Raw genomic sequence first — 54546 nt, 5'->3', positions numbered from 1 at the left:
GCCAACACTTAACACAACATAGGAGCATCGAAAGGCTTCACCAGCCATTCAGTTACTCTGAGTTCCGTTTCACCGGTTTAGTTCCAAAACCCTGAAAACTATTTGCGATAGTTTCATGAAACTTCAGCACCGCTGGCACTGAGCAGTGCCGGATCCGCATCGCTACAACACGGATCCTATACAGCTTTCCCCACCCGATCAGTGAGCTTCGTCCCAATTCGCACCAATTCCTGCCTCGACCAGCAGCGGCACATCCAGTTTCGCGGCCTTGCTCATGTGCTGGCGAATTTCATCTTTCACCAGCTCCACCAGGTCCTCGCGCACTTCCAGCACCAGTTCGTCGTGCACCTGCAGGATCACCCGGGCATCCAGCCCGCTCTCGCTCAGCCAGTTATCCACATTGACCATGGCCCGCTTGATGATGTCGGCCGCAGTGCCCTGCATCGGGGCGTTGATCGCCGTGCGCTCGGCGCCTTTGCGCAGGGCTGGGTTCTTGGCATTGATATCCGGCAGGTACAGGCGGCGGCCGAACAGGGTTTCTACAAAGCCTTGCTCCGCCGCCTGGGCGCGGGTGCGCTCCATGTACGCCAACACGCCCGGGTAGCGGGCGAAGTAGCGGTCGATGTAATCCTGCGACTGCTTGCGGTCAACGCCGATCTGCTTGGCCAGGCCAAAGGCGCTCATGCCGTAGATCAGGCCGAAGTTGATGGCCTTGGCACTGCGGCGCTGATCGGTGGAGACGTCTTCCAGGGCTACGCCGAATACTTCCGCCGCCGTGGCGCGGTGCACGTCCAGGTTGTTGCGGAAGGCATGCAGCAAGCCTTCGTCCTTGGCCAGGTGGGCCATGATGCGCAACTCGATCTGCGAGTAGTCCGCCGCCAGCAGCTTGTAACCCGGGCTGGCAACGAAAGCCTGGCGGATGCGCCGGCCTTCGGCAGTACGGATCGGGATGTTCTGCAGGTTCGGGTCGCTGGACGACAGTCGACCGGTGGCCGCCACCGCCTGCTGGTATGAGGTGTGGATACGCCCGGTGCGCGGGTTGATCTGCCCCGGCAGCTTGTCGGTGTAGGTGCTCTTGAGCTTGCTCAGGCTGCGGTACTGCATCAGTACCTCCGGCAGCGGGTAGCCTTGCTCGGCCAGTTCGTCGAGCACCGCCTCTGCCGTGGATGGCTGGCCCTTGGTGGTCTTGCTCAGCACCGGCATGCCCAGCTTGTCGTAGAGGATCGCGCCCAGTTGCTTGGGCGAGCCGAGGTTGAACTCCTCACCGGCCAGCTCATAGGCGCGCTGCTCGAGCTCGGCCATCTTTAACCCCAGCTCACCGCTCTGCACCTGCAGCAACGCGGCATCGACCAGCGCCCCCTGGCGCTCGATCTTGGCCAGCACCGGCACCAGCGGCATCTCGATGTCCATCAACACCGGCTGCACGCTTGGCGTCTGTGCCAGGCGCGCCTGCAGCGCCTGGTGCAGGCGCAGGGTGATGTCGGCATCTTCGGCAGCGTAGGGGCCGGCCTTGTCCAGGTGGATCTGGTTGAAGGTCAGCTGCTTGGCGCCCTTGCCGGCGATATCCTCGAAGGCAATGGTGGTATGGTCGAGGTACTTCTGCGCCAGGCTGTCCATGTCGTGACGGGTGGCGGTGGAGTTCAGCACGTACGACTCGAGCATGGTGTCGTAGGCAACGCCGCGCATTTCTATGGCGGGCGAGCCATTGGCAAGGATGTTGATATCGTACTTGGCGTTCTGCCCGACCTTGGCCTTGGCCGGGTCTTCCAGCAGTGGCTTCAGCGCCAGCAGCACGGCAGTGCGGTCCAACTGGACCGGCGCGCCTTCATAGTCGTGGGCCAGCGGCACATAGGCCGCTTCGTGCGGTTCAACGGCGAACGACAGGCCGACCAGCTGGGCCTGCTGAGCGTCCAGGCCGGTGGTCTCGGTGTCGAAAGCGAACAATGGCGCCTGGCGCAGCTTCTCCAGCCAGAAGTCGAAACGGGCCTGGTCGAGAATGGTTTCGTACCTGGGCTCGACCTTGGCCACCTGCTCCGCGACCGGCGCGATTTCGTCACCGGCCTTGGCAGCGTCACGCTGCACCTCGGCGATCCAGCTCTTGAATTCCATCTCGGTGTACAGCGCCAGCAACGCATCGCGATCAGGTTCGCCGCACACCAGGGCATCTACTTCGATATCCAGCGGCACATCGACCTTGATGGTAGCCAGCTCATAGGACAGGAACGCCGCGTCGCGGTGCTCCTCCAGCTTGGCCGGCAGGGTCTTGGCACCGCGAATGGCCAGCGTCGGGACCTTGTCCAGATTGGCATACAGGTCGCTGAGACCGCCGCCGATACCGGTCAGCAGGCCCACCGCGGTTTTTTCGCCCACGCCCGGCACACCGGGGATGTTGTCGACCTTGTCGCCCATCAGCGCCAGGAAGTCGATGATATGTTCCGGGCCGACGCCAAATTTCTCGTGCACGCCAGCCACGTCCAGCACGCTTCCGGTCATGGTGTTGACCAAGGTAATGTGCCCGTCCACCAGCTGCGCCATGTCCTTGTCACCGGTCGAGATGATCACCGGGCGGTCCAACGCGGCGCTGCTGCGCGCCAGGGTGCCGATCACGTCGTCGGCCTCGACCCCCTCGACGCACAGCAGCGGGTAGCCCAGCGCCTTGACGCTGGCGTGCAGCGGCTCGATCTGTACCCGCAGGTCGTCAGGCATGCTCGGGCGGTTTGCCTTGTATTCAGCGAACATGGCATCGCGGAAGGTGCCACCCTTGGCGTCGAACACCACCGCGAACAGGCTGTCGGGGTATTGCTTGCGCAGGCTCTTGAGCATGTTCAGCACCCCCTTCACCGCGCCGGTCGGCATGCCCTTGGAGGTAGTCAACGGCGGCAGCGCGTGGAAGGCGCGGTACAGGTAGGAGGAACCGTCCACCAGGACGAGGGGGGCTTGGCTCATGAGCAGAATCAACCTTTTCGACGGGTCCGGCGCTAGAATAGCCAGAATCATTGACGACAAAGGGACAAGGTTATCATGCGTACACTCAATCGCCTGTTACTGCTAGGTCTGTTGGCCACCATGCCTGTCGTCACCCTGGCGGCGGACGACGCCCCCTCGGCCGATCCCGAGGTGACCATTCGCACGGAAGGCGACAAAACCATCCAGGAGTACCGGCAGAATGGGTTCCTGTATGCGATCAAGATCACGCCGAAAAACGGCAAGCCTTATTTCCTGGTACGCGCCGATGGCTCTGATGGCAATTTCATTCGTTCCGACCAGCCGGACATGCTGATTCCGTCCTGGAAGATCTTCGAGTGGTAATCTGACGCGCACCGTTCACATCAACCCGGCACTTCCCGGCGGAAGTGCCCGTATGGGCAAATTTTCATCATGTCAGTCTTCACCCCCGTGACCCGGCCTGAGCTGGAAACCTTTCTGGCGCCGTACGCGCTGGGTCGTCTGCTCGATTTCCAGGGCATCGCCGCCGGCACCGAGAACAGCAATTTCTTCGTCAGCCTCGAACAGGGGGAGTTCGTCCTGACGCTGATCGAGCGCGGGCCCAGCGAGGACATGCCGTTCTTCATCGAGCTGCTGGACACTTTGCACGCAGCCGACATGCCGGTGCCCTATGCAATACGCGACCGCGACGGCAATGGCCTGCGCGAGCTGTGCGGCAAGCCGGCGCTGCTGCAGCCACGGCTGTCAGGCAAGCACATCAAGGCACCGAACGCCCAGCACTGCGCCCAGGTCGGCGAGCTGCTGGCGCACATTCACCTGGCTACCCGCGAGCACATCATCGAGCGTCGCACCGACCGCGGCCTGGACTGGATGCTGGCTTCGGGTGCCGAGCTGCTGCCGCGCCTTACCGCCGAGCAAGCCGCGCTGCTGCAACCGGCGCTGGATGAAATCAGCGCGCACAAGGCACAGATCCTGGCCCTGCCACGGGCCAACCTGCATGCCGACCTGTTCCGCGACAACGTGATGTTCGAAGGCACCCACCTGACCGGTGTGATCGACTTCTACAACGCCTGTTCCGGGCCGATGCTGTATGACATCGCCATCACCGTGAACGACTGGTGCCTGGATGAACACGGCGCGATCGATGTGCCACGCGCCCAGGCGTTGTTGGCGGCCTATGCGGCGCTGCGGCCGTTCACCGCCGCCGAAGCCGAGCTGTGGCCGGAGATGTTGCGGGTAGGCTGCGTGCGCTTCTGGCTGTCGCGCCTGATTGCAGCGGAATCGTTTGCCGGGATGGATGTGATGATCCACGACCCGAGCGAGTTCGAAGTGCGTTTGGCGCAGCGTCAGCAGGTGGCCTTGCACCTGCCGTTCGCCCTCTAGAGCGTGTCTGCTTCTTCGCGGGTAAACCCGCTCCCACACAGGCGTGAGGCTGGCGCTATCCCTGTGGGAGCGGGTTTACCCGCGAAGAGGCCGGCACAGGCTTACAACTGCTCCAGGCACCCAACCAGGTCGCCACCCAGCTTCTCCAGCAAGCGCTCATAGCCCTTGCCATCCACCGGGTCGGTACCGCCCAGGGCATCAAGCTCGGCCAGGCGCACCGGCAGCCCGGCGGTCAAGGTCTCGGCCAACCGCGGCCGCAGCGGCGGTTCGCTGAACACACAGGTCTTGCCCACTTCCTGCAGGCGCTTGCGCATGGCAGCCACGTGCTGCGCACCCGGCTGCACCTCGGATGCCACGCTGAATACCCCGGCGTGCTTCAGGCCATACTCGGCCTCGAAATAGTCGAATGCTTCGTGGAACACGAAGTACGGCTTGCCGGCAATCCCGGCCACCCGCGCCTTGATCCGCTTATCCAATGCGTCCAGGCGTTCGTCGAAGGCCTTGAGGTTGCTCTGGTAGCGCACCGTATTGGCCGGATCGATCTGCGCCAGGTCAGCCGCCATTTTCGCTGCAATCACACGCGCGTTGACTGACGATAGCCACAGGTGAGCATCCAGGCTGCCCGGGCGGTGGTCGTGGTCATGGTCGTCGTGGTCTTCTTCCTCATGGGAATGGCTGTCCTCGCCAAAATGCCGGAGCTTCATGCCCGGTAGCGCCTGCACGGCCACAGTGGGCTTGCTGCGATTGCCCAGTACCCGCGGCAGGAAGCCTTCCATGTCCGGGCCAATCCAGTAAAGCAGGTCGGCATCGCCTACCCGCCGTACGTCGGACGGGCGCAGCGCGTAGTGGTGTGGCGAAGCCCCCGGAGGCAGCAATACCTCAGGGCTGCCAACACCGTCCTGCACGGCAGCGGCAATCTGCTGCAGGGGTTTGATACTGGTCAGCACGCGCACGTCGGCCTGGGCGGAAAATGCGATGAAAGCGACAAAAAGGACTAGGAATCGGGACACGGTGAATACTCGAGTCGTCAGAAACAGGTAACATAATAACGTCTCCATCCAAAACCGTCGCTGCCCATGTCCATCACGCCGCTGGCCAACCGTCCTCACGATCATTCCCATTGCGTACACAGCGCACTGGCTGAAGCCGACGCCTTGTGCACCCGCCAAGGCCTGCGCCTGACCGCTCTGCGCCGTCGAGTGCTGGAACTGGTTTGGCAAAGCCACAAGCCGCTGGGCGCCTACGATATCCTCGCCGTGCTCAGTGAGCAGGACGGCCGCCGAGCCGCGCCGCCCACGGTGTACCGTGCGCTGGACTTCCTGCTGGAAAACGGCCTGGTGCACCGCATCGCCTCGCTCAACGCCTTTATCGGCTGCAGCCACCCCGAACACCTGCACCAGGGCCAGTTCCTGATCTGCCGGGCCTGCCATGTGGCCATCGAACTGGAACAGGACAGCATCAGCGACGCCATCATCAGCAGCGCCAAGGGCGTGGGCTTCACGGTCGAGACCCAGACGGTGGAAGTGGTCGGCCTGTGCAGCAATTGCCGGAGCGCGGCATGAGCGATGCACTGATCCGCCTGGAGCAGGTCGGCGTCACCTTCGGTGGCGAGGCGGTGCTCGACAGCATCGACCTGTCGGTCGCACCTGGCCAGATCGTCACCCTGATCGGCCCGAACGGCGCGGGCAAGACCACCCTGGTGCGCGCCGTGCTCGGCCTGCTCAAGCCGCACCGCGGCAAGGTATGGCGCAAGCCGAAACTGCGTATTGGCTACATGCCGCAAAAGATCCAGGTCGATGCAACCCTACCGCTGTCGGTACTGCGCTTCTTGCGCCTGGTGCCCGGTGTAGACCGCGCGGCAGCCTTGTCGGCGTTGCAGGAAGTGGGCGCCGAGCAGGTCATCGACAGCCCTATCCAGACCATTTCCGGTGGCGAGATGCAGCGCGTGCTGCTGGCCCGCGCCCTGCTGCGCGAACCCCAACTGCTGGTGCTCGACGAGCCAGTGCAGGGCGTAGATGTGGTCGGCCAGACAGAACTGTACAACCTCATTACCCGCCTGCGCGACCGCCACGGTTGCGGCGTGCTTATGGTGTCCCACGACCTGCACCTGGTGATGAGCGCCACAGACCAGGTGGTATGCCTGAACCGCCACGTGTGCTGCTCGGGCCACCCGGAGCAGGTCAGCGGCGACCCGGCATTCGTCGAGTTGTTCGGCAAGACCGCCGCCCCCAGCCTGGCCATCTACCACCACCATCACGACCACAGCCACGACCTGCACGGCTCGGTGGTCGCCCCTGGCACCCATGTTCACGGAGCGCACTGCAAGCATGGCTGATTTTCTTCTCTACGCCCTGCTTGCCGGTTTGTCCCTGGCGCTGGTGGCCGGCCCACTGGGCTCCTTCGTGGTGTGGCGGCGCATGGCCTATTTTGGCGACACCCTGTCCCACGCCGCCCTGCTCGGCGTGGCCCTGGGTTTTGCTCTGGACGTCAGCCCGGCGCTGGCGGTAACCGTGGGCTGCCTGTTGCTGGCGATCTTGCTGGTTACCTTGCAGCAACGCCAACCGCTGGCCTCCGATACACTGCTTGGCATCCTCGCCCCCAGCACCTTGTCGCTGGGCCTGGTGGTGCTGAGCTTCATGCATGATGTCCGCATCGACCTGATGGCCTATCTGTTCGGCGATCTACTGGCCATCAGCACCACCGATCTTGCCTGGATCCTCGGTGGCAGCGCGCTGGTCCTGCTGTTGCTCGCTGCACTGTGGCGGCCGTTGCTTGCAGTCACAGTGCACGAGGAGCTGGCCATGGTCGAGGGCTTGCCGGTGGCCGGGCTGCGCATGGCGCTGATGCTGCTGATCGCGGTGGTGATTGCCGTTGCCATGAAGATCGTCGGGGTGCTGCTGATCACCTCGCTGCTGATCATTCCTGCCGCTGCGGCGCAACGTCACGCCCGTTCTCCCGAACAGATGGCCTTGGGCGCCAGCCTGCTGGGCGTGACCGCGGTATGCGGCGGCCTGGCCCTGTCCTGGTTCAAGGACACCCCTGCCGGCCCGTCGATCGTGGTCTGCGCGGCGGTGCTATTCTTGCTGAGCCTGGCCCTGCCAAAACGCTGAAAAACAGGGCGTGCGAAGGCGCGCCCTGCAACCTTTCCGCACGTAAAGGGTCTGTAAGACTTGTTTTCGAGCGTGCGCACCTGGGTGTAGACTTGCTCGCTTTTTGCGCAAATAGAGAGTCGCAGGAATGAAGCCGTTCGCCTCCCGTTATCTGCTTGTTGCCGCGTTTTCCCTGTTCCTGGCTGCGTGTTCAAACGCGCCGGTCGAACAGGCCACCGCACCTGCCCAAGCAGATGCCTGGCAGCAATTGCAACAGAACATCGCCAGCAACGAGCTGGCCACCGCCGAAGACCAGCTGGCAGCCCTGCAGGCCCAGGCGCCGGATGACGCGCGCCTGGAGCAATACCAGCGCCAGCTTGCCGAAGCCTACCTGCAACGCAGCCAGATCTTCCTGCAAAAGGGTGATGTGAACGCTGCCGCCACAGCCCTGGCCCGTGCCCGCGCGCTGATGCCGCAGGCCCCGGCGGTTACTGGTGGCGACGCCGTGACCCAGGCGCGCAAGGCCGAGCTGGAGAAAGCTGAAGCGGCGTTGAAAGCGGCCGAGGCCAAGCCCAAGGCGCGCATCATCGACCCGGCTGCACCGAGCACCGTCGTGGCCTTGAAGACCACCGACAGCCGCGCCATGCGTCGCCAGCTGGATGACATTGCCGCCGATGTGGTGAGCTATCAATGCGACGTGGTGTTCCAGGTGCCGCGTACCGAAGATGCGCCTTGGCTGAAGACCTTGCTGGAGAAACGCGTGCGCAAGATCGACAGCGGGTTCGAGCTGAAGCAGAAGCACGAGATTCAGCGGTCGTTGCCGGCGCAGGTGGTTCTGGTTCCGCATCAGCGTTAAGAATCTGGGGGCGCTGCGCGCCCCTTTCGCGACACAAGGCCGCTCCTACAAGGGAATGCGATCTCCTGTAGGAGCGGCCTTGTGTCGCGATGGGGTGCAAAGCAGCCCCTTAGGCAGGCACAGCCTCCGCAACCGCCTCCCGCTCCCACACCCGATGCCCCTCTACCGCTTTGACGAAGGCATCCACGGTCTTCTGCTCATCTCCCAGCAGCAACCCCTTGTCTTCTTTCAGCCCCAAGCAGCCCAAAAGCTCTTTGGTCAACACCATCGCCTTCAGGTGTTTGTAGCCCTCCAGCAGGAAGTGCTTGGCCAAACCACTGCCTGCCAGCGCATCGGTCGAGGCCTTGCCCGCTGGTACGACAATCCCGTCAAACATGATCGAGGGCATCCCTTCCATGGAGGCATCCACCGGCAGCTGCTTGCCGTCCGCGGCCATCACCGGTGCCGAGGTCGGCCCAAGCAGCATCGGCCGGGCACTGTGCGCCTCCAGAGCCTTGACCAGCTTGTCCACGCTGGCAGCGTCTACGCCATCTGCCACCAGCACGGCAATCTTGCGCCCCTTGATGCCAACCGAGCCCGGGTGGTTCATCTGGCTCAGGGCAGGCGACTGCGCAAGCTGGCTTCCCTTCACTTGCACAGTGCCTACGTTCGGTGCAGGCAAACCGAGGTTGGCAGCAACCGCAGCCGCCAGCTTCAGGTCGATATTGGCGAGAATCTCATTCACTTCCCGAGCACGGATCGTCTCCCGCTCCACCTTGCCCAGCTCAAAGCTGTAAGCCTTGATGATGTGCTGCTGCTCGGTCGGGCTCATGCTCTGGAAGAACAACCGCGCCTGCGAGAAATGGTCGCCGAACGAATCGCTGCGCTGGCGGATCTTGTGCGCATCGATACGCTCCTGGTAGCTCTCGAAGCCGCCATCCTGCGCGGCTGGTGGCGTTTCCTTCGGCCAGCCACCGTCGATGGAGTTGGGCTCGTAGGATGCGCGCCCCTTGTGCACCAGATGCTGATGCAAGGCGTCACGCTGGTTGTTGTGGTTAGGAGCGACGGGGCGGTTGATCGGGATCTGGTGGAAGTTGGGCCCGCCGAGGCGGCTAAGCTGCGTGTCGGTGTAGGAGAACAGGCGTCCCTGCAACAAAGGGTCGTTGGTAAAGTCGATGCCAGGCACGATATGAGCCGGGCAGAATGCCACCTGCTCCACTTCGGCAAAGAAGTTGTCCGGGTTGCGATTCAGGACCATCTTGCCCAAAGGTGTAACCGGCACCAGTTCTTCCGGGATTATCTTGGTCGGGTCCAGCAGGTCGAAATCGAATTTGTGCTCGTCGGCTTCCGGCACGATCTGCACCCCCAGTTCCCATTCAGGGTAATCACCCGTCTCGATAGCCTCCCACAGGTCGCGACGCTGGAAATCAGCATCCTTGCCTGCCAGCTTCTGCGCTTCGTCCCATAGCAAGGAGTGCACACCCTGGCGCGGTTTCCAGTGGAATTTGACGAAACTGGCTACGCCCTGGGCGTTGATCAGGCGGAACGTATGCACCCCGAACCCTTCCATCATCCGCAAGCTGCGCGGGATAGCGCGGTCCGACATCGCCCACATGACCATATGCGCCGACTCCGGTACCAGCGAAACGAAATCCCAAAAGGTGTCATGGGCCGAAGCGCCGGTCGGGATCTCGTTGTGCGGTTCTGGCTTTACGGCGTGGACGAAATCCGGGAATTTGATCGCATCCTGGATGAAGAACACCGGCATGTTGTTGCCCACCAGGTCGAAGTTGCCCTCGTCGGTGTAGAACTTCACAGCAAAGCCCCTCACGTCACGCACGGTGTCGGCTGAGCCGCGCGGGCCTTGTACCGTGGAAAATCGCACGAAGACGGGCGTGACTTTCTCCGGGTCCTGCAGGAAGCCGGCTTTGGTCAGCTCGGTGTGGTTGCCATAGCTCTGGAAATAGCCATGCGCCCCTGTTCCTCGCGCATGCACGATGCGCTCAGGAATGCGCTCGTGGTCAAAGTGCGTGATCTTCTCGCGCATGATGAAATCTTCGAGCAACGAGGGGCCTCGATCACCCGCCTTGAGCGTGTTCTGGTTGTCAGCGATGCGCACCCCCTGGTTGGTACGCAACGCACTGCCTGTGGCATCGCTTCGGTCAGCCTCCAGGCTCTGCAACTTGGCGTTGGTATTGGCCCGGTCCGGGGTCTGGGTGCCAGCGGCCTCGCTGTGCTTTGGCGCGTCCGTGTTCTTGCTGGGCATGATCGGCTCTCCTCGTCAGTCTTAAGGCATACCCGTTTCGGGCTGTGTGCAAGTAGTGACCGGAAGGCTTTGCCGAGCGTTCAATCAGGATTACCGGTTGTCGCGATATGCCCGAAGGATTGGTGCATTACGAAATAAATGCTAAGAACAGCTATGGGAAAAGGCTAAAATGCGCGACCCCAGCTAACCGCTGACCCAAATTCCATGCGCCCCACAAGGTTCGCTACGTGATCGAGTTCCAACAGGTACACAAGACCTACCGCGTCGCCGGTAGGGAAATCCCCGCACTGAATCCGACCAGCCTGACCATCGAAGATGGCCAGGTGTTCGGCCTGATCGGCCATTCCGGCGCCGGCAAGAGCACCATGCTGCGCCTGATCAACCGCCTGGAAGAGCCTTCCGGCGGCAAGATCATCGTCGACGGCGAAGACGTTACCGCGTTCAACGCGAGCCAGCTGCGCGGTTTCCGTCAGCAGGTCGGGATGATTTTCCAGCACTTCAACCTGCTGGCCTCCAAGACTGTCGCCGACAACGTCGCCTTGCCACTGACCCTGGCCGGCGAGCTGTCGCGCAGCGAAATCGACAAGCGCGTGACCGAGCTGCTGGCCCGCGTCGGCCTTTCCGACCACGCCAGAAAGTACCCGGCGCAGCTGTCCGGTGGCCAGAAGCAGCGCGTCGGCATCGCCCGCGCCCTGTCCACCAACCCGAAGATCCTGCTGTGCGACGAGGCCACCAGCGCCCTCGACCCGCAAACCACCGCCTCGGTCCTGCAATTGCTGGCCGAAATCAACCGTGAGCTGAAGCTGACCATTGTGCTGATCACGCACGAAATGGACGTGATCCGCCGGGTCTGCGACCGCGTGGCAGTGATGGACGCCGGCCAGATCGTCGAGCAGGGCTCGGTGGCCGAGGTGTTCCTGCACCCGCAGCACCCCACCACCAAGCGCTTCGTCCAGGAAGACGAGCAGGTTGACGAAGGCGAGCAGCGTGACGACTTCGCCCACGTGCCGGGCCGTATCGTGCGCCTGACCTTCCAGGGCGACGCCACCTATGCGCCGCTGCTGGGCACCGTGGCCCGCGAAACCGGCGTGGACTACAGCATCCTCGCCGGGCGTATCGACCGCATCAAGGATGTCCCCTATGGCCAGCTCACCCTCGCCCTGATCGGCGGTGACATGGAAGCGGCGTTCGCCCGCTTCAAGGCAGCTGACGTACATATGGAGGTACTGCGTTGATGGACGCCCTGAATTTCTTTGCCAACGTCGACTGGGCCGAAATCTGGCTGGCCAGCGTCGACACCATGATCATGCTGTTCGGCTCGCTGTTCTTCACCGTGCTGCTCGGCCTGCCGCTGGGCGTGCTGTTGTTCCTCTGCGGGCCAAAGCAGATGTTCGAGCAGAAGGGTGTGTACGCGCTGCTGTCGCTGATCGTCAACATCCTGCGCTCGCTGCCGTTCATCATCCTGCTGATCGTTATGATCCCGATCACAGTGCTGATCACAGGCACTTCCCTGGGCGTCGCCGGCGCCATTCCGCCGCTGGTGGTGGGTGCCACGCCGTTCTTCGCGCGCCTGGTGGAAACCGCCCTGCGTGAAGTGGACCGCGGCATCATCGAAGCCACCCAGTCGATGGGCGCCACTACCCGCCAGATCATCACCAGCGCACTGCTGCCGGAGGCCCGCCCGGGCATCTTCGCCGCCATTACCGTCACCGCCATCACCCTGGTTTCGTACACCGCCATGGCTGGTGTGGTCGGTGCCGGCGGCCTGGGCGACCTGGCCATCCGCTTCGGCTACCAGCGTTTCCAGACCGACGTGATGGTCGTCACCGTGGTGCTGTTGCTGGTACTGGTTCAAGTCCTGCAGAGCGTGGGCGACAAACTGGTCGTGCATTTTTCCCGTAAGTAACCCCAATGGGGTCGGCCCGGCCGACCCGTTCGGGGGCCGTCGCGGCCCTCACAAGGAGTGATCAATGAAGAAGCTGCTTGCTGTTGTCGCCGCTGTCGCGGCCTTCTCGGCCCACGCCGAGTCCCTGACCGTTGCCGCTACCCCGGTTCCGCACGCCGAGATCCTCAACTTCGTCAAACCTGTTCTGGCGAAAGAGGGCGTGGAGCTGAAGGTCAAGGAATTCACCGACTACATCCAGCCGAACGTGCAGGTGGCGGAAAAGCGCCTGGACGCCAACTTCTTCCAGCACCAGCCGTACCTGGATGAGTTCAACAAGGCCAAGGGTACCAACCTGGTGAGCGTTGCCGGCGTGCACATCGAGCCGCTGGGCGTGTACTCGACCAAGATCAAGAAGCTGGACGAGCTGTCCTCCGGCGCCACCGTGGTCATCCCCAACGACGCCACCAACGGCGGCCGCGCGCTGCTGCTGCTGGACAAGGCCGGTGTGATCAAGCTGAAGGACAACAAGAACATCCTGTCCACCGTGAAGGATGTTGCCGAGAACCCGAAAAGCCTGAAGTTCCGTGAGCTGGAAGCGGCCACCATCCCGCGCGTGCTGACCCAGGTCGATGCTGCCCTGATCAACACCAACTACGCGCTGGAAGCCAAGCTGAACCCGGAGAAAGACGCCCTGGTCATCGAAGGCAGCGACTCGCCTTACGTGAACATCTTGGTTGCCCGCCCGGACAACAAGGACGCGGACGCCATGAAAAAGCTGGCTGCTGCGCTGCACTCGCCTGAGGTGAAGCAGTTCATCAACGAGAAGTACAAAGGCGCTGTGGTTCCGGCGTTCTAAGCCGTCACATCGCGCTGGACTCTTCGCGGGTAAACCCGCTCCCACAGTGATAGCGCAAGGCTCACGGCCTACGCTGTACCTGTGGGAGCGGGTTTACCCGCGAAGCTTTTGGGGCTAACTCAATCCCGCTTCACGAGCCCGGGCAACTGCGCCACCAGCTTCTGGTTGTTGAACGGCGCCCGAATGAACCCGCGCTGGCGCCCATCCGGCCCCACAACCGCCAGGTTGCCGCTGTGATCCACGGTATACCCCGGCTTGCTGGTATCGGCCGGAATGAACGGAATGCTCAAGGCATTGGCCAGCTTCTGGGTATCCTCGATCGACCCCGCCACCCCGACGAAATCCTTGTCGAAATAACCCAGGTACTGCTTCAGCTGGTTCGGCGTGTCGCGGTTCGGGTCAACGCTCACCAGCACCACCTGCAGCCGGTCGACGGCCTCCTTGGGCAGCTCGCTCTTCACCTGGCGCAGCTGGGCCAGGGTGGTCGGGCAGATGTCCGGGCAGTAGGTGTAGCCGAAGAACAGCAGCGACCATTTGCCCTTCAGGTCATCCAGTTGCACCGGCTGGCCGTCCTGGTTGGTCATGGTCACGTCAGCCACGGTACGGTTCTGCGGCAGCAGGATGATGCCGGCATCGATCAACTCGGTGGGGTTGGGCTGGTCGCGGCCATTGAGCACCTTGTTGACGGTCAGGCCCAGGATCAACGCGACCAGGGCAACGAGGATGAAGACGGTTTTCTGGGTTCGGGTCATAGGTTCAGCAACAGGTAGTGGTCGAGAAGCAACGCGATGAACAGCGCGAACAGGTAGCCGATAGAGTACTTGAAGGTGCCGATCGCTGCGTGCGGCCGGCTGCCACGGTACAACACCCATGCCCATTGCAGGAAGCGCAGGCCCAGTACAAGGGCACAGGCCAGGTACAGCGGGCCGCTCATGTGGATGGCGTACGGCAGCAGGCTCACCGCCAGCAATACCAGGGTGTACAGCAGGATATGCAGCTTGGTGTAGCGCTCGCCGTGGGTCACCGGCAGCATCGGGATATCGGCCTTGGCGTATTCCTCCTTGCGGTGGATGGCCAAGGCCCAGAAGTGTGGTGGGGTCCACGCGAAGATGATCAGCACCAGCAGCAGGGGCTCGGCGCTGACATGCCCACTGACCGCCACCCAGCCCAGCAACGGCGGGGCGGCGCCAGCCAAGCCGCCGATGACGATATTCTGTGGCGTAGCGCGCTTGAGAAAACCGGTGTAGAGCACCGCATAGCCGAGCAGGGAAGCCAGTGTCAGCCAGGCGGTGAGGGCGTTGGTGAACACCAGCAGCAGGGCCATGCCAAGTAGCGCCAGCGCCAGAGCGAACAGCAGCGCCGGCAGCGGCTCGACCCTGCCCTGGGCAAGCGGCCGCTTGTGGGTACGCGCCATCAGCGCGTCGATGCGTCGGTCCACCACATGATTGACCACCGCCGCGCCGCCTGCACAAAAGCCGATGCCCAAGTTGCCGAACAGCAGCACGCTCCAGCTGACACCCGCACGGGTGGCAAGGAACATGCCCGCCAGCGAGGTGATCAGCATCAGCACCACCACCTTGGGCTTGGTCAGCTCCAGGTAGTCACGCCAACTGGCCCTCTGTGCGCTCAGAAGCGTCGCCACGAATCATTCCTCATGTGGTGGGAGATGCCCACGCCAGCCACGGGCCGCAGGCGCCAGCCATGGCCGACACCCACGCGAACCTTGTCGACCACGCGGATGCGGTAGTTCACCAGCACCATGCTCAGCAGCAACAGCGCCCCACCAGCGTTGTGCGCCACGGCCACGGCCAGCGGCAGGTGCAGCAGCACATTGCTGATGCCCAGGCCGACTTGCACCACCAGCGCCAGCAGCACCAGCCGCGCCAGGCCAGGGAGGCCGCAGCGGTGCAGCTTCCAGCTGAGCATCAGCAGCACGCAGGTCACCAGCAGTGCACCCAGGCGGTGGCTGATGTGGATGGCCGTGCGCGCATCACTGTCCAGTTGCCCACCCAGGTAATTGGGCCCGACGTGCTGGGTCAGATGGAACCCGTTGCTGAAGTCCGCCGCCGGCCACCACTGGCCGTGGCAGGTGGGCAGGTCGATGCAGGCGACGGCCGCGTAGTTGGCACTGACCCAGCCGCCCAGGGCGATCTGGCCGATCACCACCAGCAAGGCCAGCGCGGCGATCCGGCGCAGGCTCAATGGCAGCTTTGGCAAAGGCGCAAAGGCCCGGGACAGACGCAGGGACAACAGGAACAACAAACTCAGGGTAGTGAAGCCGCCGAGTAGATGCGCGGTGACCACCTGCGGCCACAGCTTGAGGGTGACCGTCCACATGCCGAAGGCTGCCTGGGCCAGCACCACGCCCAGCAGCAGCAAGGGCAGGCGGTAAGGCTGGCCATCGCGGGCATGCCGGCGCAGCGCCTGCAAGGCGAGCAGGACGATCACCATCGCCAGGGTGCCGGCGAAGTAGCGGTGGACCATCTCGGCCCAGCCCTTGGCGGCTTCCACCGGATGTTCGGGGAAATGCAGCTCGGCATGAGCCAGCTGCGCTTCGCTCTTGGGCACGCTGATGAAGCCGTAGCAACCCGGCCAGTCCGGGCAGCCGAGGCCGGCGTGGGTCAGGCGGGTATAGGCACCGAGCAGGACGACCAGCAGTGCCAGCAAGGTGGCGAACACAGCAAGGCGGAATCCGGGTCTGGCCATGGCAGGCTCCTAGCCGATGTTGGACAGCTTGAGCAGGTGGCGCAGGTCGTCCAGCACATGCTTGCCGTTGACCTTGGCGTCGTAGCGCAGCACCAGGTTGCCGTGTGGGTCGACGATCCACAGCTGCGGGCCGGTCTCGCCGACCTTTTGCAGGTAGCGTTGCGCATCCAGCGGGTAACGCTGCAACTGTGGGTATTCGCGGCCGAGCAACGCCTGGTAATCGGCACTTGCCGGCTGGGCGGCCGCCAGGGCATGGCTGGCACGGCTGGCATCACGGCCCAGGCCGACCTGGATCTGCCGGGCCAGGTACACCAGCCGCTGGCAATCCTCGGCACAGGCTGTGGGTGTGCTCACCAGCAGCTGCCAGCGCTCGTCCTGGCCCGCCACGCCGAGATCGGAAAGGCTCTCACCGTTGCCGATCATCACGCCGTGGTAGCTGCGGCCGTCCGGCACCCAGAACTTGAGCTTGTACATGCTGGTGGCCAGAACCATCGGCCCGAGCACCACCAGCAGAATCAGCAGCAGCTGCAAACGCCCGCGGGCTCTGGGTTTGCTGCGTTCAGGCACTTCCAGTGGAGTGGCGGTGGCCATGGCGTTTCTCCTTGTTGTGGTGCCAGCCGAAGTAGAGGTAGAGCAGTACCAAAGTGGTTGCCAGGGCAAACCATTGCACGGCGTAACCCAGGTGTTTTTCCGGGCCCATGGCAACGACCGGCCAGTCCAGGCGATAGGTCGCCGGGCCGGGTTCCAGGCGCAGCTCATGGGCGAAGCCATCGCGATCGAGCTGTTGCCATAGCTGCGCGGCATCCACGGCAGTCAGCAGGTGCGGCCACTGGCCGCCTGCAGGGTCGGGGTGCAGCTGGAACGTGCTACCAGGCGCGACATACACCGAAGCGTCCAGCGCCAACGCCTGGGCAGGGGTATCGAAATGCACCGGCACGCGGCGGTCCGGCCAAGGCAGCCAGCCGCGGTTGACCAGCAGCCACACGCCGCTGGCCTGATCATGGAAGGGTTGCAGCAGTTCGACACCGGCCTGGCCGTCACGCATGCGGTTGTCCAGAAGCAAGCTGTGCTCGGCGTCGAAGCGGCCATAGAGATGCACGCGGCGGAAGGCATTGTCCTGGTTCGCTGTCAGCTGGGCCGTGGCCACGGGCGCTTCGACCCGCCGCTCGGCATAGGCGGCCAGCAGCACGCGCTTATCCTCGGCACGGCCGAGTTGCCAGCAGCCAAGCGCGATCAGCCCCGGCAGCAGCGCAAGCACCACCAGGGTTGGTACCCAGCCCGGACGAAACGGCCTCATCGGAGCCTCGTCGGGCCGATCGCTATACTTATCCACATCACCGCATCCCCCCGGAGTATCGCCATGCTCAAGGCCGCGATTGTCCTGATGCTGTTGGCCACGATTGCCAGCCTGTTCAGCGGCCTGGTGTTTCTGGTCAAGGACGATGAAAACTCGACCCGTTTGCTGAAGGCACTGACCGTGCGGGTGACCCTGGCGGCCCTCACCATCGGCCTGGTGGCCTGGGGCTTCATCAGTGGTCAGCTGGTCTCGCACGCCCCCTTCTGAAGTTTTCACCTGACCCTGTGGGAGCGGGCATGCCCGCGAATGCGATGTTGAATGTACCGACGCATTCGCGGGCGCGCCCGCTCCCACAGGGTTCTCTATTCACAACACATAGACAAAGATGAACAACCCCACCCACACCACATCGACGAAGTGCCAGTACCAACTGGCCGCCTCGAAACCAAAGTGTTTCTCCGGGTTGAAATGCCCGCGCAAGATGCGCACGAACATCACGATCAGGATGATCGTGCCCAATGTCACGTGGGCGCCGTGGAAGCCGGTGAGCATGAAGAACGTCGCGCCGTAGATACCCGACCCCAGCGTCAGCCCCAGCTTGGTATAGGCCTCGTGGTACTCGTAGGCCTGCAACGCGATGAAGCTGGCGCCCAGGACGATGGTCAGCGCCATCCAGAATTTCAGCGGGCCACGGTGGCCGCGACGCAGGGCATGGTGGGCGATGGTGATGGTCACGCTGGAGCTGACCAGCAAGATGGTGTTGATCAGCGGCAGGTGCCACGGGTCGATCACTTCCTTGGGCGGCGGGAACAGTTTCGGGTCGGGCGTGTGCAGCAGCGGCCAGGTGAATTCGAAGGTCGGCCACAACATGTGCGCAACACCCTTGGCCCCTTCACCGCCCAGCCACGGCCCGGCCAGCACGCGCACGTAGAACAGCGCACCGAAGAAGGCCAGGAAAAACATCACCTCGGAGAAGATGAACCAGCTCATGCCCCAGCGGAACGAGCGGTCCAGTTGCGGGCTGTACAGCCCCGCGCGGCTCTCCCGCACCACCGAACCGAACCAGCCGAACAGCATGTAGGCCAGGAACAACGCACCGATGAAGAAGATCAGCGGCCCGTGCGACTCGGGGTGGCCGGCCTTCATGTCGTTGAACCAGGTACCCAGGCCGAACACCGTGATGAACATGCCGATGGTGGCGATGATCGGCCACTTGCTCTGCGCCGGAACGTAGTAGTGCTCATGACTTGCCATTGCTGTTCTCCTTCCCTTAACGGGCGCCCTGGACGTCCTGGGCCGCGACATGCGCGACCGGCGGGTGGCGAGCGGTGATGTCGAACAAGGTGTAGGCCAGTGTCAGGTGCTTCACGCTGGCCGGCAGGTCGCGGTCGACGATGAAGCGCACCGGCATCTCGATGCGTTCGCCGGGCTGCAGCACCTGCTGGGTGAAGCAGAAGCACTCGGTCTTGTGGAAGTACGCCGCAGCCTCGGCCGGGGTGATGCTGGGGATGGCTTGCGCACTCATCGGCCGGTCGGTCGGGTTATGGGCGACGAAGATCATCTGGTTCACCGCACCCGGGTTGACCTCCAACTGGTCGGCGGTGGAGTAGAAGTCCCAGACCATGTCGCTGGCATTGGTCGACATGAACTGCACCCGCACCGAACGCGTCGGGTCGCTGACCTGGCTGCCTTCGTACTGCCCTCCGGTCTTGCCGTTGATGCCGAAGGCCTTGCACATCACGTCATAGATAGGCACCAGGGCGAAGCCGAAGGCGAACATCACCACCGTCAGCATCAACAGGCGCAACACCAGACGTTTCAGCGAAAGGCCGTTCATGGCACGGTTCCTATTTCACTTCCGGTGGCGTCTGGAAGGTGTGGTAGGGCGCAGGCGAAGGGATCGACCACTCCAGGCCCTCGGCGCCATCCCATGGCTTGGCCGGTGCCGGCGCGCCGCCGCGGATGCACTTGATGACGATGAACAGGAAGAAGATCTGCGTAGCGCCGAACATGAACGCGCCGATCGACGACACCATGTTGAAGTCGGCGAACTGCAGGTTGTAGTCGGGGATTCGCCGTGGCATGCCGGCCAGCCCCACGAAGTGCATAGGGAAGAAGGCCATGTTCATGCCGATGAACGATAGCCAGAAGTGCAGCTTGCCGAGGGTTTCGTCATACATGTGGCCGGTCCATTTCGGCAGCCAGTAGTAGGCCGAGGCGAAGATGCCGAAGATAGCCCCAGGCACCAGCACATAATGGAAGTGCGCCACCACGAAGTAGGTGTCGTGGTACTGGAAGTCCGCTGGAGCGATGGCAAGCATCAGCCCGCTGAATCCGCCGATGGTGAACAGGATGACAAAGGCGATGGCGAACAGCATCGGCGTTTCGAAGGTCAGCGAGCCTTCCCACATGGTGCTGACCCAGTTGAACACCTTCACCCCGGTAGGCACGGCGATCAGCATGGTGGCGTACATAAAGAACAGCTCGCCGACCACGGGGATACCGACCACGAACATGTGGTGGGCCCAGACGATGAACGACAGGAAGGCGATGGCGCCGGTGGCGTACACCATCGAGGTGTAGCCGAACAGCGGCTTGCGCGAGAACGCCGGGATGATCGAGCTGACCGCGCCGAAGGCCGGCAGGATCATGATGTACACCTCGGGGTGGCCGAAGAACCAGAACACGTGCTGGAACAGCACCGGGTCACCACCGCCGGCGGCACTGAAGAAGCTGGTACCAAAATGGATGTCCATCAGCATCATGGTCACGACGCCGGCCAGCACCGGCATCACCGCAATCAGCAGGAATGCGGTAATCAGCCAGGTCCAGACGAACAGTGGCATCTTCATCAGGGTCATGCCTGGGGCACGCAGGTTGAGAATGGTGGCGATCACGTTGATCGCGCCCATGATCGAGCTGATGCCCATCAGGTGGATGGCAAAGATGAAGAAGGTGACGCTGGCCGGCGCGTAGGTGGTGGACAGCGGGGCGTAGAAGGTCCAGCCGAAGTTGGGCCCGCCACCCGGGCTGAACAGGGTCGAGACCAACAGCAGGAAAGCTGCCGGCAGCAGCCAGAAGCTGAAGTTGTTCATCCGCGGCAAAGCCATGTCGGGCGCGCCGATCATCAGCGGGATCATCCAGTTGGCCAGGCCGACGAAGGCCGGCATCACCGCACCGAACACCATGATCAGGCCGTGCATGGTGGTCATCTGGTTGAAGAACTCCGGCTGGACGATCTGCAGGCCGGGCTGGAACAGCTCGGCGCGGATCACCATGGCGAACGAGCCGCCGAGCAGGAACATGATGAAGCTGAACCACAGGTACATCGTGCCGATGTCCTTGTGGTTGGTGGTCAGCACCCAGCGCATCAGGCCTTTGGCCGGGCCGTGCGCATGGTCATGGCCGTGGGCGTGGTCGTCGATCACTGCACTCATGTCCTGTCTCCTGCAATCCATTGATTGCCGCGAGTAACCCGGTTCATTGCGCTTCTGCCTGCTTCAGCGCCAGCACGTCCTTCGGCGTGACCATGTCACCCTTGTTGTTGCCCCAGGCGTTGCGCTCGTAGGTGACCACGGCAGCGATGTCGACTTCCGAGAGCTGCTTGCCGAACGCGGCCATGCCAGTGCCGGGCTTGCCGTGGAAGACGATGCCCAGGTGGGCTTCCTTCGGCCCGGTGGCGATCTTCGAGCCCTTGAGCGCCGGGAACATCGGCGGCAGGCCCTGGCCTTCGGCCTGGTGACAGGCCACACAGGTGGTGTGGTAGACCTTGTCACCACGTTCCACCAGCTCCTCCAGGGTCCATTCCTTGCTGGTCAGTTCCTTGAGCTTGGCAGCTTCAGCCTTGCGCTCGCCCAGCCAGGTGTCGTAGTCGGCCTTTGACTTGACCTCGACCACCACCGGCATGAAACCGTGGTCCTTGCCGCACAGCTCGGTGCACTGGCCGCGGTAGATGCCGGGCTTCTCGATACGGGTCCAGGCTTCGTTGACGAAGCCGGGGATGGCATCACGCTTGACCGCGAAGGCCGGCACCCACCAGGAGTGGATGACATCGGCAGCGGTTACCAGGAAGCGCACCTTGGCGCCAACCGGCAGCACCAGCGGCTGGTCGACTTCGAGCAGGTAGTGCTCGTCCTTGGGTGCCTTGTTGTGGATCTGCTCGGTGGGGGTGGCCAGGTTGCTGAAGAACTCCACGTCCTGGCCAAGGTATTTGTAGTGCCACTTCCACTGGTAGCCGGTAACCTGGATATCGATGTCCGACTCGCTGGCATCGTAGATGTCGATCAGGGTCTTGGTGGCCGGGATGGCCATGGCCACCAGGATCAGGAAGGGGACCACGGTCCAGAGGATTTCCACCCAGGTGTGCTCGTGGAAATGCGCAGCCTGCTGGCCGGTGGAACGGCGGTGGATGACCATGGACCAGAACATCGCGCCAAAGACAACGATGCCGATGATCACGCAGACCCAGAAGATGGTCATGTGCAGGTCGAAGACGGCGTTGGAGACTTCCGTCGCGCCTGGGTGCATGTTCACGGTCCAGGCGGCGTTGGCCTGACCAAAAACCGACCACAACAGGAGGCCCATCCAGACATGTGGATGTCGCATCATTGCGGGTTCCCCTTCTCGTTCTTGTAGTCCCGGAGGCGTGGCCTGCGGCAAGAGGGAACGGTGGTCAAGACTACCTGGCTTCGACGACCGAGCCCCTGCTAAAAGCAGTCGGGCCTCATCAACGAATCACGTTCACCGGGAGTATAGACAGCGACCAACGGCACGCAACGAAGCCCGTGAAATGAACTTCATGAAATGGCTGAATGGCCTGAAAACCGCGCGCTTGACACGGCATGGCACAATAATGGCTTTTCGATATACCTGAGCATGCACACGTTTGCGCGACTTATAACAAATGCGTCTTAGGTATTCTGTATACCGAGCTAATTTAGTGTCTTCCGTTTGAAACGTAATGTCCCTGGAGTTGTCATGAACATCGCTGCTGTACGCGAGCAGGTAAGCCAAGCCCATCAACACGAAGGCCAGACCGGCCAACTGAAAAAGCGTCTCGAGCTGCAACTGCCCCACCTGCACCCCTCGATCCAACTGCCTGAGCAGGACGCCCAGGGTACTTTGGCGCGCTTCGTCAGCGCCTACATCGAACAGGTTCCGGAACTGCTTGAGGCCGCCCATGAGGTCGCCCGCGAGGCCGGGATCGAATCGCAGATCAAACCTGTACTGAAAATCGCCGAAGCCTACTTCCTGCAGCCGCCCAGCGTGATGCAAGGGCATGTGGGCCTGGACTGCCTGCTGGATGAGGCCTACCTGGCGCACCGCCTGGTGGAAGAGGTGAACGACCTGTACATCCGCCACTTCCAGCAACCGTTGATCCCGGTCGACACCACCGTCGCCAACCTGATTGCCCACCAGTTGATTGGCGAGACGTTTGCCAATCAGCTGGATGAAGTGGTGCACCACTCGGTGGATGAAATGTTGAACGACGAAAGCTTCGCGGTGGAGTCGGTGGAGGCCTACCGCGAGAAATTGAGCAGCCCGGAAACGGGCGCGGCCTGGAAGCGCTGGCCGTGCCTGTCACGGCAGCTGGGGGTGGAGCTGGGCCAGCCGGCCTGAAGTTCCTGTCCCGGCCTCTTCGCGGGTAAACCCGCTCCCACAGGTACTCCACAGGGTTCATAGCCTGTGCAGTACCTGTGGGAGCGGGTTTACCCGCGAAGAGGCCAGTTCAGGCGATACAGACTTTCAGCTTCAGGCCCCAACCCCGGCCGTAGTCCGCATCCGCCCCTCGATCCGCCGCTTCAAGCGCCGCTGCTCGATCAGCAACCGCGACCCATTGGCCGAATTACTGCGCCCCCAATCCTCAAGCAGCTCAAGGCACGAGTGGTCGATATAGCTCAGGTTACCCAGCGGCACATGCAGCGTAGTCCCCGCCGGCACGCTATCCAGCACCTGGGTCAGCGCCGGCACCTTGAGGAAGGTGGCCGCGCCACTAAGCCGCAATTCCATGTGCCCAGCCTTTTCCAGGCTGACCAGGTTGATCTTCAACCGCGCCGCCTTCAGTGCCAGCTTCAGCAAGGTCAGGGCAAAGCCCAGCAATACACCGGTCAGCAGGTCGGTAAAGATGATCGCCAGCGCCGTCGCCGCGTAGGTGAACATCGGCATGCGGCCATAGCGGCCCAGCCCACGAAACGCCTTGAAATCCACCAGCTTGACCCCGGTGAACACCAGCACACCCGCCAGGCTAGCCACCGGGATCTGCTGCAGCACGCTGCTCAGCGCCACCACGAACGCCAACAGCCAGAGGCCATGGAAGATCGCCGAAGCCCGGGTCTGCGCACCCGCCTGCACGTTGGCCGAGCTACGCACGATCACCCCGGTCATCGGCAACGCACCGAGCACCCCGCACAGCATGTTGCCGATGCCCTGGGCCGACAGTTCACGATCAAAGTCCGAACGCTGGCCGCTGTGCATGCGGTCAACCGCTGCAGCCGACAACAAGGTTTCGGCACTGGCGATGAAGGCCAGGGCAAAAGCGGCGACCAACAAGGTAGGGTCGGCCAGTTGCATCAGGTCACCAGGGCGGATCCAGTCGATGGCCTCGGACAGGTCGGCCGGCACCTGTACGCGGTTCACCGGCAAAGCCAGCCAGATACTGATGGCCGTCATGGCCGACACACCCAGCAGGGCACCCGGGACGAAGCGCAGCCGCTGCGGTCGCAGCCGCTCCCAGCTCCACATGATGGCGATGGTGCCCAGGCCCAGCGCACCGGCCATCCAACCAGAGCCGGCGCTTTCCTGCGGCAGGGCGGCGGCCACGGTCGCCGGGAACTCCAGCAGGTTCTGCATGCCGGATGGCTGCGGCGCGGTGTCGAACATCACATGCACCTGCGAAAGCACGATCAGCACGCCAATCCCCGCCAACATGCCGTACACCACCGCCGGAGCGGTAACCCGGAACCAGCAGCCCAGGCGCAGGCGCCCGGCCAGTAACTGCAGCAAGCCGGCCAGCAGCAGGATCGGCCCGAGCATGGCCATGCCATGCTGGCGTACCAGCTCGAATACCAATACCGCCAGACCTGCGGCCGGGCCACTGACCTGCAGCGGCGAACCGGCGAGGAAACCTACGACAATACCGCCGATAATGCCGGTAATCAGGCCTTTGGCCGGTGGCATGCCAGAGGCGATCGCAATGCCCATGCACAACGGCAGTGCCACCAGGAAGACCACCACCGACGCCAGCAACTCACGCGGCAGGGCCGCTTTCAACTGTGTAATGTTCACCGTGTTTCTCCTTTCTTTGTCACACAGCCATTCCCCTGGCCGTGGGCACGTTTGCCCCTGACGAGCGCGCAGGCGCGGGCCGCCAGCGGGAGTGCCGGCAAGGCAGTCAGGGAATTCAAGGCAGCCGAAGGCCGTGCCACACCCCTACGGGGTGCAGCCGGCTATCAAGGTTCCAGCGGGTGGATGGGTCGCTTAGTAGCGGCCTCTCGGAGTAGCGCAGGGGACCGGCTCGCCAGCAGCCAAGGGCAGGAAGGTATCGCTGGCGGCGTCGTAGGCTTCGATCTTGCTGGTCTCGATGTCGTAGACCCAGCCATGGATGTACAGCTCACCGGCTGCCAGGCGCGAAGCCACCGAAGGGTGGGTGCGCAGGTGATGCAGCTGGGCGATGACGTTTTCCTTGGTCAGCACCTGCATGGTTTCATGTTCGCTGCCGCACGAGCAGTTGTTCTCGACCACGGTGCGGGCCACTTCGGCGTGGCGCAACCAGGCGGACACGGTCGGCATCTTGGTCAGCGATTGCGGGTTGAGTACGGCACGCATGGCGCCGCAGTCGGAGTGGCCGCAGACGATGATGTGATGCACTTTCAACGCCAGTACGGCGTATTCGATGGCGCTGGAAACGCCGCCGTTCATCTGGCCATACGGCGGTACCACGTTACCGACGTTACGGGTCACGAACAGGTCGCCAGGCGAACTCTGGGTGATCAGCTCGGGAACGATGCGCGAGTCGGCGCAGGTGATGAACATGGCTCGCGGGGTTTGCGCGGTGGCGAGCTTCTTGAACAGCTCTTGCTGCTCGGGGAATACGTCATGGTGAAAACGCAGGAAGCCGTCGACGATGTGCTTCAGGGCGGCATCGGCGCTCTCCGCGGGGACCTGCGGTACGACCTTGGATGGGTCCTTGACGGGCATGATTCATCCTCTTGACGGTGTGTAGGTAAATCCATTTTACCGGTGAAAGATTCTGGCTATGCAGGGATTTAGATGACACGCACGGGCCATAGATCACAGTCGGTGAAGACTGATTTCCTACGCTAGCGGGGAAAACTTAACTGAAACTTAATTCGAAGGCTCTAGAACGGGTGTTCCAGATGAGAAAGGCGGGTATTGGATAATAGCAAAAAAACATCAACTGCCAAGAGCCATTACTGCAATTATCAACTTGAATTAGTTGCATTGATGGCTGGCAATGCGCCACACGTGGGAACCCGGAACCTGCGCAGAACCTGTGGGAGCGGGCGTGCCCGCGAAGGAGGCAACTCGGTACATGGCACCGGCTGCGCCGGTGTTCGCGGGCGCGCCCGCTCCCACAAAGACCGTGCTCTGCTCAAGCATCAGAACAACGCCATTTGCCCACCCGGCGGGCAAAACGCCGAACAATCCAGCGCATGCGCTTCTCGCCCTTTGAACTCCAGCCGCTTCATGGCCTTGGCAAAACGCTGCGCCAGCAACTCGGCAAACACGCCTTCACCACGCATGCGCGCACCAAAGCGGCTGTCATACAGTTCGCCGCCGCGGCTCTGGCGGATCAGGCTCAATACATGCGCCGCCCGCTGCGGGTAATGGTCCTGCAGCCATTGCTCGAACAACGGTGCCACTTCCAGCGGCAGGCGCAACATCATGTAGGCTGCGCTCTGTGCACCTGCCTCCCTCGCCGCCTCCAGCAGCCGTTCCAGTTCACTGTCGTTGATCATCGGAATCATCGGCGAACACAACACGCCCACCGGCACTCCCGCCTCGCGCAACACGCGGATCGCCCGCAAGCGCGCCTTGGGTGACGCCGCACGCGGTTCCAGCACCCGTTTCAAGTCATCGTCCAGCGTGGTCAGGCTGATCATCACCCGCACCAGGCGCTGGCGAGCCATCTCGGCCAGCAGGTCGAGGTCGCGCAGCACCAGCGACCCCTTGGTGACGATGGTCACCGGGTGGCGAAAACGCAGCAGCACTTCGAGCAGGCGCCGGGTCAGCAGTTGTTCACGTTCGATCGGCTGGTACGGGTCGGTATTGGAACCCAGGTTGATCGGCGCGCACACGTAACCCGGTTTGCTCAATTGTTGCGCAAGCACCTCGGCGGCGTTGGTCTTGGCAATCAGCTTTGTCTCGAAATCCAGGCCGGGGGATAGGTCCCAGTAAGCGTGGGAAGGGCGGGCATAGCAGTAGATGCAACCGTGCTCGCAGCCACGGTATGGGTTGATGGAACGGTCGAAGGGCAGGTCGGGCGAGGTATTGCGGCTGATCACCGATTTGGCCGTCTCTACCCGTACCTCGGTGCCCTGGGTTTGCGGCACCTCCTGATACCAGCCGTCATCCTCCGCCACCGAATGGCTGGGGGCAAAGCGGTTGTGCGGATTGTGCGCCGTGCCACGGCCCTTTTGCGGTGCTGGAGGAATCATGGCCTACCTCGGATACTGTATTCATGTACAGTATCGCGCATGCCTGATTCTTTCCAGCACCTCCGGTCAGCCCACTCTCACTTCAGGCCATGCCAACGCAGGAAGGGCAGTTGGCTTGACTGCCGGCCGAGAAACGCCTCAATGCCGGCACGTAAAGGTCGCGATGCCCCAGGGGCAAGCAATGTCTCCTGCAGCGCCCGGCCTGTGGCCCGGTCCAGCAGGCCTTGGGCCTCGAAGCGGGTGAACAGGTCGAATGCGTGCACGTCCGACCACAGATAGGCGTAATAACCGGCATCGTAGCCGTTTACCAGATGGTCGAAGGCATGCGCCGGGTGCTCGAAATCGGCCAAGGGCCAGTAGCCACAAAGCTCACGGGCATCACCCAGGCGCTGCTCGAGGGATCGGCCATCGTTCGGTGTGCCATGCAGGTCCAGGTCGAACAGCGCCATGCTCAGGTCGCGCGCGGTTTCCTCCACACCTTGCTGCCGCAAGCGGCGCAGGCATTCATCGACCCGGGCCCGGGAAAGCTTGCTGCCATCCTGAAGTGGCGAAGAAATCGCCACCAGGTAATCCGCGTCCCAGACCCAGCGCTCAAACAGTTTGCCGAACAGTTCCACGCCATCGGTACCGAGTTCGGTGACGTTGGACATCACGTGGTTGGTCGTGCGCACCAGCAAATGATGCAAAGCATGGCCAAACTCATGGAACAGCTTGCGCAGTGACAGATGGTCCAGTAACGGCTGGCTACCCGGCAGCGCTGCAGGCACGTCGCTGTAGACCACCACCGAGGCCGCCTGGAAGATTCCCTCGGCATCGACCCGGCGGTTGCGAATGTAGGTGGTGAACACCGAGTCAGGTTGCTTACCGGCATGCTGTACGGCGTCCAGGTACAGGAAACCGATCAAGGCGTTGTCCTGCCACACCTCGAACGGTTGCACGCTGTCATCCCAGGTTGCCAGCGGCTTGGCCAGCAGCGCTACGCCAAACAGTTTTTCCGCCAACTGCTGCAATGCACTGACCACGGCATTCAGCGGGAAGTGTTCGCGCAAGGCTTCGGTGGAAAGCACCTCGCGCGACGAGGCCTGCAGATAGGCAATGTCCCAGGGCTGGATATTCTCCAGACCTTTGGCTGCGGCCTGATGCTGCATATCTGCACGCCACTGCAGCACGGCCGGCCGCACATGGTCGGCAAGGTCATGAAGAAAGCCGCGCACCTGGGCAACCGAACCCGCGCTCTTCGAATGCAGGCTCTGCTCCAGATGGCTGGCAAAGCCGAGCAAGTGGGCCTTTTCGTCCAGCAGCCTCGCCAGTTGCTCCAGGTGCGAGCGATTATCCTGCTGTTGGCCAAGGCCGACGCCTCGGGTGTTGTAAGCCCGGTATACGCGCTCACGCAGCTGCCGGTTGTCGGCATGCTTGAGCACGGCGTCGGTAGTCACGCTTTCACATGCAATCAACCAACCCGGCGCATCCGCCTCCTGTGCCCTGGTAGCCAGCTCGTCACGGATGCGTTGAGGTACACCGCTCAGTTCGGACTCATCCGTAATGCTCAGCCCTGGCCGGTTGATGTTGCCGCGAAACGCCTCGCGCGCAGCGCCAATCCGTTTCAGCAGTTCGGCCAGGCGTACCTTGCCTGCGGGGTCGAGCGATGCACCACTGGAGGTGAACTTGTGCAGATGCCAGCGCAGCGTGGCGCGTTTCTGGGCATCCAGCTGCTTGCCGATGTCGCTGTTGGCCAAGCGCTCATACAGGGCCTGCAGTGCTGAATTGGCGAATTTCTGTTCGAACCGCTCCGTGGCCTTGGCGAAGAAGTCGAAGATGGCACCGGCCCAGGCTTGATCCCGACCAACCAATGGCGAGGCGGCATACAACACCGTCAGCAGCTGACTATCCAGCCCGTCCACCGCCAGCACCATGTCATCCCAGGTTGGCAGTGCCTGCTGTTCGCGAATGATGCGCTCGATGCCTTGCTCGTGCGCCAACAGCACGTGGTCGAAGGCAAACTGCATGTTTTGAAGCGTGATCGACGAATAATCGACGGGGATACGGCTATTTTGCAGAAGGGGGTTATCCATGGTGCAACACCTTGCTCGTAGAGAAGAGCAGGCGAGCTTGCATGGCCAGCGTGCAGCAGGTGGCCTGACTATCTACCACCCGGGGCATGCCCGCCCGGGCACGAACCCGGGCGGCATGACGGCTTTATTCAGCCGGTTTCTTCAGCTTCGGGTTGGGGAAGAACTGCACCGTTTGTACCTTGGCCGGCGCGGCTTTCGGTTCCAGATGGTTGACCCGGGTGCCGAGCTCCTTCGGCACCGACAAGCCCTGCTCGTTGAGGGTGTCAGTAAAGCCGCAGGCCACGCACTCGCGGTGCGGTACGCCGTCTTCGTTCCACATCATCAGCTTGTCGGTCTCGCTGCACGCCGGGCATACCGCCCCGGCAATGAAGCGTTTCTTGGTCTTGTTCACGGCTACCTCGCTCATGCTGCAGCGTCCTCGCTCAGGCCACTATGGCGCAGCAATGCATCGATGGAAGGCTCACGGCCACGGAAGTCGACGAACAGCTCCATCGGCTCGCGCGAACCACCACGTGCCAGGATCGCCTCACGGAAGGCACGGCCGGTTTCGGCGTTCAGCACGCCTTCTTCCTCAAAGCGCGAGAAGGCGTCGGCCGACAGCACTTCGGCCCACTTGTAGCTGTAGTAGCCCGCCGCATAACCACCAGCGAAGATGTGCGCAAAGCTGTTGGGGAAGCGGTTGTACGCCGGTGGGCGCATGACCGACACCTCGTCGCGCACGCCTTCGAGCACCTGCAGCACGCTGCGGCCGTCGCCATGGGTTGCATGCAGCTCGAAGTCGAACAGCGAGAACTCCAACTGGCGCACCATCATCATGCCCGACTGGAAGTTCTTTGCCGCCAGCATCTTGTCCAGCAGGTCCTGGGGCAGGGGGGCGCCAGTTTCGTAGTGGGAGGAGATCAGTGCGAGGCCTTCCGGCTCCCAGCACCAGTTTTCCATGAACTGGCTCGGCAGTTCGACCGCGTCCCAGGCCACGCCGTTGATGCCGGATACACCGGGATGCTCGATGCGGGTCAGCATGTGGTGCAGACCGTGGCCGAACTCGTGGAACAAGGTGGTGACTTCATCGTGGGTCAAAAGAGCCGGCTTGCCGGGCGCGGCTGGGGTGAAGTTGCACACCAGGTTGGCCACGGGGCTCTGCAACTGGCCAGCGGCTGTGCGGCGACGGTCACGCGCGCCATCCATCCAGGCGCCGCCACGCTTGTTGGCGCGCGCGTAGAGGTCGAAGAAGAAGCGGCCGACGTGCTGGCCGTTTTCCTTGATCTCGAACAGGCGCACATCCGGGTGCCAGCTGTCGAAGCCCTTGAGCTCGGCAATCTCGATACCGTAAAGGCGCTGCACGATGCTGAACAGGCCGCCCAGCACCTTGTCGATCGGGAAGTAGGCACGCAGGGCTTCCTGCGACACGCTGTAGCGCTGCTCGCGCAGCTTCTCGCCGAAGTACCCGGCGTCCCAGCTGGCCAGCTCAGGGCAGCCCTGCTCGGCGGCATAAGCCTTGAGCTGCTTCAGGTCCTGGGCGGCGAACGGCTTGGACCGCTTGGCCAGGTCACGCAGGAAGCTCAGCACCTGGTCACTGGACTCGGCCATCTTGGTGGCCAGGCTAAGCTCCGCGTAGTTCTTGTAGCCCAGCAGTTCGGCCAGCTCCTGGCGCAGGTCAAGGATTTCCTGCATCACCGGGCCGTTATCGAACTGGCCGGCATTCGGGCCCTGGTCCGAGGCGCGGGTGCAGTAGGCCGCGTATAGCTCTTCGCGCAGGGCGCGGTCGCTGGCGTAGGTCATCACCGCGTAGTAGCTGGGGAATTCCAGGGTGATCAGCCAGCCGTCGAGGCCCTTGGCCTGGGCGGCCGCGGCCATCTGCGCCTTGGCCGAATCGGTCAGGCCGGCCAGCGCGGCTTCGTCGGTAACATGCTTGGTCCAGGCCTGTGTGGCGTCGAGCAGCTGGTTGGAGAAACGGCTGCCAAGCTCGCTGAGCTTGCTCTGCACTTCGGCGTAGCGCTGCTGTTTATCCGCCGACAGGTCGATACCCGACAGGCGGAAGTCCCGCAGGGCGTGCTTGAGGATAGTCTTTTGCGCCACATCGAAGCCGGCGGCTTCGGGGCTGTCGATCAACGCCTGGTAGGCTTCGAACAGCGCACGGTTCTGGCCCAGTTCGGTAGAGTAGGCGCTAAGCGCCGGCAGGCAAGACTCGTAGGCTTCGCGCAGCTCCGCGCTGTTGCACACCGCATTGAGGTGGCTGACCGGGCTCCAGGCGGCGCCCAGGCGGTCATTCAGTTCGTCCATGGCCAGCACCAGGCCAGCCCAGGTAGGGTTCTTGCCCTGCTTTTCGAGGATCTCGGCAATGGCTTTACGGTTGTCGGCCAGGATCGCTTCGATCGCCGGCAACACGTGTTCGGCACGGATTTGCGAGAAGGGCGGCAGATCGTAGGACTGCAGAAGCGGGTTGTTCGCACTCACGGTTTGGATACCTTGGCAGAAGAAACACTGCCCCATCTTAATTACAATCGACGCCGACCGCAGCAGGCAGCCTGCCTATCGGCACAGATGAGAGACGCGATCATGGCCATCCGAAGCTTCCAGCAACACACTCCGAAAGTTGGGCCCAGGGCCTTCGTCGACCGATCGGCGGTAGTGCTGGGCGACGTGGAAATCGGTGAAGACAGCTCCGTATGGCCTTTGACTGTGATACGCGGCGACATGCACCGCATCCGCATCGGCGCGCGTACCAGCGTGCAGGACGGCAGCGTGCTGCACATCACCCATGCAGGCCCGTTCAACCCGGACGGCTTCCCGCTGATCATCGGTGACGAAGTGACCATCGGCCACAAGGTCATGTTGCATGGCTGCACCCTGGGCAACCGCATCCTGGTCGGCATGGGCAGCACTATCATGGACGGTGCCATCGTGGAGGACGAAGTGATCATCGGCGCCGGCAGCCTGGTGCCGCCGGGCAAGCGCCTGGTCAGTGGGTACCTGTATATGGGCAGCCCGGTGAAGCAGGCCCGGTTGCTGAACGACCAGGAACACGCATTTTTCGCCTACAGCGCCAGTAACTACGTGAAGCTCAAGGACCAGCACCTGGCCGAAGGCTACGACCAACCGGAATGACCGCATTCGCGGGTAAACCCGCTCCCACAGGTACGGCGCCGGCCTCAGGCCCTGTGATATCCCTGTGGGAGCGGGTTTACCCGCGAAGAAGACCACGCAGCATTCAAAGTGGAACCCGCAAATGCACCAGCAAAACATCCTCTTCGACCTGGACGGCACCCTGACCGACCCGCGCCAGGGCATCACCCGCTCGATCCAGTATGCCCTGGCCAAACTGGGCATCGATGAGCCGGACCTGACCCGCCTCGAGCACTTCATCGGCCCACCCCTGCTGCAGGCCTTCATGCAGTTCTACAGCTTCGACGAAGCCAAGGCCTGGGATGCGGTGAACTTCTATCGGGAACGCTTCAGCGTCACCGGCCTGTACGAAAACCTGGTGTTCGAAGGTGTGCCGGAGCTGCTCGAGGCCCTGAACGGCCAGGGCCGCACGCTGTACATCGCCACCTCCAAGCCGTGGAAGTTCGCCCGTGAAATCGCCCGGCACTTCGCCTTCGACCACCACTTCAAGGTGATCTACGGCAGTGAGCTGGATGGCACGCGCACCAACAAGGTCGAGCTGATTCGCCACCTGCTTGATGAAGAAGGGCTGGACCCGGCGCAGACGCTGATGATCGGCGACCGCAAGCATGACCTGATCGGTGCGCGCAGCAATGGCTTGCAGGCGGTGGCGGTAGGGTACGGGTTTGGTAGCCAGGAAGAACTGGTGGCGGAAGAGCCGGCCTACCACTTTGCTACCTTGGCCGAGATGCATCAGGCTTTCCTCAAGGCTTGATGGCCCTGGGGGCTGCTTTGCAGCCCATCGCGACACAAGGCCGCTCCTACAGGCGATCGCGTATCTTCTGTAGGAGCGGCCTTGTGTCGCGATGGGCCGCAAAGCGGCCCCAATTCTCACAGGTTCACCATCAACCGCTGCAACGCCACTTTCCTCTCTTCAATCGGCAACCGCCCCAGTTGCTCGACCCGCTGATAAAACCGCGCCCAGTCCCCACCCACCTCACGGAACACCGCCGCAAACGCAGGTACCCACTGGTCATACAGACCGAACGGCAGCAACTTGGCATTGCTCATCGGTCCATACATCCAGGCGTCATAGCGCTTGTCACCACCCCACTGGGCATCACGCACCTGCCGGTATTCCCGCCTAAGCCGCTCGAACTCCGCCTGCTTGGCCGCCCGCTTCTGCACATCATCCAGAGGCCCGGCATAAATCGCCTGCAACCGCTCGCGGCTGGCCAGTACCAACCGGATGAACTGCTCACGCTGCTGCCCCTGCTCCCCGCCAGAGGCAGCCATGCCCCGCGCCACGCGCCATTGCCGCGTGCCTTCCTGCTCGACGAAGGAAGCAAACGACTCGTTGAACTCGGTGTCGTCCTGCACATAGAAGCGCTGGTGGGCCAGCTCATGGAAGATCAGCGTGGCCAGGCGCTCGTCGCTCCAGCCCACCATCGACGACAGGATAGGGTCGTCGAACCAGCCCAGAGTCGAATAGGCCTCCACGCCGCCCACGTACACATCCATGCCGTCCTGGCGCATCAACGCCGCCGCCCCACGTGCCGCGCCTTGCTGATAATAACCGCGATAGGCCACACACCCCGCGATCGGGAAGCAGTGCGTCACTGGCTGCAACGACAGCTCGGGGGTAGCGAACACATTCCACACCACATAGGGCCTGCCAATGTCGGCATACACCCGGTAGCTGCGGTTGTCCGGCAGCTTCAGCTGCTGGCTGGCAAATACCCGCGCCTGCCTGGCGTGTTCCAGGCGCGCGCGCAATTGCGCCGAAGTGGCCGGATTGGCCAATACCTGCTCCACCGGCTGCCGTGCGCGTAGCAGCTGCCACTGGCCCTCGGCCAACTGCCCATAGTAGGCGGCGCTGCTGCAACCGTTCAGCAGGAGCACCGCCAGCAGGGGAACCAAACGGGTGAAAACAAGGTCGAGTGGCCCAGGGCCTGAGCGCTGCATAAGAATAAGTCGAAGCATCCGGAACTGTCTGACTCGCTCAAGGCCGATTCACTCCAAGACTATCTCGCCAAGGGGGCGTTTCGCCATGCGTGCACTGTTGGTCACCGGCTCATTGCTGCTGATATCCGCCTGTTCGACCTTGCCAGACCCGGACCCGAACCAGGCCTGGATCGACCTCACGCCCTACGACAACACCTCGCTGCACGCTGTGCAGGTAGACGAACGCGACTGGGCCGATAGCCGTTACTTCGAAGTACAGCCCGGCAGCCACGAGCTGACCGTGCGCTACCAGTTTCCGGTTACCCCCAGCAATATCGGCCCGGTCGAGGAGCCTTTGTGGCGGGATTGCCAGGTCAAGCTGACCTTCAAGGATTTCAGTGCCGGCCAGCGCTACCAGTTGCAGGCTGGCAGCATCGGCTTCCGCCCCTGGATCAAACTCTATGACCGTCAGCAAAAGCTGGTTGGCCAGGGCTCGCCTGCAGGCTGCCAGCGCACCTGAAACGCACAAACGGCGCTATGCTTGTAGCCTATAAGTCGCAAGTGGGAGTCTTGCCATGCGCCAGCCCATGATGCTGATCGCCCTCAGTGCACTGGGGGCATGCGCCAGCCCCTTGCCGCCCGTCGACCCCAAGCAGGCCTGGGTCGATCTGTACACCATGACTCCCGGCAGGGTGATCATGGCCGACCGCCTCGACGGCAAGCGCCTGGAAGATGGCCGTTACTTCCAGGTGACGCCGGGCAAGCACGAACTGGTAGTGCGCTTCGATTACGAGATCTACGGTGGCGGCCTCATGACCCAGCCCCGGGATCGTACCTGCTACCTGACTGTGCGCTTTGACAACTTCAAGGCCGGTGAGCGCTATCGCCTGGAGGCACGGGCGCCGGTGATGGAGCCGCAGGTGCTACTGTATGACGGCAGCCGCAAGGTGGTGGTGAACGAGCCTAGCGAGGTGTTCTGCATTCCTTGATATGGGGCTGCTTCGCAACCCCAGGCTCTGGAACCTACCGATCATTCTTCTGATAAATGATCTTCTTGGTCCCGCCATCGCAGGTCCCGACGACCATGTTCTGGTCCTTGACCTCGCTGTTGGGCACGATCTCCAGGGTATAGGAAGAAACCCCCTGGGCCTGGATCTTGGCCTCGATCTCGGCTTTGAGTTCCTCGCACGGCTTGACCGCCGCCAACGCAGATGTGGCGACCAGGGAAGCCAACACGGTGATTGCTACGCGAATCATGAAACGGCTCCTGAAAGGGCAGCGTGCTGCCGACGCTGTTTAGACTACAGCAAACCGCCCTCATTGCACTGCTTCAACCCACCAGCGCTGCATCCAGGCTGATCTTCGCGTTCAACACCTTGGACACCGGGCACCCGGCCTTGGCCTTGTCGGCGATCTGCAAGAACTGCGCTTCACTCGCCCCAGGTACCTTGGCCCTGAGCACCAGATGCACCGCCGTAATGGCAAAGCCATCAGCTTGCTTGTCGAGTGTCACTTCGGCAGCGGTGTCGATCCTGTCCGGGGTGAACCCCGCTTCGCCCAGCATCATCGACAGCGCCATCGAGAAACAGCCGGCATGCGCCGCACCAATCAGCTCCTCCGGATTGGTACCGGGCGAGCCCTCGAAACGGGTGTTGAAGCCGTAGGGGTTCTGCTTTAGCGCGCCACTTTCGGTAGAAAGCAGGCCTTTACCGTCCTTCAGGCCACCTTGCCAGATCGCCGATGCTGTCTTTTTCATGATGCCTCCTGGTCTCGGGTTACATGCTTATGGCTTCAGAGGTCAGCCGCCTACGGCAAGTTCAGAGCAATCGCACGGCAAGCATTGAATCCGTCGAATGTGCCCATACAGAGTTGAAAAGGCCTGTGGGCCAAACACCTTTGCGGAGGCTCCATGACGCAGCTGCGTGACCTGAAGATTTCCACCCTCGACCTGGTGCCGGTACGCGCCGACGCCGGCCCGGCGCAGTCGCTGCGCAACTCGCTGGACCTGGCGCAGCACGTCGAGCGCTTTGGCTACAACCGCTTCTGGGTAGCCGAGCACCACAACATGGACGGCATCGCCAGCTCGGCGACTTCGGTGCTGATCGGCTACCTGGCCGGGGGGACCTCGAGCATTCGCGTGGGCTCTGGCGGGGTGATGCTGCCCAATCATGCGCCGCTGGTGATCGCCGAGCAGTTCGGCACCCTGGCCAGCCTGTACCCGGGACGCATCGATCTGGGGTTGGGCCGCGCACCGGGTTCCGACCAGATGACCGCCTACGCCCTGCGCCGCGACCGCGCCGGCGGCCCGGATGACTTCCCGGACGATGTCGAGGAACTGTCACGCTACCTCGGCCCGCGTACCGATGATCAAAAAGTGATCGCCGTGCCAGGGCACGATACCGAGGTGCCGATGTGGCTCCTCGGCTCTAGCCTGTTCAGCGCTCAACTGGCCGGCATGCGCGGCATGCCTTACGCCTTCGCCTCGCACTTTGCGCCGCGCTACATGCACGAGGCGATCCGCGTGTACCGCAACCACTTCAAGCCCTCGACCACATTGGACAAGCCGTATGTGATGTTGGGCATCCCCATGGTGGTGGCGGAAACCGACGAAAAGGCCGAGTACCTGGCCACTTCGGTGTACCAGCGCATCCTCGCGCTGATTCGCGGGCAGAGCCTGATGCAGAAGCCGCCTGTGGAAAGCATGGATGGGCTGTGGCTGCCCCATGAACGGGACGCGGTGGGTAGCTTCCTCGGCCTGGCGATGATTGGCAGCCCGCAGAAGGTGCGGGCCAAGGTGGAAGTGCTGCTGGAGCAGACCGGGGTAGATGAGCTGATCTTCACCTGTGATTTGTATGAGCATGCGGACCGGATTCGGTCCTATGAACTGATGGCGCAGGCTCTCAAGACCGCGTGATCTTCTTCGCAGGCTTGCCCGCTCCCACAGGTACAGCGTCGCTCTCAGGCCTGTGATATGCCTGTGGGAGCGGGCGAGCCCGCGAAGAGGCCAGCATATTAGCCGCGGCGGTACACAATCTCCTTGGTACCAGCCTCGCAGCTGCCAATCACCTTGCCGGCCGGGTCGCCCTTGTCGACGATCTCCAGCTTGTAGCCGGTGACCCCCTTGGCATCCAGCTTGGCCGCAATCTCTGCCTTGAGCTCCTCGCACGGCTTACCCGCCGCCAGCGCACCACCGGCCAGGGTCATCAGGCCCAGCGCCAGAATCAGTTTGTTCATCACTCGCTTTCCTTGTGCAGATGAAATCAGAAAAGGCGCCCGCCAAGGCGCCCCCTCCCTAAATACCCCATCATGCCGGGCTCATCCAGCCCGGCAGTGTTTCAGCTATTGGCGATACGGAAGCCGACCTTCAGCGTGACCTGGAAGTGCGCCGCCTTGTTATCACGGATATGGCCACGGGTATCTATCACTTCGAACCACTCCAGGTGCTTTATGCTCTTGCCGGCTTCGGCCAGGGCATTGTTGATCGCCTCTTCGATGCTGGTGGTCGAAGACCCCACCAGCTCGATCTTCTTGTAGGTGTGATGATCGGTCATGAGCGCTCTCCTCGGATGATGGTGAGATTGAGCCTAGCAGCGCAGGCCTGGTTTACCTGCGAGCGGTCACCATTGACGAAAGTTCGATCGCACTTTCCCGCGGACCCAAGGTCGCAATCCTTACAGTCCATACTGCAAAGGAGAGTCAACATGCACCGCAATTCGCTGCGTAGAACGTCCCTGGAAAGCATGGAAGCGGAGATCGAGAGCCTTCTGAAAAGCCTGGAAAACCTCAAGCATGATGCGTCGGAGGAGTCCCAGAAATCGGTGAAGGCAATCCGCAGCAACGCCGAGAGTGCCCTGCGTCATTCTCGCCATCTGTTGAGCGATGCCTACGAGGAAGTGAAGCACCGCACCCGCCAGACCGGCATCGCCACCCGCGACTATGCCCAGGAACACCCGTACACGACTGCCGGCGTTGCCATTGGCGCGCTAGGCTTGCTGGCGGCGTACCTGATGTGCAAACGCAACTAAGCGCCCTGTCGCGCCAGTTCCGCCCTTAGCCACTGCGCCAACTGCTCGGCGCGCCCGTCCGCGGCGCGCCTGGGCACCCACAGTGCCAATGCCGCAGGGGTAGGTGAAAAGCCCCACGGCGCACTCAAACGGCCAGCTCGCAGGTCGTCAGCGACCAGCGGCTGCGGCGCAATCGCCACACCCAGCCCGGCCACGGCAGCTTCCAGCAGGTAATACAGGTGCTCGAAGGCCTGGCCATAGTGGAGGGCCGCCGGCTCCAAACCTTGTTCCAGCGCCCAGGTCGGCCAAGCCTGCGGGCGCGAGGTGGTGTGCAGCAAGGCTTCGTCCAGCAAAGCCTTGGCCGGCGCGCCATGCAAGCGCTCGAAACCGGCGAAATGCGGGCTGAGCACCGGCCCGATGCGCTCCTCGGCCAGTACATGCACCTGCATGTCCGTCGGCCACGGCGGCTCGGCGTAAACCAGCAGCGCATCCAACCCTGGCCGCCGTGGGTCCAGGTCGCCTTCACCGGCCGAAAGGTGCAGACGCAGTTCAGGTAAATCCGCCTGCAGCCGCCCCAGTCGCGGGATGAACCAGCGCGCCAGCAGGCTGCCCGAGCAGCCCAGCACGAACGGCGCCTCGCTGACGTTGTGGCTGAGCTCGGCGCACACGCTGCGCAGGCGATCGAAAGCTTCGCCACTTGCATCGCGCAGACGTACGCCGGCATCTGTGAGTTTGATGCCACGCCCGTCCTTCACGAACAGCGCGACGCCCAGGTGCTCTTCAAGTACCTTGATCTGCCGGCTGACGGCGCCATGGGTGACGTGCAGCGCTTCGGCCGCCTGGCTGACGCTGTTGAGCCGTGCGGTAGCCTCGAAAGCCCGCAGGGCGTTGAGGGGAGGGAGGTCGTGGGCCATTTTACCTGTGAGTTTTTCTGACAAGTTTGCGCAATCTTATCGGTTTTCAGCTGGGCTTGCCGTGGTTAGAGTAAAGCCCATCACTCATTCATTACGCCCTGGAGCGCCCCCATGACCCAGTCCCAATACCGCCCCGGCCCCGACGCCAATGGCCTGTTCGGCTCGTTCGGCGGCCGCTACGTGGCCGAAACCCTGATGCCACTGGTGCTGGACCTGGCCCGCGAATACGAAGCGGCCAAGGCAGACCCCAAGTTCCTCGAAGAGCTGGCCTACTTCCAGCGCGACTACATCGGCCGCCCCAACCCGCTGTACTTCGCCGAGCGCCTGACCGAGCACTGCGGCGGCGCGAAGATCTTCTTCAAGCGTGAAGAACTCAACCACACCGGCGCGCACAAGGTGAACAACTGCATCGGCCAGGTGCTGCTGGCCAAGCGCATGGGCAAGAAGCGCCTGATCGCCGAAACCGGCGCCGGCATGCACGGCGTGGCCACCGCCACCGTCGCTGCCCGCTTCGGCCTGCCTTGCGTGATCTACATGGGCGCCACCGACATCGAGCGCCAGCAGGCCAACGTGTTCCGCATGAAGCTGCTTGGCGCCGAAATCGTCCCGGTCACTGCCGGCACCGGCACCCTGAAGGACGCCATGAACGAGGCCCTGCGCGACTGGGTCACCAACGTCGAAGACACCTTCTACCTGATCGGCACCGTGGCCGGCCCGCACCCGTACCCGGCCATGGTCCGCGACTTCCAGTCGATCATCGGCAAGGAAACCCGCGCCCAGTTGCAAGAGAAGGAAGGCCGCCTGCCAGACAGCCTGGTTGCCTGCGTCGGTGGCGGCTCCAACGCCATGGGCCTGTTCCATGAGTTTCTCGAAGAGCCAAGCGTGCAGATCATCGGCGTCGAAGCCGGTGGCCACGGCGTGCACACCGACAAGCACGCCGCCAGCCTGAACGGCGGCGTACCGGGCGTGCTGCACGGCAACCGCACCTACCTGCTGCAGGACGAAGACGGTCAGATCACCGACGCCCACTCGATTTCCGCCGGCCTGGACTACCCGGGCATCGGCCCGGAGCACGCCTACCTGCACGAAGTGAAGCGTGTCGAGTACGTCAGCATCACCGACGACGAAGCGCTGGATGCATTCCACGCCACCTGCCGCCTGGAAGGCATCATCCCGGCCCTGGAAAGCTCCCACGCCTTGGCCGAGGCGATCAAGCGCGCACCGAAGCTGCCCAAGGACCACCTGATGGTCGTGTGCCTGTCGGGCCGCGGCGACAAAGACATGCAAACCGTCATGAACCACATGGCCGCCCAGGAGAAACAGGCATGAGCCGTCTTGAAAAACGCTTCGCCGAGCTGAAGGCCGAAGGCCGCTCGGCACTGGTCACCTTTGTCACTGCGGGCGACCCGGGCTATGACGCCTCGCTGCAGATCCTCAAGGGCCTGCCGGCAGCCGGTGCCGACGTGATCGAACTGGGCATGCCGTTCACCGACCCGATGGCCGACGGCGTGGCCATCCAGCTGGCCACCCTGCGTGCCCTGGAAGCCGGCCAGACCCTGGCCAAGACCCTGCAGATGGTTCGCGAATTCCGTGTGGATAACCAGACCACACCGATCGTGTTGATGGGCTACTACAACCCGATCCACCGCTTTGGCGTGGAAAAGTTCGTAGCCGAAGCCAAGCAAGCGGGTGTCGATGGCCTGATCATCGTCGACCTGCCGCCAGAGCACGACGCCGAACTGGCGACCCCGGCCCAGGCAGCGGGTATCGACTTCATCCGCCTGACCACCCCGACCACAGACGACGCGCGCCTGCCGCGCGTGCTGGAGCGCAGCTCCGGTTTCGTCTACTACGTGTCGGTGGCCGGTGTGACCGGCGCCGGCTCGGCGACCACCGAGCACGTGACCGAAGCCATCGCCCGCCTGCGTCGGCATACCGATCTGCCAATCAGCGTAGGTTTCGGCATTCGTACGCCGGAGCAGGCTGCGGCCATTGCCCGCCTGTCGGACGGCGTAGTGGTGGGCTCGGCGCTGGTCGACAAGATTGCCCAGGCCAAGAGTGCCGAACAGGCAGTCAACGATGTATTGAGCCTGTGCTCGGCGCTGGCTGAAGGGGTACGCGGCGCCCGCCGCTGAACCGCGTCGCCTGCTTCGCGGGCACGCCCGCTCCCACAGGGACAACACAGATGCTGAAAGCTGTGGAGGACCTGTAGGAGCGGGCTTGCCCGCGAAGAGGCCAGCACAGGCTATAGAGGCCTATCCCCCGAAAATCGACAGATTCAGCGGCCGCACCGCCCCCATCCAGATAGCATGGTCACGGTGGTCCGCCAGTTCATCCCCGGTCAGCGGGTGCATGAACACCACCAACCCCTTCCGATACAGCGCCAACCACGGCAGCACCACCCCCACAAACTCCGGCTCGAAGGCCAGCTGGCAGCTCCAGTCCGGGTGCGGCCCCACCGGTTTCTGGTGCATGCGCCCCATGGTCACGGGAAACAGCCGCGCCGCTTCCTCACACAGCTCACGGGCCTGGTCCATGGTCGCTGCGTCGTAGTAAACGTGGGCGTGGTAACCCTTGATCCTCTGCACGATAACTCCTGATTGCGGTCCAAACATCACCACCTGCAAAGGGAGTGATGCAGTGAAAAACGCCGAAACCCCAGTGTTCAAACTGGTCTTGTTCGGGCCTGAAAGCAGCCTGGGCAACGCCCTGATGGTAGAGCTGCTGTCGCGCCAGCACGAAGTCACCGCCGTGGTCGACGACCTCAACCGCCACGCGCCGCGCCCCGGCCTGCATTTCAAGATAGGCGGGCTTGGCGATGCCGACCAGGCGGAGCAGGGCGCGGCAGGCGGGTCGGCAGTAATTGCCCTGTTGTCGACGCTGGCGCCGGACGATCTGCCCGGGCAAGCCCGCATGAGCGAGGCGCTGGTGGCGGGGCTGAAGCGTACGACTATACGCCGGCTGTTGCTGGTGGGCGATTTCGATGTGCTGGATGAGCCGGGCAAGTACAGCGAGGCAGAGCGGGAGAGTGTGGGCCAGGTGGTGGACGGGTTACAGCGCAGTGCGTTGCACTGGACGCTGATCAATGCCCCACAGGAACTGGCCGGGTTGGGGATGGAGCATTTTCGCAGCACCGAAGGTACGCTGGAGCCGGGGTTGGCCGAGCCGTTGCGGCACCTGGCCAGGGTCGCGGCAGGGATGGTGGATATGCTGGAGCTGGATTTGCACCGGGGCGAGCATCTGAACTTCGTGGTCTAGATTGCCGGGGCTGCTGTGCAGCCCATCGCGACACAAGGCCGCTCCTACACGGGCCGGCCTTTGTAGGAGCGGCCTTGTGTCGCGATGGGCCGCAAAGCGGCCCCAAATCTCAAAGGCTACGCTCTTGCTCCAGCCAATCCACAAACCGCTCGATCAAAGCCCCACGCCGCTTGCGTGGTGGCAGCACCGCGTAATACCCGCGCGCCGAGCGCAAACTCCCCTCCAACGGCCGGCATAGCAACCCTTGCTCCACCAGCCCATCCACCAGATGCCCCCAGCCAATCGCCACCCCTTGCCCGGCAATCGCCGCCTGGATCAGCAACGTATAGTTATCAAACCGCAGCTGCCCGGCCGGCGGCGGGCTGGCCACACCAAACCCGCGAAACACCCCCGCCCAGTCAAACCAACGGCTAGCCTGCCCGCCCTTCAAGTGCAGCAAGGGCAATCGTTGCAAAGCCACGGCTGACAAGGGTTTGCCATGAATCAGCCGGGGGCTGCATACCGGGAAAACCTCCTCATCGAATAGCCAGCGGCTCTCGCCCTGGTGAAAACGCCCGTCGCCAAACAGCACCGCCACATCGATGTCCGGTCGCAACATGCCCTGGCTGCGCTCACCGGTCACCAGGCTTACATCCACCTGTGGATAAGCCTCGTGAAAACGCTGCAGCCGTGGCATCAGCCAGAACGCCGCAAAGGCGAAGTCGGTAGCCACCTGCAGCACTTCCCTCTGGCCGCGCCCACTGGCCTGGGCGATGCCATCCTCCATGGCCTGCAGGCCCTGGTGCACCTGTTCGAACAGCACCTGGCCGGCCTCGGTCAGCTCGATACCCCGGTAAATGCGGTCGAACAACCGCGTGCCCAGCTGTGCCTCCAGCCGTTTGACTTGCTGACTCACCGCCGGCTGCGTGGTGCCCAGCTCCAGTGCCGCAGCGGTAAAGCCACGCAACCGTGCGGCAGCCTCGAACACGCGCAGTGTATCCAGCGACAATTTGGCAAGGTGGTCAAACATAAGCAGGGCTAATCCCAGTCATTGCCCGCCATGGGCTTTACCCATGTTATCCACAGTCGCATCTTGATAGGCAAGCGGTTCGCATAACCCTCAACGATGGAAGCCACCATGACGCGCCCGAATATCCTGTTCATCATGGCCGACCAGATGGCCGCGCCCTTGCTGCCGATCTACGCCTCTTCGCCGATCCAGATGCCGCACCTGAGCCGCCTTGCCGAACAGGCGGTGGTGTTCGACTCGGCCTACTGCAACAGCCCGTTGTGCGCACCGTCGCGCTTCACCTTGGTCAGCGGCCAGTTGCCCAGTCGCATCGGCGCCTACGACAACGCCGCCGACTTCCCCGCCGACGTGCCGACCTACGCTCACTATCTGCGCCGCCTTGGCTACCGCACCGCGCTGTCGGGCAAGATGCACTTCTGCGGCCCGGACCAGCTGCATGGCTACGAAGAACGCCTGACCAGCGATATCTACCCGGCCGACTACGGCTGGGCGGTGAACTGGGATGAGCCCAACGTGCGCCCGAGCTGGTATCACAACATGTCTTCGGTGCTGCAGGCCGGCCCGTGCGTGCGCACCAACCAGCTGGATTTCGACGAAGAAGTGGTATTCAAGGCGCGCCAGTACCTGTACGACCATGTACGCGAAAACGATGGCCGGCCGTTCTGCCTGACCGTGTCGATGACCCACCCGCACGACCCCTACACCATCCCCCGGCGCTATTGGGATCACTACGAGGGTGTGGATATCCCCATGCCCCGCGCCGAATTCGACCAGGCAGAACTCGACCCGCACTCGCAACGCCTGCTGAAGGTCTACGACCTGTGGAACAAGCCGCTGCCTGTGGACAAGATCCGTGACGCCCGCCGTGCCTACTTCGGCGCCTGCAGCTACATCGACGACAACATCGGCCTGCTGCTGCAGACCCTGGAGGAATGCAACCTGGCTGACGACACCCTGATCGTGTTCTCCGGCGACCACGGCGACATGCTCGGCGAGCGCGGCCTCTGGTACAAGATGCACTGGTTCGAGATGTCGGCGCGGGTGCCTCTGCTGGTGCACGCGCCGAAGCACTTCGCGCCAGCCAGGGTCAGCGCTTCGGTGTCTACCTGCGACCTGCTGCCGACCCTGGTCGAGCTGGCCGGTGGTGCTGTGGATAACCACCTTCACCTGGATGGCCGCTCGCTGGTCGGCCACCTGCAAGGGCAGGGTGGCCATGACGAAGTGATCGGCGAATACATGGCCGAAGGCACCGTCGGCCCGCTGATGATGATCCGCCGCGGGCCGTACAAGTTCGTGTACAGCGAAGACGACCCATGCCTACTCTATGACCTGAGCCGCGACCCGCACGAGCGGGAGAACCTCACCGGCAGCCCGGAACACCAGGCGCTGCTGCAGGCATTTGTCGATGAAGCACAGCAACGTTGGGATATCCCCAGCCTGCGCCAGCAGGTTCTTGCCAGCCAGCGGCGCCGCCGCCTGGTGGCCGAGGCGCTGGCCGTCGGCAAGCTGAAAAGCTGGGACCACCAACCGCTGGTGGACGCCAGCCAACAGTACATGCGCAACCACATCGATCTCGACGACCTCGAGCGCAAGGCACGTTATCCACAGCCCGCCCCCCTGGATTGAGAAGAGAGGCCGCCATGCACAAGTTCTCCGCCGCCGTGTTCGCCCTGGCCCTGAGCCTGGGTACCGCCACGGCCCACGCCGCCGACAGCGACGCGCAATGCACCACCGTGAAGATGGCCGACCCCGGCTGGAGCGACATCGCAACGACCAACGCCTTGGCCCGCCTGCTTCTGGAAAGCCTGGGTTACCAGGTGAAAATCGACAGCCTGGCCGTGCCGATCATCTACGGCGGCCTCAAGGATGGCCGCGTCGATGCCTTCCTCGGCAACTGGATGCCGGCGCAGCAGGGCTTTCATGACAAGTTCATCGCCAATGGCGATGTGCAACAGCTTTCGCGCAACCTGGAAGGAACCGAGTTCACCTTGGCAGTGCCCGACTATGTGTGGAATGCCGGGGTGAAGGATTTCGCCGACTTGCAGAAACACGCCGACCAGTTCGACAAGAAGCTGTACGGGATCGGTTCCGGGGCACCGGCCAACCTGTCGTTGAAGGAAATCATAGACAAGAATGAGTTCAACCTCGGCCAGTGGAAACTGGTGGAGTCCAGCGAGCAGGCGATGCTGGCACAGGTCGACCGGGCGGTGAAGAAACAACAGTTCATCACCTTCCTCGGCTGGACCCCGCACCCGATGAACGTGAAGCTGAAGATGCATTACCTGAGCGGCGGGGAGAAGTGGTTTGGCAGCAAGGGCGAGGTGTATACCCTGACCCGTAAGGGTTATCCACAAGCCTGCCCGAATGCGGCCAAGCTGCTGAGCAACCTGAAGTTCACGCTGGACATGGAAAACACCATCATGGCCGAAGTTGTGGACAAGAAGATCAGCTTCGATGATGCGGCCAAGGCTTGGTTGAAGGCGCACCCCGAGTTGCTGGAAGGGTGGTTGGCCGGGGTGACGACCAAGGCCGATGGCAATGCGCTGGAGGCCGTCAAAGCCAAACTGTAACCTCACAAGCAAAACCTCTATCCCTGTGGGAGCGGGCATGCCCGCTCCCACAGGGATTGGCGAAACAGTAAGGAATGTGGATAACCCATGCATCGCCTCACTCACCTGCTGCCCTTCCTCTCATGGCTCCCCCGCCAATCGGGCCGCAGCCTGCGCCAGGACCTGCTGGTGGGCCTGAGCGGTGCAATCCTCGCCCTGCCGCAATCCATCGCCTATGCCCTGATCGCCGGCCTGCCGGCCGAATACGGGCTGTACGCCGCCATCGTGCCAGTGCTGGTCGCCTGCCTGTGGGGCTCTTCCTGGCACCTGATCTGCGGCCCGACCGCTGCCATCTCCATCGTCCTCTACGCCAGCATCAGCCCGCTGGCCGTTGCCGGCAGCGCCGACTATGTCACCCTGGTGCTGCTGCTGACGTTCCTCGGCGGCATCTTTCAGTTACTGCTGGGGCTTTTGCGCTTCGGCGCACTGGTCAATTTCGTCTCCCATTCCGTGGTGCTCGGCTTCACCCTGGGCGCCGCTGTTGTCATTGCCCTGGGCCAGTTGCCCAACCTGCTGGGCATGGACCTGCCAAGCCAGGCCACGGCGCTGAAGACCGTGCAGGACCTGGCCAGCCATGCCGGCGAGGTCGACCTGCCTTCCTTGATTCTGGGCCTGGCCACAGTGGTGATCGGCGTGGTCTTGAAACTCTGGCGCCCACGCTGGCCCAGCCTGTTGATAAGCCTGATTTTGGTAAGCCTGCTGGCCTGGCTGCTGCCCGGGTTCTTTGGCCATGTGCCGCGTGTGCCGGCATTCACCGGCCAGCTACCACCCTTCAGCCCGCTGCCGTTGCTGGATGTGGAACTGATCCTGCGCCTGCTGCCCAGCGCTGTGGCAGTGGGCATGCTCGGGCTGGTCACCAGCCTGTCGATTGCCCGCTCATTGTCGGCACGTTCGGAGCAGTTGATCGACGCAGACCAGGAAATACGCGCACAGGGCCTGTCGAACATCGTTGGTGCATTTTTCTCCGGTTACCTGTCTTCCGGCTCCTTCACCCGTTCCGGGCTGAGCTACGACGCCGGCGCCCGCTCGCCCATGGCCGGGGTATTCTCGGCGCTGTGGGTGGCCGTGTTCGCCGTTGCCGGAGCCGGGCTGATCGCGCACCTGCCGATTCCGGCCATGGCCGGCAGCATCCTGCTGATCTGCTGGGGGTTGGTGGACCACCGGGGGATTCGTGCGCTGTTCCGGGTCAGCCGCTCGGAGTTTCTGGTAATGGCGCTGACGGCGGCTGCGACCTTGTTGCTGGAGCTGCAGACGGCGATCTATGCCGGAGTGCTGGCGTCGCTGTTCTTCTATCTGAAGCGCACCTCGCGGCCACGGGTGCAGCAGAGCCGTGAAGGGGAGGCAGATGTGCTGCGGGTGGGCGGGTCGATCTTCTTTGGCGCGGCGCATTACCTGCAGGTGCGCTTGCAGCGCTGCCAGGGGCCGCATGTTGTTATCGATGCGCGGCAGGTGAACTTCATCGATTACTCGGGTGTGGATATGTTGCACCGCGAGGCGCGGCGGTTGCGGCGGGCAGGGGGGAGTCTGACCCTGCACCGGGCCAGGCCGCAGGTGATCGAGGAGTTGCAGAAGCTGGAAGGGGTGGAGTTGTGCCCGATCCGGTTTGAGGAGTGAGGCTGAGATATGGGGGCTGCTTTGCAGCCCATCGCAGGCAAGCCAGCTCCCACAGGGATATCAGAAGGCCTGAGGCCGGCGCTGTCCCTGTAGGAGCTGGCTTGCCTGCGATGGGACCGCAAAGCGGTCCCCGACAATCTCAGCCGCGAGCCAGCTGCCGGCGCAATTCAGCCAGCACTGGCGCCGTATCCGGCCGCACCCCACGCCAGATAAAGAACGCCTCAGCCGCTTGCTCAGCCAGCATCCCCAGCCCATCCAGCACCTTGGCCGCCCCCAGCTTCTCGGCCCACTGGCAAAACGGCGTAGGCTCCTTGCCATACATCATGTCGTAGCAAACCGTGCGCCCCGCCTCGACCAGGCTGTCGGCGATCGGCGGCAACTCACCGGCCAGGCTCGCCGAGGTGGCATTGATGATCACATCCACCGGTTCCTGCAACCAGGCAAACCCGCTGGCTACCACCGGCCCCAGCTCATCGAACTCACGCGCCAGTTGCTCGGCCTTTTCCACGGTACGGTTGGCAATCACCAACGACTGCGGCTTGTGCGCCAGGATCGGCTCCAGCACGCCACGCACCGCGCCACCAGCACCCAGGATCAGAATGCGTTTGCCTGCCAGCTCGACCCCGGCATTCACCGTCAGGTCGCGCACCAAGCCAGCGCCATCGGTGTTGTCGCCCTGCAGGGTGCCATCGGCCAGCTTGCTTAGCGTGTTCACCGCACCAGCGCGCCGGGCACGCGGGGTCAGGCTGTCGCACAGGCGGTAGGCCTCTTCCTTGAACGGCACGGTGACGTTGCCGCCGCGGCCTTGCTTGAAGAAGCCGCGCGCGCAGTCGCTGAACTCGTCCAGCGGCGCCAGCAGGGTGGCGTATTCAAGGTCCTGGCCGGTCTGTTCGGCGAACAGGCGATGGATCAGCGGCGACTTGCTGTGACCGATGGGGTTACCAAAAACGACGTACTGGTCCATGACGGCTCCTAGGTTATCCACAGGCTTACTGGCCGAGCCAGTCGCGGTCCTGCAGGAAGTACTCGGTCAGGCGTGCTTCTTCGCTGCCGGGCGCGGCCTTCCAGTCGTAGCCCCAGCGCACCTGCGGCGGCAGCGACATGAGGATGGACTCGGTGCGGCCGCCGGACTGCAGGCCGAACAAGGTGCCACGGTCGTAGACCAGGTTGAACTCCACGTAGCGGCCACGGCGGTATTCCTGGAACTCACGCTGCTGCGGGGTGTAGGGCGTGCCCTTGCGGCGCTGGACGATCGGCAGGTAGGCGTTGACGTAGGCGTCGCCAATGGCGCGGATGAAGGCGAAGCAGGTGTCGAAGTCCCACTCGTTCAGGTCATCGAAGAACAACCCACCAATGCCGCGTGGCTCGCCACGGTGCTTGAGGTGGAAGTAGCGGTCGCACCAGGCCTTGTAGCGCGGGTACACGTCGGCGCCGAACGGCGCGCAGGCCTGCTCGGCCACACGGTGCCAGTGGATGCAGTCTTCTTCATTGCCGTAGTACGGGGTCAGGTCGAAGCCGCCGCCGAACCACCAGACAGCCTCTTCACCTTCCTTTTCGGCGATGAAGAAGCGCACGTTGGCGTGGGAGGTGGGCACATGCGGGTTGTGCGGGTGGATCACCAGCGACACGCCCAAGGCCTCGAAGCCACGGCCCGCCAGCTCGGGGCGGTGGGCACTGGCCGACGGCGGCAGACCGGCGCCGAACACGTGGGAGAAGTTGACCCCGCCTTTCTCGATCACCTTGCCATCGCCGATCACCCGCGTGCGGCCCCCGCCACCGGCTTCGCGCACCCATGCGTCCTCGACGAAGCGGGCGCCGCCGTCTTCAGCTTCGAGGGCAGAGCAGATGCGGTCTTGCAGGTCGAGCAGGTAGGCTTTCACGGCCTCGGTGCGGCTAGTCATCGGGTCACCAGGAACGGGCAGGGAAGAATTCGCCGCGTAGCATACCACCCCCAGCCCGCGCGCCGCAGTTGACTGCGATCAAGCAAAGGCGTCCGATAGAAGGTCTTTCCCGACCCATACGACAGGAGTGCGAGATGGCCAAGCGTATCCAGTTCAGCCAGCATGGCGGCCCGGAAGTGCTGCAGTTTGTGGAATTCGAACCAGCCCCGCCAGGGCCACAGCAGGTGCGTGTACGTAACCATGCGATCGGCCTGAACTTCATCGATACCTACTTCCGCAGCGGGTTGTATGCGCCGCCAGCCCTGCCTTCAGGGCTGGGCACTGAAGCGGCTGGCGTGGTCGAGGCCGTGGGCGAGGGCGTGACCCGGCTGAAAGTGGGTGACCGCGTGGCCCATGCCGGCGGCCCGTTGGGCGCGTACAGCGAGGTGCATACGCTGCCGGAGGCCAACCTGGTGAAGCTGCCCGACAACATCAGCTTCGAACAGGCGGCGGCGGTGATGCTCAAGGGTTTGACCGTGCAGTACCTGCTGAAGCAGACCTATGAGGTGAAGGCGGGTGACGTGATCCTGTTCCACGCGGCGGCTGGTGGCGTGGGTTCGTTGGCGTGCCAGTGGGCCAAGGCCTTGGGCGCCAAGCTGATCGGGACCGTGAGCTCTGCCGAGAAGGCCGAGCGGGCCAAGGCGCTGGGGGCGTGGGCGACCATCGATTACAGCCGTGAAGACGTGGCCAAGCGGGTGCTGGAGCTGACCGACGGCAAGAAATGCCCGGTGGTGTATGACGGTGTGGGTGCCGACACCTGGCTGACCTCGCTGGACTGCCTGCAGCCGCGCGGGTTGATGGTGAGTTTTGGCAATGCCTCGGGGGCGGTGAGCGGGGTGAACCTGGGGATTCTGGCGCAGAAAGGGTCGCTGTATGTGACCCGGCCGACGTTGGCGAGCTATGCCAACAATGCCGAGAATACCCAGGCCATGGCCGATGATCTGTTCGGGATGATTGGCAGTGGCAAGCTGGTTGTGGATATCCAGCAGCGGTATCCGCTGAGTGAGGCGGCTAAGGCACAGGCAGAGCTGTCGGCTCGGCGGACTGTGGGTTCCACAATTCTGCTTCCTTGAGTTCACTCCCACAGGTACTGCACCGATCTTAAGTGCAGTGCCATCCCTGTGGGAGCGGGCATGCCCGCGAAGCAAGCACCGCGGTGCATGGCACCGGCTCCGCCGGTGTTCGCGGGCGCGCCCGCTCCCACAAGTGCTGCATCGACCTTGAGTACAGCGCTATCCCATTGGAATGGGGTTTGCCAGCAAAGGCGGGGCATGATCAATCGTCGTAGTGATATCGGCACTGCAAGATTGTCATCTGTCCACCTTCGAAGAGGTAGACCAACCGATGTTCGCGAGTAATACGACGAGACCAGAATCCTGAAAGGTCGCCCTTGAGTGGCTCAGGCTTGCCAGTGCCTTTGAAAGGGGTACGCAGGCACTCCTTGATCAGGGCGTTGATCGTTGCAAACACATTAGTGTCAGCATCTTTCCAATGGCAGTAGTCTTCCCAACCTTCTGAAGTGAACGCAACACTTACAGAATTGCGAGCTTCAGTCTTGTTGCGTTGTTTTGACTTCATGTTCATCTATGGGCAGCTCATGAGTAGCAGCTTTACCCGACCGCAGCTGATCAATGGATGCGCGCAAACGCTTGGCATTGGCTGATGACCCCAACAGGTACATGGTCTCTTGCATGCCGTTGTAGTCCTCAAGCGAGATCATGACCACCGGCTCGCCACGCTGGCGTGTAATGATCGCGGGTTCGTGATCCCGACATACTTCATCCATCGTCTGCTTCAGGTCGGCGCGAGCCTGGCTAAAAGTCAGTACATGCATTTCTTCAAATCCTTCCCAGACAAGGCCTGGATCAGGTTTTTCTCGACCCGGACAGGACTGCTGACCAGGCAATAGGCTTGGTGGCTTCTGCTTGTCAAACAGGCAGGCATCAACACAAACATTGTACAAGCCCAGGTACAAAGCTCAATATCCCGTTATCGGGAACCTCGAGAACTCAAAGGATAATTTGGATGCCTTGCGGCAGGCAGGTGATTGCCTGCTATAGCGTTCGTAGGAGCTTTCTGTGGGGGCAGGCAACCTGCTCCCACATCATGCTGCGTCGGTTCTGAGTGCAAGGCTATGCCTGTGGAGGACGGGTGGTTGGTATCGACTCGATACCATCGAGAATCGCCTCAACCAATCCCTCCGCCAGTTCAATGGAATGCAGGCTCGACCAATACATGCCACGGCCTTCTTCGCGCAGGTACTCGAGGGCTTTCGAGCCCGTTTCGTAGGCGCCTCGCAGATACAGAGCTACATGAACCAAGGCGTCCTCGGCGGAAATGTTCGGGTTTACGGTGAACAGCGGTTCGTGGCCGGCATCGCAGCGGCCGAAGGGGCGGGTGGATGTGCAGGGTAGGGGTGGATCGGGGACAATCTTCTTCATCACTAGATCTCGCTTCATGGCACCACCCAGTCGTTACCACACGAATAGGTGGCAGCTGTACGCAGGGTGGTAAACCGGGTGGGAGATCTAAAACCCAGCAGGCACGAAGCCTCCTGCGAACAGCCGCCATGGACTGCCAAGATCACCCAGAACCCGGGTTACCACACCCGTTCGCCAAGTTATTCGGCGACGGCTGAAGACTAAGGGCAGAGGTTCCCACTGAGAAGGTGATGGCAGGGGACGCGGCTCGTAGGATATTTCTCAATCCTCAAACCGGACAGCCATTCGGGACAAAATCAGAAAAATCTGCGGGGGCTTGGCCCTGACCTGTGGGAGCGGGCATGCCCGCGAACACGGGCGAAGCCCGTGCCAGGCACCGCGTTGGATTCTTCGCGGGCTCGCCCGCTCCCACAGGAGGTCCCGGCCAGGCCTGTGGATATGTATCAGCCCGGGCGAACGACTTCGCCAGTGGCCAGGTTGCGAATCACACTAGGGTTCTTCCTTCCACCCAACGCCCCCCCCAGCACCAGATCCAGCTGACCATGGAAGTACTGCTCCACCCGCAACCGGGTCTTAGCCGCCGGGCGCCCGCCCGGGTTGCACGAAGTGGAAATCAACGGCCCCACCAATGCACACAGCTCACGTACCACCGGGTGGTCACTGACCCGCAGTGCCACGGTGTCATGTTGCCCGGTAACCCATTCGGGCAACAGGTCCTGGTGCGGCACCAGCCAGGTGTTCGGCCCCGGCCAGGTGCTGCCCATGCGGTCGATCCAGTCTTCGGGGAAGTCCTCGAACAAGAAGTCGAACTGGCGGATGTTGTCGGCTACCAGGATCAGGCCTTTATCCACAGGCCGCGACTTCAGCGCCAGCAGGCGATACACCGCGTCCTCGTTCCACGGGTCGCAGCCCAGGCCCCAGACCGCTTCCGTCGGATAGGCGATCACTGCGCCCGCCCGGATCTCACGTGCGGCTTGTTGCACACGAAAACTGCTCACCATTTCTGTTACTCCGCCTATATACCTTGCTTGTGAGCAGTGTACTTAGCCCGCGCGGGCAAACCAACGCCCGGCTTCATTGCTGACCCGGCCTTCCAGCTCCAGTTCGGTCAGCTGCGCCAGCACGTCGGCCAGCGGCAGCTCGCTGCAGTGGGCCAAGCTTTCACTGGTCTGTGGCGCGGCATGCAGCAGGGCAAGCAGTGGATGGTCAAATTTATCCACAACCGCAGGTGGCAGGTTCTGCCAACCCTGCAGGCTTTCCAGTATCTGCTCCACGCTCTCCACCAGCAGCGCGCCGTCACGGATCAACTGGTGGCAGCCCTTGGCCCCAGGATGGTGAATGGATCCCGGTATGGCATACACCTCGCGGCCTTGCTCGGCAGCCAGGCGTGCGGTGATCAGCGAACCACTGGCCAGGCTTGCCTCGACAACCAGCACACCCAGCGACAGCCCGCTGATGATGCGATTGCGCCGCGGGAAATTACCGGGCAGCGGCCCAGCATCCAGCGGGTACTCGGATACCAGCGCGCTGCCATTGTCGATCATCGCTTGCGCAAGCGACCTGTGGCGCTGTGGATAAAGTTTTTGCAACCCCGTACCGAGCACGCCAATCGTGCCCCCGCCAGCCTGCATTGCGGCCCGATGAGCGGCACCGTCGATGCCCACGGCCAAGCCGCTGGTAATGGTGAAACCGGCCTGCGCCAGGTAGCGGGAAAATGCCGCAGCGGTGTCGAGCGCCGGTGGTGAAGCACGCCTGCTGCCCACAATTGCCAGTTGTGGGCGCTCGAGCAAGGCCGGGTCTCCAGCTACGAAAAGCAGTGGAGGGGCATCGTCGATTTCCGCCAATAGTGGCGGGTAGCCAGGGCCGTCCCACATCAGCAAATGCTGGCCCTGACGCTCTAGCCAGGCCATTGCGGCCAGTGCACCCTCACGAACTTCGGCACTGCGCCGGGCATCGATGGTGGCCTGGGGTATGCCCAATGCGCGCCAGGCGCCAGCCGGTGCGCACAGTGCCGACGAGGCACTGCCAAAGGCCTCCAGCAAGCTGTTAAAGCGACGCAATCCCGTTTCCGGCAGCCGGTGCAGGCGTAATCTCGCCTCCAGTTCGGCAGGCGGAAGAGGCGACGAATGGTAGGTCTGCATGGGGATCATCCTTGATCGAATCGGGGCCATCGACGTGGCACAAACTGTGGATAACTTTGTTGATAACGCTTTGACAACCTGTCCATCGAATGGGCAATAAGCTGGCCTTGAAAACCCTAGACGAGCTTTCACAGGTGCTGAAATCCCCGTTTCCCTTTATTATGTGTGCTCAGTTTTCAACCGAACGCACAGTGACTGCCTGACCTTATGGCCATCTTGAACATTCTCGAATTCCCGGACCCGCGCCTGCGCACCATCGCCAAGCCGGTGACGGTGTTCGACGACGCCCTGCGTCAGCTGATCGACGACATGTTTGAAACCATGTACGAAGCCCCTGGCATCGGCCTGGCCGCTACCCAGGTCAACGTGCACCAGCAGGTCGTGGTCATGGACCTCAGTGAAGACCGCAGCGAGCCGCGCGTCTTCATCAACCCCACGGTCGAAGAGCTGACCCACGACATGGGCCAGTACCAGGAAGGCTGCCTGTCGGTACCTGGCTTCTACGAGAACGTCGACCGCCCGCTGCGTGTGCGGGTCAAGGCCCAGGACCGCGACGGC

Annotated in this window: 58 protein-coding genes (1 of these 58 cut by a window edge); 25 read left to right on the top strand and 33 right to left on the bottom strand. The window is 62.9% G+C overall.

Going from position 1 to position 54546, the window contains the following annotated elements:
* Positions 1–198: 198 nt before the first annotated feature.
* On the bottom strand, positions 199–2946 hold the full coding sequence (gene polA, locus M1D87_RS00550) for a DNA polymerase I (protein WP_123085450.1): 2748 nt from the start codon (positions 2944–2946) through the stop codon (positions 199–201).
* A 75-nt stretch (positions 2947–3021) separates the two neighbouring features.
* Between polA and M1D87_RS00545 the strand changes: the two genes are divergently transcribed.
* Together M1D87_RS00545 and M1D87_RS00540 are read left to right on the top strand one after the other, a co-directional pair.
* Positions 3022–3309, top strand: a complete 288-nt coding sequence (locus M1D87_RS00545) for a DUF2782 domain-containing protein (protein ID WP_013970316.1) — start codon at positions 3022–3024, stop codon at positions 3307–3309.
* A 69-nt stretch (positions 3310–3378) separates the two neighbouring features.
* Positions 3379–4329: a homoserine kinase gene (locus tag M1D87_RS00540; protein ID WP_024087954.1), complete on the top strand. Its 951-nt coding sequence runs from the start codon at positions 3379–3381 to the stop codon at positions 4327–4329.
* Positions 4330–4430: 101 nt separating this feature from the next.
* Here the strand turns inward: M1D87_RS00540 and M1D87_RS00535 are convergent, their stop codons facing one another.
* On the bottom strand, positions 4431–5387 hold the full coding sequence (locus M1D87_RS00535; protein WP_052261020.1) for a zinc ABC transporter substrate-binding protein: 957 nt from the start codon (positions 5385–5387) through the stop codon (positions 4431–4433).
* Between the two features lie 18 nt (positions 5388–5405).
* Between M1D87_RS00535 and zur the strand changes: the two genes are divergently transcribed.
* From zur to M1D87_RS00515, 4 genes are all read left to right on the top strand, one after another.
* A complete protein-coding gene (gene zur / locus M1D87_RS00530) occupies positions 5406–5891 on the top strand; it encodes a zinc uptake transcriptional repressor Zur (RefSeq protein WP_025337220.1) in 486 nt (161 codons plus the stop codon).
* Entirely contained in the window at positions 5888–6664 is a 777-nt protein-coding gene (znuC, locus tag M1D87_RS00525) for a zinc ABC transporter ATP-binding protein ZnuC (protein ID WP_015268472.1), read from the top strand. The genes zur and znuC overlap by 4 nt, the downstream gene beginning before the upstream one ends.
* Positions 6657–7439 carry a zinc ABC transporter permease subunit ZnuB gene (znuB, locus tag M1D87_RS00520; RefSeq protein ID WP_003256958.1) on the top strand — a complete coding sequence of 261 codons (783 nt, stop codon included), beginning with the start codon at positions 6657–6659 and terminating at the stop codon, positions 7437–7439. Before znuC ends, znuB begins: the two co-directional genes overlap by 8 nt.
* 127 nt (positions 7440–7566) lie before the next feature.
* Positions 7567–8274: a PA5502 family lipoprotein gene (locus tag M1D87_RS00515; RefSeq protein ID WP_015268471.1), complete on the top strand. Its 708-nt coding sequence runs from the start codon at positions 7567–7569 to the stop codon at positions 8272–8274.
* 109 nt (positions 8275–8383) lie between these two features.
* On the opposite strand, the gene katE is transcribed toward M1D87_RS00515, so the two are convergent.
* A complete protein-coding gene (katE, locus tag M1D87_RS00510) occupies positions 8384–10519 on the bottom strand; it encodes a catalase HPII (protein ID WP_123085449.1) in 2136 nt (711 codons plus the stop codon).
* 227 nt (positions 10520–10746) lie between these two features.
* Between katE and M1D87_RS00505 the strand changes: the two genes are divergently transcribed.
* The 3 genes from M1D87_RS00505 (at position 10747) to M1D87_RS00495 (ending at position 13260) form a co-directional block, all read left to right on the top strand.
* Positions 10747–11754: a methionine ABC transporter ATP-binding protein gene (locus M1D87_RS00505; RefSeq protein ID WP_003256960.1), complete on the top strand. Its 1008-nt coding sequence runs from the start codon at positions 10747–10749 to the stop codon at positions 11752–11754.
* Entirely contained in the window at positions 11754–12425 is a 672-nt protein-coding gene (locus M1D87_RS00500; protein WP_013970307.1) for a methionine ABC transporter permease, read from the top strand. Before M1D87_RS00505 ends, M1D87_RS00500 begins: the two co-directional genes overlap by 1 nt.
* A 64-nt stretch (positions 12426–12489) precedes the next feature.
* Positions 12490–13260 carry a MetQ/NlpA family ABC transporter substrate-binding protein gene (locus tag M1D87_RS00495; protein WP_061305073.1) on the top strand — a complete coding sequence of 257 codons (771 nt, stop codon included), beginning with the start codon at positions 12490–12492 and terminating at the stop codon, positions 13258–13260.
* A gap of 119 nt (positions 13261–13379) precedes the next feature.
* Here the strand turns inward: M1D87_RS00495 and M1D87_RS00490 are convergent, their stop codons facing one another.
* The 5 genes from M1D87_RS00490 to M1D87_RS00470 are packed head-to-tail and all read right to left on the bottom strand — an operon-like array spanning position 13380 to position 17263.
* Positions 13380–14012 carry an SCO family protein gene (locus tag M1D87_RS00490; RefSeq protein WP_123085448.1) on the bottom strand — a complete coding sequence of 211 codons (633 nt, stop codon included), beginning with the start codon at positions 14010–14012 and terminating at the stop codon, positions 13380–13382.
* Entirely contained in the window at positions 14009–14902 is an 894-nt protein-coding gene (gene cyoE / locus M1D87_RS00485; RefSeq protein WP_013970304.1) for a heme o synthase, read from the bottom strand. The genes M1D87_RS00490 and cyoE overlap by 4 nt, the downstream gene beginning before the upstream one ends.
* Positions 14887–15966 (bottom strand): COX15/CtaA family protein, encoded by a 1080-nt coding sequence (locus M1D87_RS00480; RefSeq protein ID WP_061305072.1) that lies wholly within the window; start codon positions 15964–15966, stop codon positions 14887–14889. Before M1D87_RS00480 ends, cyoE begins: the two co-directional genes overlap by 16 nt.
* Positions 15967–15975: 9 nt before the next feature.
* Complete coding sequence (locus M1D87_RS00475) at positions 15976–16557, bottom strand: hypothetical protein (RefSeq protein ID WP_023660931.1); 582 nt, start codon at positions 16555–16557, stop codon at positions 15976–15978.
* Positions 16526–17263, bottom strand: coding sequence for an SURF1 family protein (locus tag M1D87_RS00470; protein ID WP_123085447.1), 738 nt, complete (start codon positions 17261–17263; stop codon positions 16526–16528). The genes M1D87_RS00475 and M1D87_RS00470 overlap by 32 nt, the downstream gene beginning before the upstream one ends.
* A 63-nt stretch (positions 17264–17326) precedes the next feature.
* Here M1D87_RS00470 and M1D87_RS00465 point away from each other — a divergent pair, with 63 nt between their 5' ends.
* Entirely contained in the window at positions 17327–17530 is a 204-nt protein-coding gene (locus M1D87_RS00465; protein WP_003258925.1) for a twin transmembrane helix small protein, read from the top strand.
* Positions 17531–17629: 99 nt separating this feature from the next.
* Here M1D87_RS00465 and M1D87_RS00460 read toward each other — a convergent pair whose 3' ends face one another.
* The 4 genes from M1D87_RS00460 to coxB are packed head-to-tail and all read right to left on the bottom strand — an operon-like array spanning position 17630 to position 21871.
* Complete coding sequence (locus tag M1D87_RS00460; protein WP_003258926.1) at positions 17630–18517, bottom strand: cytochrome c oxidase subunit 3; 888 nt, start codon at positions 18515–18517, stop codon at positions 17630–17632.
* Positions 18518–18533: 16 nt separating this feature from the next.
* The gene (locus M1D87_RS00455) at positions 18534–19100 is read right to left on the bottom strand and encodes a cytochrome c oxidase assembly protein (RefSeq protein WP_013970301.1); all 567 of its coding nucleotides are present in this window, start codon (positions 19098–19100) and stop codon (positions 18534–18536) included.
* A gap of 10 nt (positions 19101–19110) precedes the next feature.
* Complete coding sequence (gene ctaD, locus M1D87_RS00450; RefSeq protein ID WP_013970300.1) at positions 19111–20700, bottom strand: cytochrome c oxidase subunit I; 1590 nt, start codon at positions 20698–20700, stop codon at positions 19111–19113.
* A 43-nt stretch (positions 20701–20743) separates the two neighbouring features.
* Entirely contained in the window at positions 20744–21871 is a 1128-nt protein-coding gene (gene coxB, locus M1D87_RS00445; protein ID WP_123085446.1) for a cytochrome c oxidase subunit II, read from the bottom strand.
* Between the two features lie 369 nt (positions 21872–22240).
* On the opposite strand from coxB, the gene M1D87_RS00440 reads away from it, so the two are divergent.
* Complete coding sequence (locus M1D87_RS00440) at positions 22241–22882, top strand: hypothetical protein (RefSeq protein WP_039612407.1); 642 nt, start codon at positions 22241–22243, stop codon at positions 22880–22882.
* A 132-nt stretch (positions 22883–23014) separates the two neighbouring features.
* Here M1D87_RS00440 and M1D87_RS00435 read toward each other — a convergent pair whose 3' ends face one another.
* From M1D87_RS00435 to prlC, 6 genes are all read right to left on the bottom strand, one after another.
* Positions 23015–24547 (bottom strand): SulP family inorganic anion transporter, encoded by a 1533-nt coding sequence (locus tag M1D87_RS00435; protein WP_013970296.1) that lies wholly within the window; start codon positions 24545–24547, stop codon positions 23015–23017.
* 192 nt (positions 24548–24739) lie between these two features.
* Entirely contained in the window at positions 24740–25459 is a 720-nt protein-coding gene (locus M1D87_RS00430; protein WP_013970295.1) for a carbonic anhydrase, read from the bottom strand.
* A 422-nt stretch (positions 25460–25881) separates the two neighbouring features.
* Complete coding sequence (locus tag M1D87_RS00425) at positions 25882–26940, bottom strand: PA0069 family radical SAM protein (protein WP_123085445.1); 1059 nt, start codon at positions 26938–26940, stop codon at positions 25882–25884.
* Between the two features lie 77 nt (positions 26941–27017).
* Positions 27018–29012 carry a M3 family metallopeptidase gene (locus M1D87_RS00420; RefSeq protein WP_123085444.1) on the bottom strand — a complete coding sequence of 665 codons (1995 nt, stop codon included), beginning with the start codon at positions 29010–29012 and terminating at the stop codon, positions 27018–27020.
* Between the two features lie 124 nt (positions 29013–29136).
* Positions 29137–29418: a YheV family putative zinc ribbon protein gene (locus M1D87_RS00415; protein WP_013970292.1), complete on the bottom strand. Its 282-nt coding sequence runs from the start codon at positions 29416–29418 to the stop codon at positions 29137–29139.
* Positions 29415–31502, bottom strand: a complete 2088-nt coding sequence (prlC, locus tag M1D87_RS00410) for an oligopeptidase A (protein WP_123085443.1) — start codon at positions 31500–31502, stop codon at positions 29415–29417. The genes M1D87_RS00415 and prlC overlap by 4 nt, the downstream gene beginning before the upstream one ends.
* A gap of 66 nt (positions 31503–31568) precedes the next feature.
* Between prlC and M1D87_RS00405 the strand changes: the two genes are divergently transcribed.
* Both M1D87_RS00405 and M1D87_RS00400 read left to right on the top strand, forming a co-directional pair.
* Entirely contained in the window at positions 31569–32117 is a 549-nt protein-coding gene (locus M1D87_RS00405) for a gamma carbonic anhydrase family protein (protein ID WP_003261048.1), read from the top strand.
* Positions 32118–32238: 121 nt separating this feature from the next.
* On the top strand, positions 32239–32889 hold the full coding sequence (locus M1D87_RS00400) for an HAD family hydrolase (RefSeq protein ID WP_085691548.1): 651 nt from the start codon (positions 32239–32241) through the stop codon (positions 32887–32889).
* Between the two features lie 116 nt (positions 32890–33005).
* Here M1D87_RS00400 and M1D87_RS00395 read toward each other — a convergent pair whose 3' ends face one another.
* Entirely contained in the window at positions 33006–34079 is a 1074-nt protein-coding gene (locus M1D87_RS00395; RefSeq protein ID WP_123085442.1) for an aminopeptidase, read from the bottom strand.
* Between the two features lie 85 nt (positions 34080–34164).
* On the opposite strand from M1D87_RS00395, the gene M1D87_RS00390 reads away from it, so the two are divergent.
* The gene (locus M1D87_RS00390; RefSeq protein WP_013970287.1) at positions 34165–34578 is read left to right on the top strand and encodes a PA0061/PA0062 family lipoprotein; all 414 of its coding nucleotides are present in this window, start codon (positions 34165–34167) and stop codon (positions 34576–34578) included.
* Positions 34579–34633: 55 nt separating this feature from the next.
* A complete protein-coding gene (locus M1D87_RS00385; protein WP_013970286.1) occupies positions 34634–35047 on the top strand; it encodes a PA0061/PA0062 family lipoprotein in 414 nt (137 codons plus the stop codon).
* A 34-nt stretch (positions 35048–35081) separates the two neighbouring features.
* Here M1D87_RS00385 and M1D87_RS00380 read toward each other — a convergent pair whose 3' ends face one another.
* Together M1D87_RS00380 and M1D87_RS00375 are read right to left on the bottom strand one after the other, a co-directional pair.
* Positions 35082–35315, bottom strand: a complete 234-nt coding sequence (locus M1D87_RS00380) for a DUF1161 domain-containing protein (RefSeq protein WP_003261043.1) — start codon at positions 35313–35315, stop codon at positions 35082–35084.
* Positions 35316–35388: 73 nt separating this feature from the next.
* Positions 35389–35814: an OsmC family protein gene (locus tag M1D87_RS00375; RefSeq protein WP_013970285.1), complete on the bottom strand. Its 426-nt coding sequence runs from the start codon at positions 35812–35814 to the stop codon at positions 35389–35391.
* 153 nt (positions 35815–35967) lie between these two features.
* On the opposite strand from M1D87_RS00375, the gene M1D87_RS00370 reads away from it, so the two are divergent.
* Positions 35968–36972: an LLM class flavin-dependent oxidoreductase gene (locus tag M1D87_RS00370; protein WP_123085441.1), complete on the top strand. Its 1005-nt coding sequence runs from the start codon at positions 35968–35970 to the stop codon at positions 36970–36972.
* Positions 36973–37070: 98 nt separating this feature from the next.
* Here the strand turns inward: M1D87_RS00370 and M1D87_RS00365 are convergent, their stop codons facing one another.
* Positions 37071–37292, bottom strand: a complete 222-nt coding sequence (locus tag M1D87_RS00365; RefSeq protein ID WP_003261041.1) for a DUF1161 domain-containing protein — start codon at positions 37290–37292, stop codon at positions 37071–37073.
* A 101-nt stretch (positions 37293–37393) separates the two neighbouring features.
* Positions 37394–37609, bottom strand: a complete 216-nt coding sequence (locus M1D87_RS00360) for a dodecin (protein WP_013970282.1) — start codon at positions 37607–37609, stop codon at positions 37394–37396.
* A gap of 150 nt (positions 37610–37759) precedes the next feature.
* Here M1D87_RS00360 and M1D87_RS00355 point away from each other — a divergent pair, with 150 nt between their 5' ends.
* Positions 37760–38083, top strand: a complete 324-nt coding sequence (locus M1D87_RS00355) for an ElaB/YgaM/YqjD family protein (RefSeq protein ID WP_003261039.1) — start codon at positions 37760–37762, stop codon at positions 38081–38083.
* Here M1D87_RS00355 and M1D87_RS00350 read toward each other — a convergent pair.
* Entirely contained in the window at positions 38080–38976 is an 897-nt protein-coding gene (locus tag M1D87_RS00350; RefSeq protein WP_061305054.1) for a LysR family transcriptional regulator, read from the bottom strand. The two genes, M1D87_RS00355 and M1D87_RS00350, sit on opposite strands and share 4 nt — an antisense overlap.
* 111 nt (positions 38977–39087) lie before the next feature.
* Between M1D87_RS00350 and trpB the strand changes: the two genes are divergently transcribed.
* Both trpB and trpA read left to right on the top strand, forming a co-directional pair.
* Positions 39088–40305, top strand: coding sequence for a tryptophan synthase subunit beta (gene trpB / locus M1D87_RS00345; protein ID WP_015268451.1), 1218 nt, complete (start codon positions 39088–39090; stop codon positions 40303–40305).
* Entirely contained in the window at positions 40302–41111 is an 810-nt protein-coding gene (gene trpA / locus M1D87_RS00340) for a tryptophan synthase subunit alpha (protein ID WP_013970279.1), read from the top strand. Before trpB ends, trpA begins: the two co-directional genes overlap by 4 nt.
* Positions 41112–41231: 120 nt before the next feature.
* On the opposite strand, the gene M1D87_RS00335 is transcribed toward trpA, so the two are convergent.
* On the bottom strand, positions 41232–41564 hold the full coding sequence (locus tag M1D87_RS00335) for a DOPA 4,5-dioxygenase family protein (RefSeq protein WP_123085440.1): 333 nt from the start codon (positions 41562–41564) through the stop codon (positions 41232–41234).
* A 52-nt stretch (positions 41565–41616) separates the two neighbouring features.
* Here M1D87_RS00335 and M1D87_RS00330 point away from each other — a divergent pair, with 52 nt between their 5' ends.
* Complete coding sequence (locus M1D87_RS00330; RefSeq protein ID WP_123085439.1) at positions 41617–42234, top strand: NAD(P)-dependent oxidoreductase; 618 nt, start codon at positions 41617–41619, stop codon at positions 42232–42234.
* A gap of 109 nt (positions 42235–42343) precedes the next feature.
* On the opposite strand, the gene M1D87_RS00325 is transcribed toward M1D87_RS00330, so the two are convergent.
* Positions 42344–43243, bottom strand: coding sequence for a choline sulfate utilization transcriptional regulator (locus M1D87_RS00325; protein WP_123085438.1), 900 nt, complete (start codon positions 43241–43243; stop codon positions 42344–42346).
* A gap of 108 nt (positions 43244–43351) precedes the next feature.
* Here M1D87_RS00325 and betC point away from each other — a divergent pair, with 108 nt between their 5' ends.
* From betC to M1D87_RS00310, 3 genes are all read left to right on the top strand, one after another.
* Positions 43352–44869: a choline-sulfatase gene (gene betC / locus M1D87_RS00320; RefSeq protein WP_421091518.1), complete on the top strand. Its 1518-nt coding sequence runs from the start codon at positions 43352–43354 to the stop codon at positions 44867–44869.
* 14 nt (positions 44870–44883) lie between these two features.
* The gene (choX, locus tag M1D87_RS00315) at positions 44884–45813 is read left to right on the top strand and encodes a choline ABC transporter substrate-binding protein (protein ID WP_123085436.1); all 930 of its coding nucleotides are present in this window, start codon (positions 44884–44886) and stop codon (positions 45811–45813) included.
* 87 nt (positions 45814–45900) lie between these two features.
* Positions 45901–47466, top strand: coding sequence for a SulP family inorganic anion transporter (locus tag M1D87_RS00310; RefSeq protein ID WP_123085435.1), 1566 nt, complete (start codon positions 45901–45903; stop codon positions 47464–47466).
* 139 nt (positions 47467–47605) lie between these two features.
* On the opposite strand, the gene aroE is transcribed toward M1D87_RS00310, so the two are convergent.
* Both aroE and hemF read right to left on the bottom strand, forming a co-directional pair.
* Positions 47606–48430: a shikimate dehydrogenase gene (aroE, locus tag M1D87_RS00305; RefSeq protein WP_015268442.1), complete on the bottom strand. Its 825-nt coding sequence runs from the start codon at positions 48428–48430 to the stop codon at positions 47606–47608.
* Positions 48431–48455: 25 nt separating this feature from the next.
* Positions 48456–49367, bottom strand: a complete 912-nt coding sequence (hemF, locus tag M1D87_RS00300) for an oxygen-dependent coproporphyrinogen oxidase (RefSeq protein WP_013970271.1) — start codon at positions 49365–49367, stop codon at positions 48456–48458.
* A gap of 134 nt (positions 49368–49501) precedes the next feature.
* On the opposite strand from hemF, the gene M1D87_RS00295 reads away from it, so the two are divergent.
* Positions 49502–50479, top strand: a complete 978-nt coding sequence (locus M1D87_RS00295) for an NADPH:quinone reductase (protein WP_123085434.1) — start codon at positions 49502–49504, stop codon at positions 50477–50479.
* 202 nt (positions 50480–50681) lie between these two features.
* Here the strand turns inward: M1D87_RS00295 and M1D87_RS00290 are convergent, their stop codons facing one another.
* From M1D87_RS00290 to dprA, 5 genes are all read right to left on the bottom strand, one after another.
* Positions 50682–50990, bottom strand: coding sequence for a Txe/YoeB family addiction module toxin (locus M1D87_RS00290; protein WP_123085432.1), 309 nt, complete (start codon positions 50988–50990; stop codon positions 50682–50684).
* Entirely contained in the window at positions 50956–51240 is a 285-nt protein-coding gene (locus tag M1D87_RS00285) for a type II toxin-antitoxin system Phd/YefM family antitoxin (RefSeq protein ID WP_003259996.1), read from the bottom strand. The genes M1D87_RS00290 and M1D87_RS00285 overlap by 35 nt, the downstream gene beginning before the upstream one ends.
* 298 nt (positions 51241–51538) lie before the next feature.
* Entirely contained in the window at positions 51539–51847 is a 309-nt protein-coding gene (locus M1D87_RS00280; RefSeq protein WP_031324379.1) for a hypothetical protein, read from the bottom strand.
* A gap of 443 nt (positions 51848–52290) precedes the next feature.
* Positions 52291–52848 carry an L-threonylcarbamoyladenylate synthase type 1 TsaC gene (locus tag M1D87_RS00275; RefSeq protein ID WP_015268440.1) on the bottom strand — a complete coding sequence of 186 codons (558 nt, stop codon included), beginning with the start codon at positions 52846–52848 and terminating at the stop codon, positions 52291–52293.
* A gap of 42 nt (positions 52849–52890) precedes the next feature.
* On the bottom strand, positions 52891–53988 hold the full coding sequence (gene dprA, locus M1D87_RS00270; RefSeq protein WP_123085431.1) for a DNA-processing protein DprA: 1098 nt from the start codon (positions 53986–53988) through the stop codon (positions 52891–52893).
* Between the two features lie 207 nt (positions 53989–54195).
* Here dprA and def point away from each other — a divergent pair, with 207 nt between their 5' ends.
* On the top strand, positions 54196–54546 hold the 5' portion of the coding sequence (gene def, locus M1D87_RS00265) for a peptide deformylase (RefSeq protein WP_003260000.1). It continues 156 nt past the right edge of the window; 351 of the gene's 507 nt are visible here — the first part of the coding sequence; its start codon is at positions 54196–54198; the stop codon falls past the right edge of the window.

The organism is Pseudomonas sp. SA233 (assembly GCF_054792385.1).
Note: the sequence above shows the minus strand (reverse complement) of the source record. Positions and strands in the feature narration are given on the sequence as shown.

Bases quoted from the DNA above. Each gene is read 5' to 3' on its own strand.
- M1D87_RS00460 (WP_003258926.1), bottom strand. From the start codon at position 18,517: ATGGCAAGTCATGAGCACTACTACGTTCCGGCGCAGAGCAAGTGGCCG.
- M1D87_RS00420 (WP_123085444.1), bottom strand. From the start codon at position 29,012: ATGGATAACCCCCTTCTGCAAAATAGCCGTATCCCCGTCGATTATTCG.
- M1D87_RS00470 (WP_123085447.1), bottom strand. From the start codon at position 17,263: ATGAGGCCGTTTCGTCCGGGCTGGGTACCAACCCTGGTGGTGCTTGCG.
- znuB (WP_003256958.1), top strand. From the start codon at position 6,657: ATGGCTGATTTTCTTCTCTACGCCCTGCTTGCCGGTTTGTCCCTGGCG.
- M1D87_RS00440 (WP_039612407.1), top strand. From the start codon at position 22,241: ATGAACATCGCTGCTGTACGCGAGCAGGTAAGCCAAGCCCATCAACAC.
- M1D87_RS00385 (WP_013970286.1), top strand. From the start codon at position 34,634: ATGCGCCAGCCCATGATGCTGATCGCCCTCAGTGCACTGGGGGCATGC.
- M1D87_RS00325 (WP_123085438.1), bottom strand. From the start codon at position 43,243: ATGTTTGACCACCTTGCCAAATTGTCGCTGGATACACTGCGCGTGTTC.
- M1D87_RS00495 (WP_061305073.1), top strand. From the start codon at position 12,490: ATGAAGAAGCTGCTTGCTGTTGTCGCCGCTGTCGCGGCCTTCTCGGCC.
- ctaD (WP_013970300.1), bottom strand. From the start codon at position 20,700: ATGAGTGCAGTGATCGACGACCACGCCCACGGCCATGACCATGCGCAC.
- M1D87_RS00280 (WP_031324379.1), bottom strand. From the start codon at position 51,847: ATGAAGAAGATTGTCCCCGATCCACCCCTACCCTGCACATCCACCCGC.
- M1D87_RS00545 (WP_013970316.1), top strand. From the start codon at position 3,022: ATGCGTACACTCAATCGCCTGTTACTGCTAGGTCTGTTGGCCACCATG.
- aroE (WP_015268442.1), bottom strand. From the start codon at position 48,430: ATGGACCAGTACGTCGTTTTTGGTAACCCCATCGGTCACAGCAAGTCG.
- M1D87_RS00515 (WP_015268471.1), top strand. From the start codon at position 7,567: ATGAAGCCGTTCGCCTCCCGTTATCTGCTTGTTGCCGCGTTTTCCCTG.
- M1D87_RS00370 (WP_123085441.1), top strand. From the start codon at position 35,968: ATGACGCAGCTGCGTGACCTGAAGATTTCCACCCTCGACCTGGTGCCG.
- choX (WP_123085436.1), top strand. From the start codon at position 44,884: ATGCACAAGTTCTCCGCCGCCGTGTTCGCCCTGGCCCTGAGCCTGGGT.
- hemF (WP_013970271.1), bottom strand. From the start codon at position 49,367: ATGACTAGCCGCACCGAGGCCGTGAAAGCCTACCTGCTCGACCTGCAA.
- M1D87_RS00355 (WP_003261039.1), top strand. From the start codon at position 37,760: ATGCACCGCAATTCGCTGCGTAGAACGTCCCTGGAAAGCATGGAAGCG.
- M1D87_RS00475 (WP_023660931.1), bottom strand. From the start codon at position 16,557: ATGGCCACCGCCACTCCACTGGAAGTGCCTGAACGCAGCAAACCCAGA.
- M1D87_RS00405 (WP_003261048.1), top strand. From the start codon at position 31,569: ATGGCCATCCGAAGCTTCCAGCAACACACTCCGAAAGTTGGGCCCAGG.
- M1D87_RS00465 (WP_003258925.1), top strand. From the start codon at position 17,327: ATGCTCAAGGCCGCGATTGTCCTGATGCTGTTGGCCACGATTGCCAGC.
- betC (WP_421091518.1), top strand. From the start codon at position 43,352: ATGACGCGCCCGAATATCCTGTTCATCATGGCCGACCAGATGGCCGCG.
- trpA (WP_013970279.1), top strand. From the start codon at position 40,302: ATGAGCCGTCTTGAAAAACGCTTCGCCGAGCTGAAGGCCGAAGGCCGC.
- M1D87_RS00480 (WP_061305072.1), bottom strand. From the start codon at position 15,966: ATGGCCAGACCCGGATTCCGCCTTGCTGTGTTCGCCACCTTGCTGGCA.
- M1D87_RS00295 (WP_123085434.1), top strand. From the start codon at position 49,502: ATGGCCAAGCGTATCCAGTTCAGCCAGCATGGCGGCCCGGAAGTGCTG.
- M1D87_RS00430 (WP_013970295.1), bottom strand. From the start codon at position 25,459: ATGCCCGTCAAGGACCCATCCAAGGTCGTACCGCAGGTCCCCGCGGAG.
- M1D87_RS00275 (WP_015268440.1), bottom strand. From the start codon at position 52,848: ATGGTGAGCAGTTTTCGTGTGCAACAAGCCGCACGTGAGATCCGGGCG.
- M1D87_RS00490 (WP_123085448.1), bottom strand. From the start codon at position 14,012: ATGACCCGAACCCAGAAAACCGTCTTCATCCTCGTTGCCCTGGTCGCG.
- M1D87_RS00455 (WP_013970301.1), bottom strand. From the start codon at position 19,100: ATGAACGGCCTTTCGCTGAAACGTCTGGTGTTGCGCCTGTTGATGCTG.
- znuC (WP_015268472.1), top strand. From the start codon at position 5,888: ATGAGCGATGCACTGATCCGCCTGGAGCAGGTCGGCGTCACCTTCGGT.
- M1D87_RS00365 (WP_003261041.1), bottom strand. From the start codon at position 37,292: ATGAACAAACTGATTCTGGCGCTGGGCCTGATGACCCTGGCCGGTGGT.
- prlC (WP_123085443.1), bottom strand. From the start codon at position 31,502: ATGGGGCAGTGTTTCTTCTGCCAAGGTATCCAAACCGTGAGTGCGAAC.
- M1D87_RS00395 (WP_123085442.1), bottom strand. From the start codon at position 34,079: ATGCAGCGCTCAGGCCCTGGGCCACTCGACCTTGTTTTCACCCGTTTG.
- M1D87_RS00400 (WP_085691548.1), top strand. From the start codon at position 32,239: ATGCACCAGCAAAACATCCTCTTCGACCTGGACGGCACCCTGACCGAC.
- coxB (WP_123085446.1), bottom strand. From the start codon at position 21,871: ATGATGCGACATCCACATGTCTGGATGGGCCTCCTGTTGTGGTCGGTT.
- katE (WP_123085449.1), bottom strand. From the start codon at position 10,519: ATGCCCAGCAAGAACACGGACGCGCCAAAGCACAGCGAGGCCGCTGGC.
- M1D87_RS00290 (WP_123085432.1), bottom strand. From the start codon at position 50,990: ATGAACATGAAGTCAAAACAACGCAACAAGACTGAAGCTCGCAATTCT.
- M1D87_RS00310 (WP_123085435.1), top strand. From the start codon at position 45,901: ATGCATCGCCTCACTCACCTGCTGCCCTTCCTCTCATGGCTCCCCCGC.
- zur (WP_025337220.1), top strand. From the start codon at position 5,406: ATGTCCATCACGCCGCTGGCCAACCGTCCTCACGATCATTCCCATTGC.
- M1D87_RS00285 (WP_003259996.1), bottom strand. From the start codon at position 51,240: ATGCATGTACTGACTTTTAGCCAGGCTCGCGCCGACCTGAAGCAGACG.
- M1D87_RS00415 (WP_013970292.1), bottom strand. From the start codon at position 29,418: ATGAGCGAGGTAGCCGTGAACAAGACCAAGAAACGCTTCATTGCCGGG.
- M1D87_RS00350 (WP_061305054.1), bottom strand. From the start codon at position 38,976: ATGGCCCACGACCTCCCTCCCCTCAACGCCCTGCGGGCTTTCGAGGCT.
- trpB (WP_015268451.1), top strand. From the start codon at position 39,088: ATGACCCAGTCCCAATACCGCCCCGGCCCCGACGCCAATGGCCTGTTC.
- M1D87_RS00380 (WP_003261043.1), bottom strand. From the start codon at position 35,315: ATGATTCGCGTAGCAATCACCGTGTTGGCTTCCCTGGTCGCCACATCT.
- M1D87_RS00390 (WP_013970287.1), top strand. From the start codon at position 34,165: ATGCGTGCACTGTTGGTCACCGGCTCATTGCTGCTGATATCCGCCTGT.
- M1D87_RS00360 (WP_013970282.1), bottom strand. From the start codon at position 37,609: ATGACCGATCATCACACCTACAAGAAGATCGAGCTGGTGGGGTCTTCG.
- M1D87_RS00540 (WP_024087954.1), top strand. From the start codon at position 3,379: ATGTCAGTCTTCACCCCCGTGACCCGGCCTGAGCTGGAAACCTTTCTG.
- dprA (WP_123085431.1), bottom strand. From the start codon at position 53,988: ATGCAGACCTACCATTCGTCGCCTCTTCCGCCTGCCGAACTGGAGGCG.
- M1D87_RS00535 (WP_052261020.1), bottom strand. From the start codon at position 5,387: ATGGAGACGTTATTATGTTACCTGTTTCTGACGACTCGAGTATTCACC.
- M1D87_RS00375 (WP_013970285.1), bottom strand. From the start codon at position 35,814: ATGAAAAAGACAGCATCGGCGATCTGGCAAGGTGGCCTGAAGGACGGT.
- M1D87_RS00425 (WP_123085445.1), bottom strand. From the start codon at position 26,940: ATGATTCCTCCAGCACCGCAAAAGGGCCGTGGCACGGCGCACAATCCG.
- polA (WP_123085450.1), bottom strand. From the start codon at position 2,946: ATGAGCCAAGCCCCCCTCGTCCTGGTGGACGGTTCCTCCTACCTGTAC.
- M1D87_RS00500 (WP_013970307.1), top strand. From the start codon at position 11,754: ATGGACGCCCTGAATTTCTTTGCCAACGTCGACTGGGCCGAAATCTGG.